44 protein-coding genes, 1 pseudogene and 1 riboswitch (1 of these 46 running past the window's edge) are annotated in these 57,671 nt (G+C 56.0%); of the genes and pseudogenes, 26 read left to right on the forward strand and 19 right to left on the reverse strand.

From position 1 onward, the window contains the following. Positions 1–117: IS1 family transposase (locus H6G52_RS14515; RefSeq protein ID WP_206753603.1), on the reverse strand; the 117-nt coding region annotated here is incomplete at its 3' end. A 329-nt stretch (positions 118–446) separates the two neighbouring features. On the opposite strand from H6G52_RS14515, the gene psaA reads away from it, so the two are divergent. After that, complete coding sequence (psaA, locus tag H6G52_RS14520) at positions 447–2,705, forward strand: photosystem I core protein PsaA (RefSeq protein ID WP_099532036.1); 2,259 nt, start codon at positions 447–449, stop codon at positions 2,703–2,705. A 74-nt stretch (positions 2,706–2,779) separates the two neighbouring features. Then, positions 2,780–4,993, forward strand: coding sequence for a photosystem I core protein PsaB (psaB, locus tag H6G52_RS14525; RefSeq protein WP_190529260.1), 2,214 nt, complete (start codon positions 2,780–2,782; stop codon positions 4,991–4,993). 305 nt (positions 4,994–5,298) lie between these two features. Here psaB and H6G52_RS14530 read toward each other — a convergent pair whose 3' ends face one another. The 3 genes from H6G52_RS14530 to H6G52_RS14540 form a co-directional block, all read right to left on the reverse strand. Continuing rightward, positions 5,299–6,837 carry an HlyD family efflux transporter periplasmic adaptor subunit gene (locus tag H6G52_RS14530; protein WP_190529262.1) on the reverse strand — a complete coding sequence of 513 codons (1,539 nt, stop codon included), beginning with the start codon at positions 6,835–6,837 and terminating at the stop codon, positions 5,299–5,301. Positions 6,838–6,918: 81 nt separating this feature from the next. After that, a complete protein-coding gene (locus tag H6G52_RS14535; RefSeq protein WP_190529264.1) occupies positions 6,919–9,984 on the reverse strand; it encodes an ABC transporter transmembrane domain-containing protein in 3,066 nt (1,021 codons plus the stop codon). Between the two features lie 250 nt (positions 9,985–10,234). Continuing rightward, a complete protein-coding gene (locus tag H6G52_RS14540; protein ID WP_099533061.1) occupies positions 10,235–10,987 on the reverse strand; it encodes a peptidylprolyl isomerase in 753 nt (250 codons plus the stop codon). A 550-nt stretch (positions 10,988–11,537) separates the two neighbouring features. Between H6G52_RS14540 and H6G52_RS14545 the strand changes: the two genes are divergently transcribed. Beyond that, a complete protein-coding gene (locus H6G52_RS14545; protein WP_190529266.1) occupies positions 11,538–13,256 on the forward strand; it encodes a methyltransferase domain-containing protein in 1,719 nt (572 codons plus the stop codon). A 550-nt stretch (positions 13,257–13,806) separates the two neighbouring features. Here the strand turns inward: H6G52_RS14545 and H6G52_RS14550 are convergent. Then, positions 13,807–14,025 (reverse strand): NAD(P)H-quinone oxidoreductase subunit O, encoded by a 219-nt coding sequence (locus H6G52_RS14550; protein ID WP_099533059.1) that lies wholly within the window; start codon positions 14,023–14,025, stop codon positions 13,807–13,809. 87 nt (positions 14,026–14,112) lie between these two features. Next, positions 14,113–15,063, reverse strand: coding sequence for a prolyl aminopeptidase (gene pip / locus H6G52_RS14555; protein WP_190529268.1), 951 nt, complete (start codon positions 15,061–15,063; stop codon positions 14,113–14,115). 91 nt (positions 15,064–15,154) lie between these two features. Here pip and H6G52_RS14560 point away from each other — a divergent pair, with 91 nt between their 5' ends. From H6G52_RS14560 to crtB, 9 genes are all read left to right on the forward strand, one after another. Then, positions 15,155–15,748 carry a peroxiredoxin gene (locus H6G52_RS14560; protein WP_099533057.1) on the forward strand — a complete coding sequence of 198 codons (594 nt, stop codon included), beginning with the start codon at positions 15,155–15,157 and terminating at the stop codon, positions 15,746–15,748. Between the two features lie 333 nt (positions 15,749–16,081). Continuing rightward, positions 16,082–16,510: a DUF2203 domain-containing protein gene (locus H6G52_RS14565; RefSeq protein ID WP_190353386.1), complete on the forward strand. Its 429-nt coding sequence runs from the start codon at positions 16,082–16,084 to the stop codon at positions 16,508–16,510. Beyond that, positions 16,483–17,787: a hypothetical protein gene (locus H6G52_RS14570; RefSeq protein WP_190529270.1), complete on the forward strand. Its 1,305-nt coding sequence runs from the start codon at positions 16,483–16,485 to the stop codon at positions 17,785–17,787. The genes H6G52_RS14565 and H6G52_RS14570 overlap by 28 nt, the downstream gene beginning before the upstream one ends. A 331-nt stretch (positions 17,788–18,118) precedes the next feature. Then, the gene (locus H6G52_RS14575) at positions 18,119–20,275 is read left to right on the forward strand and encodes a polyribonucleotide nucleotidyltransferase (protein WP_190529272.1); all 2,157 of its coding nucleotides are present in this window, start codon (positions 18,119–18,121) and stop codon (positions 20,273–20,275) included. Positions 20,276–21,084: 809 nt separating this feature from the next. Beyond that, complete coding sequence (locus tag H6G52_RS14580) at positions 21,085–21,477, forward strand: hypothetical protein (protein ID WP_099533052.1); 393 nt, start codon at positions 21,085–21,087, stop codon at positions 21,475–21,477. Positions 21,478–21,481: 4 nt separating this feature from the next. Beyond that, positions 21,482–22,747, forward strand: a complete 1,266-nt coding sequence (locus H6G52_RS14585) for a gamma-glutamyl-phosphate reductase (RefSeq protein WP_199291350.1) — start codon at positions 21,482–21,484, stop codon at positions 22,745–22,747. Between the two features lie 51 nt (positions 22,748–22,798). Continuing rightward, positions 22,799–23,575, forward strand: a complete 777-nt coding sequence (nth, locus tag H6G52_RS14590; RefSeq protein ID WP_190529274.1) for an endonuclease III — start codon at positions 22,799–22,801, stop codon at positions 23,573–23,575. Between the two features lie 129 nt (positions 23,576–23,704). Beyond that, positions 23,705–24,169, forward strand: a complete 465-nt coding sequence (locus H6G52_RS14595) for a CBS domain-containing protein (RefSeq protein WP_190353382.1) — start codon at positions 23,705–23,707, stop codon at positions 24,167–24,169. Between the two features lie 171 nt (positions 24,170–24,340). Then, positions 24,341–25,315 (forward strand): cyanoexosortase B, encoded by a 975-nt coding sequence (gene crtB, locus H6G52_RS14600; RefSeq protein ID WP_190529276.1) that lies wholly within the window; start codon positions 24,341–24,343, stop codon positions 25,313–25,315. 118 nt (positions 25,316–25,433) lie between these two features. Here the strand turns inward: crtB and H6G52_RS14605 are convergent, their stop codons facing one another. Next, positions 25,434–26,648 (reverse strand): amidohydrolase, encoded by a 1,215-nt coding sequence (locus H6G52_RS14605; protein ID WP_190529278.1) that lies wholly within the window; start codon positions 26,646–26,648, stop codon positions 25,434–25,436. Between the two features lie 353 nt (positions 26,649–27,001). Here H6G52_RS14605 and H6G52_RS14610 point away from each other — a divergent pair, with 353 nt between their 5' ends. After that, entirely contained in the window at positions 27,002–27,484 is a 483-nt protein-coding gene (locus H6G52_RS14610) for a TerB family tellurite resistance protein (RefSeq protein WP_099533047.1), read from the forward strand. A gap of 217 nt (positions 27,485–27,701) precedes the next feature. Here the strand turns inward: H6G52_RS14610 and H6G52_RS14615 are convergent, their stop codons facing one another. Then, positions 27,702–28,910: an aldo/keto reductase gene (locus H6G52_RS14615; protein ID WP_190353380.1), complete on the reverse strand. Its 1,209-nt coding sequence runs from the start codon at positions 28,908–28,910 to the stop codon at positions 27,702–27,704. 259 nt (positions 28,911–29,169) lie between these two features. Between H6G52_RS14615 and H6G52_RS14620 the strand changes: the two genes are divergently transcribed. The 5 genes from H6G52_RS14620 to H6G52_RS14640 all read left to right on the forward strand — a co-directional run bounded on the left by H6G52_RS14620 (position 29,170) and on the right by H6G52_RS14640 (position 33,585). After that, entirely contained in the window at positions 29,170–30,195 is a 1,026-nt protein-coding gene (locus tag H6G52_RS14620) for a DUF2325 domain-containing protein (protein WP_099533045.1), read from the forward strand. 355 nt (positions 30,196–30,550) lie between these two features. Continuing rightward, a complete protein-coding gene (locus H6G52_RS14625) occupies positions 30,551–31,567 on the forward strand; it encodes an ABC transporter ATP-binding protein (RefSeq protein ID WP_099533043.1) in 1,017 nt (338 codons plus the stop codon). A gap of 72 nt (positions 31,568–31,639) precedes the next feature. Continuing rightward, positions 31,640–32,506, forward strand: a complete 867-nt coding sequence (locus H6G52_RS14630; protein WP_190353379.1) for an ABC transporter permease — start codon at positions 31,640–31,642, stop codon at positions 32,504–32,506. A 33-nt stretch (positions 32,507–32,539) separates the two neighbouring features. Further along, positions 32,540–33,217 (forward strand): hypothetical protein, encoded by a 678-nt coding sequence (locus H6G52_RS14635; protein WP_190529280.1) that lies wholly within the window; start codon positions 32,540–32,542, stop codon positions 33,215–33,217. Beyond that, positions 33,214–33,585, forward strand: a complete 372-nt coding sequence (locus H6G52_RS14640) for a hypothetical protein (protein WP_190529282.1) — start codon at positions 33,214–33,216, stop codon at positions 33,583–33,585. The genes H6G52_RS14635 and H6G52_RS14640 overlap by 4 nt, the downstream gene beginning before the upstream one ends. 179 nt (positions 33,586–33,764) lie before the next feature. Here the strand turns inward: H6G52_RS14640 and ilvD are convergent, their stop codons facing one another. The 3 genes and pseudogenes from ilvD to H6G52_RS14655 all read right to left on the reverse strand — a co-directional run bounded on the left by ilvD (position 33,765) and on the right by H6G52_RS14655 (position 38,186). Beyond that, positions 33,765–35,450 (reverse strand): dihydroxy-acid dehydratase, encoded by a 1,686-nt coding sequence (ilvD, locus tag H6G52_RS14645; RefSeq protein ID WP_099532419.1) that lies wholly within the window; start codon positions 35,448–35,450, stop codon positions 33,765–33,767. Between the two features lie 349 nt (positions 35,451–35,799). Further along, positions 35,800–36,582: pseudogene (locus tag H6G52_RS14650) on the reverse strand (site-specific DNA-methyltransferase); the annotation flags it as partial. Positions 36,583–37,163: 581 nt separating this feature from the next. Next, on the reverse strand, positions 37,164–38,186 hold the full coding sequence (locus H6G52_RS14655; RefSeq protein ID WP_255407512.1) for a Gfo/Idh/MocA family protein: 1,023 nt from the start codon (positions 38,184–38,186) through the stop codon (positions 37,164–37,166). A 164-nt stretch (positions 38,187–38,350) separates the two neighbouring features. Between H6G52_RS14655 and queC the strand changes: the two genes are divergently transcribed. Beyond that, a complete protein-coding gene (gene queC, locus H6G52_RS14660; protein WP_190529286.1) occupies positions 38,351–39,082 on the forward strand; it encodes a 7-cyano-7-deazaguanine synthase QueC in 732 nt (243 codons plus the stop codon). Between the two features lie 162 nt (positions 39,083–39,244). Here queC and H6G52_RS14665 read toward each other — a convergent pair whose 3' ends face one another. After that, positions 39,245–42,724 (reverse strand): leucine-rich repeat domain-containing protein, encoded by a 3,480-nt coding sequence (locus H6G52_RS14665; RefSeq protein ID WP_190529288.1) that lies wholly within the window; start codon positions 42,722–42,724, stop codon positions 39,245–39,247. 316 nt (positions 42,725–43,040) lie between these two features. Here H6G52_RS14665 and H6G52_RS14670 point away from each other — a divergent pair, with 316 nt between their 5' ends. After that, on the forward strand, positions 43,041–43,637 hold the full coding sequence (locus tag H6G52_RS14670) for a hypothetical protein (RefSeq protein WP_242026411.1): 597 nt from the start codon (positions 43,041–43,043) through the stop codon (positions 43,635–43,637). A 253-nt stretch (positions 43,638–43,890) separates the two neighbouring features. After that, positions 43,891–45,297: a DNA (cytosine-5-)-methyltransferase gene (locus H6G52_RS14675; protein WP_190529291.1), complete on the forward strand. Its 1,407-nt coding sequence runs from the start codon at positions 43,891–43,893 to the stop codon at positions 45,295–45,297. A gap of 110 nt (positions 45,298–45,407) precedes the next feature. On the opposite strand, the gene H6G52_RS14680 is transcribed toward H6G52_RS14675, so the two are convergent. The 5 genes from H6G52_RS14680 to H6G52_RS14700 all read right to left on the reverse strand — a co-directional run bounded on the left by H6G52_RS14680 (position 45,408) and on the right by H6G52_RS14700 (position 52,036). Next, positions 45,408–46,970, reverse strand: coding sequence for a sensor histidine kinase (locus H6G52_RS14680; RefSeq protein WP_190529293.1), 1,563 nt, complete (start codon positions 46,968–46,970; stop codon positions 45,408–45,410). Positions 46,971–46,974: 4 nt separating this feature from the next. After that, positions 46,975–47,526 carry a heme NO-binding domain-containing protein gene (locus H6G52_RS14685; protein ID WP_099532412.1) on the reverse strand — a complete coding sequence of 184 codons (552 nt, stop codon included), beginning with the start codon at positions 47,524–47,526 and terminating at the stop codon, positions 46,975–46,977. A gap of 560 nt (positions 47,527–48,086) precedes the next feature. Then, complete coding sequence (locus H6G52_RS14690) at positions 48,087–48,353, reverse strand: hypothetical protein (RefSeq protein ID WP_190529295.1); 267 nt, start codon at positions 48,351–48,353, stop codon at positions 48,087–48,089. Positions 48,354–48,394: 41 nt separating this feature from the next. Beyond that, positions 48,395–50,641 carry a DNA helicase RecQ gene (gene recQ / locus H6G52_RS14695; RefSeq protein ID WP_190529297.1) on the reverse strand — a complete coding sequence of 749 codons (2,247 nt, stop codon included), beginning with the start codon at positions 50,639–50,641 and terminating at the stop codon, positions 48,395–48,397. 186 nt (positions 50,642–50,827) lie between these two features. After that, positions 50,828–52,036: an RNA-guided endonuclease TnpB family protein gene (locus H6G52_RS14700; protein WP_190529299.1), complete on the reverse strand. Its 1,209-nt coding sequence runs from the start codon at positions 52,034–52,036 to the stop codon at positions 50,828–50,830. Between the two features lie 108 nt (positions 52,037–52,144). On the opposite strand from H6G52_RS14700, the gene H6G52_RS14705 reads away from it, so the two are divergent. Then, positions 52,145–52,906: a Tfp pilus assembly protein FimT/FimU gene (locus H6G52_RS14705; protein WP_190529301.1), complete on the forward strand. Its 762-nt coding sequence runs from the start codon at positions 52,145–52,147 to the stop codon at positions 52,904–52,906. A gap of 31 nt (positions 52,907–52,937) precedes the next feature. Here the strand turns inward: H6G52_RS14705 and H6G52_RS14710 are convergent, their stop codons facing one another. Beyond that, positions 52,938–53,426 (reverse strand): hypothetical protein, encoded by a 489-nt coding sequence (locus H6G52_RS14710; RefSeq protein ID WP_190529303.1) that lies wholly within the window; start codon positions 53,424–53,426, stop codon positions 52,938–52,940. 300 nt (positions 53,427–53,726) lie between these two features. Here H6G52_RS14710 and argB point away from each other — a divergent pair, with 300 nt between their 5' ends. Together argB and H6G52_RS14720 are read left to right on the forward strand one after the other, a co-directional pair. Continuing rightward, entirely contained in the window at positions 53,727–54,626 is a 900-nt protein-coding gene (gene argB / locus H6G52_RS14715; protein WP_099532406.1) for an acetylglutamate kinase, read from the forward strand. Between the two features lie 150 nt (positions 54,627–54,776). Further along, the gene (locus H6G52_RS14720) at positions 54,777–55,874 is read left to right on the forward strand and encodes a Gfo/Idh/MocA family protein (RefSeq protein ID WP_190529304.1); all 1,098 of its coding nucleotides are present in this window, start codon (positions 54,777–54,779) and stop codon (positions 55,872–55,874) included. 69 nt (positions 55,875–55,943) lie between these two features. Here H6G52_RS14720 and H6G52_RS14725 read toward each other — a convergent pair whose 3' ends face one another. Continuing rightward, complete coding sequence (locus H6G52_RS14725) at positions 55,944–56,648, reverse strand: GNAT family N-acetyltransferase (protein ID WP_242026412.1); 705 nt, start codon at positions 56,646–56,648, stop codon at positions 55,944–55,946. Between the two features lie 152 nt (positions 56,649–56,800). Beyond that, positions 56,801–56,942: riboswitch (cobalamin riboswitch) on the forward strand. 22 nt (positions 56,943–56,964) lie between these two features. Here H6G52_RS14725 and H6G52_RS14730 point away from each other — a divergent pair. Further along, on the forward strand, positions 56,965–57,525 hold the full coding sequence (locus H6G52_RS14730; protein ID WP_370567715.1) for a DUF1636 domain-containing protein: 561 nt from the start codon (positions 56,965–56,967) through the stop codon (positions 57,523–57,525). Between the two features lie 80 nt (positions 57,526–57,605). After that, positions 57,606–57,671, forward strand: partial view of a HupE/UreJ family protein gene (locus H6G52_RS14735; protein ID WP_190529306.1) — the beginning only. It continues 576 nt past the right edge of the window; the window shows 66 of its 642 coding nt (coding positions 1–66); its start codon is at positions 57,606–57,608; its stop codon lies off the right edge, out of view.

The raw sequence follows: 57,671 nt of genomic DNA on the forward strand, positions 1-57,671 counted from the left end.
GGAGAAGGTTTGGTGGCAAGCTGGACAAAGATAGCGCTGATGTCCATTGGGCATCCTGCCGTGTTTATGGGCTTTGCTGTGACCGCACAGAGGGCATTCCATGGCGTGAACCTTCATCCATCAGTCTCTCTACTCTATCAATCCCACATTAGATTGACGTACGACCATGGGATGAGGCTTTACGGATTTTGAAATATTGTTAACCCCCTCAAGTCCCTTGAAAACCCACGTCTATAATCTTCAAGAGAGAAGCCACCCCGGCCGTTCACTGCGAGCTAGATGCGACGGGAATTCCAGACAATCTGGCTGTGATGCGTGTCTTGATCCCTGCTATCCAAGCCGCGATCAACGCCATCGCTGACCCGCTGTACCCCCCTGCTTGGGGCGCTGCGAAGGCCAGTCGGGTGGATAGTCCTCGTTTCCTGTCTTGAGAGAGGAGAATCTCGATGACGATTAGCCCTCCAGAGCGAGAGGCAAAAGTCAAGGTCTCGGTTGATAAGAATCCGGTTCCGACTTCCTTCGAGAAGTGGGGCAAGCCGGGTCACTTTGATCGAACTTTGGCTCGGGGTCCCAAGACGACGACTTGGATCTGGAACCTCCACGCTGACGCTCACGATTTTGATAGCCATACCAGCGACTTAGAAGACGTTTCGCGCAAAATTTTTAGCGCTCACTTCGGCCATTTGGCCGTGGTTTTCGTTTGGTTGAGCGGCATGTACTTCCATGGTGCACGCTTCTCGAACTACGAAGCCTGGTTGAGCGACCCGACTCATATCAAACCCAGCGCCCAAGTGGTTTGGCCGATTGTGGGCCAAGAAATCCTCAATGGCGACGTGGGCGGTGGATTCCACGGTATTCAAATCACCTCCGGTCTCTTCCAAATGTGGCGGGCCGCCGGTTTCACCAATGGCGATCAACTCTATGTGACCGCGATCGGTGGGCTGGTGATGGCTGCCCTGATGCTGTTTGCTGGCTGGTTCCACTACCACAAAGCAGCACCCAAGCTGGAATGGTTCCAAAATGTCGAATCGGCAATGAACCACCACCTGGCAGGCTTGCTGGGCTTGGGCTGCTTGAGCTGGGCTGGTCACCAAATCCACGTTTCTCTGCCCATCAACCACCTGCTGGATTCGGGTGTGGCGCTGAAGGATATTCCGCTGCCCCATGAATTCATCCAAAACAAGGATCTGATGGCGGAGATCTACCCGAGCTTTGCTCAGGGTCTGACCCCCTTCTTCACGCTGAACTGGGGCGCTTACGCCGATTTCCTCACCTTCAAGGGCGGTTTGAACCCCGTCACTGGTGGTCTGTGGCTGTCGGATACGGCTCACCACCACTTGGCTTTGGCTGTGCTCTTCATCGTTGCTGGTCACATGTACCGCACGAACTGGGGCATTGGTCATTCCATGAAGGAAATCCTGGAAGCCCACAAGGGCCCTTACACCGGCCAAGGCCACAAGGGTCTCTACGAAATCTTCAATACCTCGTGGCATGCACAACTGGCCGTTAACTTGGCTGTGTTGGGTTCGCTGACGATTGTGATCGCGCACCACATGTACGCGATGCCCCCTTACCCTTACATTGCGACGGATTACCCGACGCAGATCTCGCTGTTCACCCACCACATGTGGATTGGCGCGTTCTGCATCGTGGGTGCTGGCGCTCACGCGGCGATCTTCATGGTTCGTGACTACGATCCGGCGAAGAACGTTGATAACTTGCTCGATCGCGTGATTCGTCACCGCGATGCGATCATCTCGCACCTGAACTGGGTGTGCATTTTCCTGGGCTTCCACAGCTTCGGTCTGTACATCCACAACGACACGATGCGTGCTTTGGGTCGTCCCCAAGACATGTTCTCGGATACCGGTATTCAGTTGCAGCCGGTGTTTGCGCAATGGGTGCAAAACCTGCACGCCCTTGCGCCTGGTAACACGGCTCCTAATGCCTTGGAAATCGTCAGCCACGCTTTTGGCGGCGGCATCGTGGCGGTGGGTGGCAAGGTGGCAATGATGCCGATCACCCTGGGTACGGCGGACTTCATGGTTCACCATATCCATGCGTTCACGATTCACGTGACGGCGCTGATTCTCCTCAAGGGCGTGCTGTATGCGCGTTCGTCTCGCTTGATCCCCGATAAGGCGAACTTGGGCTTCCGGTTCCCTTGCGATGGTCCGGGTCGTGGCGGTACTTGCCAAGTGTCCGGTTGGGATCACGTGTTCCTCGGTCTGTTCTGGATGTATAACTCGCTGTCGATCGTGATCTTCCACTTCTCCTGGAAGATGCAATCGGATGTGTGGGGCACGGTGAACCCTGATGGGTCGGTGGCTCATATCACGGCGGGTAACTTCGCTCAAAGCGCCATTACCATCAATGGTTGGCTGCGTGACTTCCTGTGGGCGCAAGCTTCGCAGGTGATCACCTCCTATGGTTCGGCTCTGTCGGCCTATGGTCTGCTGTTCCTGGGTGCTCACTTTGTGTGGGCGTTCAGCCTGATGTTCCTGTTCAGCGGTCGCGGCTACTGGCAAGAACTGATTGAGTCGATCGTGTGGGCGCACAACAAGCTGAAGGTGGCTCCGGCGATCCAACCCCGTGCTCTGAGCATCACTCAGGGTCGTGCGGTGGGTGTTGCTCACTACCTGCTTGGCGGCATTGTGACCACTTGGTCGTTCTTCCTGGCTCGAATTATTTCGGTCAGCGGCTAATCCCTTTAGCCCCGGATTGCATCTGAGGTCGAGACGCGACTTCGGCAACGAGGATTAAGACAAAAACAGGACTTATGGCAACCAAATTCCCAAAATTTAGCCAGGATCTCGCCGCTGATCCCACGACGCGGCGGATCTGGTACGGGATTGCCACAGCCCACGACTTTGAAAGCCACGATGGCATGACGGAAGAAAATCTTTATCAAAAGATTTTCGCGTCGCACTTCGGTCACCTGGCAATCATCTTCCTGTGGACTTCGGGCAACCTGTTCCATGTGGCCTGGCAAGGCAACTTTGAGCAGTGGGTGAAAGATCCCCTGAACGTCCGTCCGATCGCCCACGCGATTTGGGATCCGCACTTCGGCCAAGCTGCCGTTGATGCGTTTACCCAAGCGGGTGCTTCGGGCCCCGTGAACATTGCGTTCTCTGGCGTTTACCACTGGTGGTACACGATCGGGATGCGCACTGTGGGCGACCTGTACCAAGGTGCTGTGTTCCTGCTGGTGTTGGCGGCTTTGATGCTGTTTGCCGGCTGGCTGCACTTGCAACCCAAGTTCCGCCCCAGCCTCTCCTGGTTCAAGAACGCAGAATCGCGTCTGAACCACCACTTGGCGGGTCTGTTCGGCGTGTCGTCGCTGGCTTGGACGGGTCACTTGGTGCACGTGGCGATTCCTGAATCGCGCGGTGTGCATGTGGGTTGGGATAACTTCCTGTCGGTGGCTCCTCACCCGGCTGGTTTGGCTCCTTTCTTCACCGGTAACTGGGGCGTGTATGCCGAGAACCCCGATACGGCTGGCCATGTGTTTGGCACGGCTCAAGGGGCTGGCTCCGCAATCTTGACCTTCCTGGGCGGTTTCCACCCCCAAACGGAAGCCCTGTGGCTGACGGATATTGCTCACCACCACCTGGCGATCGCGGTGATCTTCATCGTCGCCGGTCACATGTACCGTACCAATTTTGGTATTGGTCACAGCATCAAGGAAATCTTGGAAGCGCACAAGCCGCCTTCGGGCAAGCTGGGCGACGCTCACAAGGGTCTGTTTGATACGCTGAACAACTCGCTGCACTTCCAACTGGCTCTGGCCCTGGCTTCGCTGGGTGTTGTGACCTCGTTGGTGGCTCAGCACATGTATTCGATGCCGTCGTATGCCTTCATTGCGAAGGACTTCACGACCCAGGCTGCCCTGTTTACTCACCACGAGTACATTGCTGGCTTCCTGATGGTGGGTGCGTTTGCCCACGGCGCAATCTTCCTGGTGCGTGATTACGATCCCGCCCAGAACAAGAACAATGTGCTCGATCGCGTGCTTCAGCACAAAGAAGCGATCATCTCGCACCTGAGCTGGGTCTCGCTGTTCCTCGGTTTCCACACCTTGGGTCTGTACGTTCACAACGATGTGGTTGTGGCGTTCGGTACGCCTGAGAAGCAAATCCTGATCGAACCCGTTTTCGCTCAATGGATTCAAGCGGCTCACGGCAAACTGCTCTACGGCTTCGATACGCTGCTGTCGAACCCCGATAGCTTGGCGGCGACGGCTTGGCCGAACCATGGCGATGTGTGGCTGCCCGGTTGGTTGGAAGCAATCAACAGCAACGCTAACTCGCTGTTCCTGACGATCGGCCCTGGCGACTTCCTGGTTCACCATGCGATCGCTCTGGGTCTGCACACCACCACCTTGATTCTGGTGAAGGGTGCTTTGGATGCCCGTGGCTCCAAGCTGATGCCCGACAAGAAAGACTTTGGTTACAGCTTCCCTTGCGACGGTCCCGGCCGTGGCGGTACTTGCGACATCTCGGCTTGGGATGCGTTCTACCTGGCCATGTTCTGGATGCTGAACACGATCGGCTGGATCACCTTCTACTGGCACTGGAAGCACCTGTGCGTGTGGCAAGGCAATGTGGCTCAATTCAATGAGTCCTCGACTTACCTGATGGGCTGGTTCCGCGATTACCTGTGGCTGAATTCGTCGCAGTTGATCAACGGCTACAACCCCTATGGCATGAATAACCTCGCTGTTTGGGCTTGGATGTTCCTGTTCGGTCACCTGATCTGGGCAACGGGCTTCATGTTCCTGATTAGCTGGCGCGGTTACTGGCAAGAATTGATCGAAACCCTGGTTTGGGCGCATGAGCGCACTCCGCTGGCGAACCTGGTTCGCTGGAAGGACAAGCCGGTGGCCCTGTCGATCGTGCAAGCTCGTTTGGTTGGTTTGGCCCACTTCACCGTTGGCTACTTCGTGACCTACGCAGCCTTCTTGATCGCCTCGACTTCGAGCAAGTTCGGCTAAATCTAATTGCCTCCTAGGTAACTAGCAAAAATCCCCCGGTCTCGTTGAGATTGGGGGATTTTGCTATTGAAGAATGGGGCGATCGATTCAATTCAATTCAATCGATTCAGATTCCAATGGCTCGCTTGGTAGGGCGCTGCAATCTCTGGAGACCTAGGGCGATCGATTCAGGATCGCTGGATCGCTTGAATGATGTAAGTCTCCACGGATTCAAGAAAAGACCTATGCAAAAGCGGAGCGCACAGGTTGCCCTGCCTTCGCCCCGCTTGCCATTGCAGTCCTGATTGTTTGAAAGAGGATGGAGTTTAGCGCACCGTCTCGAAGCTGTCAGCACGCGACTTGAATTGCCCCAGGAAGATATCCAAAACCGATCGCTTGCGGGTCTTGATCCGTGCCGAAACCGACATCCCAGCTTGAATCTTTAACTCCAAGCCCCGATTAGTTTTCAGGGTCTGCCGTTCCAGCTCAATCCGAATGGGAAACGTATAGGTGGGGCGCTCTTGGGTGGGTGCTAGGGCATCTGACCCGATCGAGACTAATTTCCCCTTGATGCTGCCAAATTCCAGCGAAGGGAATGTGTCCACACTCACCTCCACTGGCATTCCCACTTCCACGAACCCGATATCCTTGTTGGTTACATAAACCGATGCCACCAACTCGCCATCGGGCACAATGCTCAGCATGGGTTCCGTGGGGCTGGCCACATAGCCCGGGCCGCTGGCCTTAATATCAAAAACCGTGCCAGCAATGGGGGCGCGTAGTTCTTGATAGCGTACCGCTTGCTCTGCTTTCACCAATTGGCTTTGCACCTGGGCAAGCTGACCGACCACGTTGGCATCCTGGCGGCGGTTATCCAAACGGGACTTCGCCAACTGGGTGTCGATATCTGCGATCGCCCGATCGTTGTCTGCAATGCGGTTTTCCAAATCCGCCGCCCAACTGGTTTGGGTGGTGCGAATTTCCGCCAACTGCGTCCCAATTTCCGCCTGCTTGGTTTGCATGGAAGCCATGAGGCGAGCTTCTTGCTCATTCAAACTGGCGATTTGCCCCTCCAGGGTTGCCACCGCATCAGCATTCGACAGCACAGCCTGCTGTTGGTTCTTGAATTGCAGTCGGGCAACGGCCCCTTCTTCAACGAGGGGCTGCAAATCAGCGATGATTCCCTCATTGATATTCAGGCGCTCTTGGGCCTGTCCCAATCGAATTTGGATGGCCCGCCGTTGGGCGCGAGTGTTGGCCACATCACTGCGCAATTCGTTGATTTGCGAGTTCAGTTCCGCCACGCGCGATTGCAGTTGCGACAGTCGAGAAGCTTGGGCTGCTCGGTTTTCTGCCAACCGACCGGCTTGGCCGGCCGGAGCCGCGCGATCGCCCCGCAGCAGTGCCCGCAGGTAGATATTTTCCGCCACCCGCACAGCTCGGTTGCGTTGAAGGTCAATAACACTGGTCTGGCCCTCGCGGGTTAAGCCCAATCCGGCAGCCTCTGTTCGAATCAGTTGCTTCTGGCGTTCGAGAGAGTCCTGGTTGGCCTTCAGGGATTGCACATCCGCCGCCTGCCCCGTGGGGTCAAAGGTGGCGAGCAATTGGCCCTTTTCGACCCGTTCGCCGTCTTTGACCACAATTTCCCGCACCACCCCGCCGGCCGGTGCTTTGATCGGTTTTGTGGAGTCCTTGGGCTGCAACTTACCGGCCGCCGGGACGGACTGGTCAATCTGGGCCACTGCGGCCCAAGTGATGCCGCCGACCACAAAGGTCACAATCAACCAAATAAATCCACTGGCGAGCAATGCCGGCCGTTGTAGCAAGACCGGTTGCTCTTCCCGTTCGATAAAGGCCTTTAGCATTGAGTTTCACCAAATAGCAGACTGAAAGGACTGAAAGGATTGACGGGTTACAAACAAACGGGGTGAGGACGGGGGGAATCGCTAGCTAAACGATCCTTCCTGTTGTTGGAACAGGCAATAGTAGCGACCCTTCATAGCCATCAATTCCTCGTGGGTTCCCTGTTCAACCACGGCCCCCTTGTCCATCAGGATGATCGAGTCTGCGTTCAGAACTGTGTTCAAGCGGTGGGTAATGAAGAACACCGTGCGGTTTCGGAACTCAACGGCCAGGTTATTACAAACCTGACGTTCTGAGTTGTAGTCCAGGGCGCTGGTGGCTTCGTCCAAAATCAGGAGTTTGGGCTGTTGCAAAACGGTACGGGCGATCGCAATCCGCTGTCGTTGTCCCCCAGAAAGCCCGGTTCCCCGTTCCCCAACCACGGTGTTGTAGCCATTGGGCAACTGCATGATGAAGTCGTGGGCGGCGGCCACCTTGGCGGCGTGAATCACTTCCTCGGTGGTAGCATCCGGGTTGGCCAGCATGATGTTTTCTTGCACCGTGCCCGTAAACAGGAGGGTGTCTTGCAGCACCATCCCAATTTGTCGGCGCAGGGAGTAGAGTTCCACTTTGCTGATGTCGTAGCCATCAATTTGGATGTAGCCAGCGGTGGGAGCGTATAGCCGCTGGAGGAGTTTCATGAGGGTGGATTTCCCGGAACCGGATTCCCCCACAATTCCTACAAAAGTGCCCGGGGCAAAGTCGAGATTGACGTTGGCTAGCTGCAAGGGTCCCGTTTCTGCAAAGCGGAAGGAGAGATCGGAGAACTTGACGGAGCCGACCAATTCCGGCATGGGGATATTGTCGCGATCGGCATCGCTGGACTCCGGTTGGCTGTCAACAATATCCGCCAGACGTTCCACGGAAATTGAAATCTCCTGCACCTGTTGCCAAGCACCCACCAGGCTGAGGAGGGAACCCGTGACGTTTCCGGCCAGGATTTTGAAGGCGATCAATTGCCCCAGGGTGATTTGGTTGCCAATCACCAAATAGGCTCCCGCCCAAAGCAGGGCTAGGGTAGACAGGCTGTTCAGGAAGGAGGTGGCCCCCCCGATCGTGGTGCCGGTCATGATCGTTTTGAAGTTTGCCTGGATCATGCGGGCATAGCGCTCTTGCCACTGCCACAGCACCTTGGTTTCGATGTTTTGGGCCTTGACGGTTTGGGCCCCGGAAATCACTTCCACCATGTAGGAGTCCACGTCGGCGCGGCGTTCCGCTTGGCGACGAATGAGTTGGCGGATGATCGGGGCGGCAAAGACGATAATCCCGCCCAAGATGGGGACGACCGCCAGGGCTACCAAGGTGAGCAGCCAACTGTAGACCACCATCACGACGATGTAGATCACCGAGAAGATGGCGTTCAGGAAAACGGTGAGGGCTGTGCCGGTCAGGAAGTTCCGAATGCTGTCGCGCTCATTGACCCGACCCGCCAGTTCACCCACCCGACGCACGTCAAAGTAGCCCAGGGGCAGGCGCATCAGGTGACTGATGATGGCGGAACCGACGTTCATGTCGATTCGGTTCATGGCATCGACAAACAGGTAAGTCCGCAGGATGTTGAGGATCCCTTCAAAGACGGCCACACCCAACATGAAGAAGCCGAGGGCATCCATGGTTTCGATGCTGCCTTGGCCCAACACTTTGTCGATGATCACCTGGGTGATGATCGGCTGCACCAACCCAAAGGTTTGAACGAAGAAGGACGCGACGACCACTTCGATCAGGGCGCGTTTGTAAGGCAGGATCCAGGGAACGAACCAACTGAGACCGAATTTTTCTGGCAGTTCTTCTACGGGGGCTTCGAGAAGCAACACCATGCCGCTTTCGCCCCAGCTTTCTAGGAACTGCTGGGGGGTTTTGCGCATCACGCCTTCTTCGGGGGTGGCGAGGATGATGCGGGTTTCGGAAATGTCGTAGATGACGGCGAAGCTATCTTTCCAGGGGGTGAGGGCAGGTGCTTTCAGCCGATTGATCAAGATACCGGAAATTTGGATCAGTTGGGGCCGAAAGCCGATGGTTTGGGCGATCGCCCCGCAAACCTGCATGGAGATTTGCCCGGTGGCCCGCAGTTGATCTTCCAGGAGCCGCCGAATCCGGTCTTTGCGGAATTGCAACCCGGGTACGAATTCATTCAGCATCTGGAAGCAAGCCAGAGTGCCGTTGACGGGCCCCCGTCCCCGCACATGGGGATAGGTGGCGGGCTGGGTTAGCAGGGCTTCTCGGGGGAGTTCGGGCGGTTTTTCGGGGGCGAAGGGAATTTCGGGAACGGGAACCGGAGCTGCCGCAACGGGAGCCGGTTCGGTGACGGGGGCGGCGTTGCCGGTGACGATATCAACCGGGGGGGGAGGCGGGGCGATCGCGGCTTCGGTTTGGGGGGTGCGCTGCCGGAGCCAGTCTTGGGTGAACCCAACGACGCGGGCCGCATGGCCGCCGGTGATGGTAACGGAGCCGCTGCCGGCCCATTGCAATCGATCGCCCGCGATCAGTTTGCCGCTGACGGTTTCCGCTTGGCCACCGCTCAGGAGCCAGACGAGTTGCGGATCAATGAGTCGCTCAAGGGTGGCCTCATCGACAATTCCTTCGGGAATGCCCATCACCTGTACTTCATCGAGCATCCGCAGGGTGATGTCTTTTAGGTTGCCGCGTCGATCGGCTTGGCGCTGTAGCTCTTGGCTGAGCAGACCGAAGAGTTCACAGATGTTGCAGCGCGACTCCCAGGCTTGACGGAAGGTGGCTTCTTCGGCCATCACGGCCAGAAAATCGGCGGCGGGGATGCTGATGCAGGTGGTTTCGGTGGAGGCGATCGCCGTTTCGCAGGCCACGCCCCGCAACAGCCCAGCCCAACCGAGAATTTCGCCAGGAGTGGCTAGTTTGAGGCTGACGGGCCGTTGCGATCGCTCGTCAAACCCCAGAACCCGCACTTGCCCTTGGAACAAAACCAAGACTTGGGCCGGTAGGGTTTGGCGATCGAGTAGTGGTTGCCCCACCCGGTAGCGCAGTAGCTGGGCCCCCTGGAGTAAGCGTTCCAAACTGGCGGAGCTGAGGCGGCTGAACGGATCGATCTCCGCCAGAAACACTTGAATGGGCTGATGGCTAGCAGCTTGAGTCATAACTCCAGGCACGGGCAAAAACAGGTCAAAGCAGTTAGGCGAGGCGATCGAGATGGGAAGCGATTGGGATTGAGAGCCAAATCAGCGCATGGGTTCAGGGCTAGCTAACGGTTGCGCAAATTATGGATCGTTTTTATGGATCATTTGCGGAGTCAGGAGCTGAATCAAGACGGGTCAAATTGGATGGGTCAAATTGCCCTTGATCAAACTAACCGTAGCGGGCGATCGCCCTGGCTCATCCCGATCGCCCTCAACTTCCCGAGTCGGAAGCGGCCCAAAGTAACTGGGGCGAACCAAGGGCTTGAATTTGTTCGCGCATCCAGTTTTCAAACATTTCATCGATCATTTGTCGGCGCATGGCTTCATCAAGCTGCGACGGCAAAAACTGTTCCAGCCGCACAATAATAAACCATTCCACCAGGGCGCGCGGGGGCCACAATTGACCCGGCTGGCTCACTTCCAACATGCGGGCAATGAAGGGGTGAGGCTGGTTCAGAGGCACGGGCCCCAAAAGACCATTGGTTTGAGCTTCTGGACCTTGGGAATAGGTGCGAGCCATTTCTGCGAAGGAAGACTCGCCCTCTTCAATGCGGTAATAAATTTCCTGGGCCAGCCCTTCATCCTGCACGCGAATCAGGGAGTAGACCACCTTATCTAGGCGGCTCTTTTGACTGACAAAATAGTTTTCTACTTTGCGCCCAAATTGGGACTCTTTGAACTTTTCCAGCCGCATGGGCCGAATGGCCAGCTCTTCAAGCCCTTCAATGGAGAGGTTGTTTTCCTGCATCCAACGGGTAATGTCTGCGTCCTCAATAATCCGATGTTGCTTCCGAAAGTTGATCACGGCCTGTTGCCGTTCTTCTTCGGTGAACTCCACATCGGCGATCGCCCGATCGATCACCAATCCGCGTAGGAATTGCGGCATCAGGTGATAGCGACTGAGCAGCGAGAGCATCTCATGCGCTTGGATAACATTCGGACCAATTTGGAAGAGACCTGCCATGGTGAATTGATTTGCAGCGATTGCAGGCAAAACGAACAAAAAGTGTAAACGAAACGTTAACGACTAACTGGTGATTGGCCAATTGATTCAGTCAGTCATCAACTAACCATTAAGCAGCGATCAGGTAACCATCACAGGGTTGGTGTGGCACTTTGGGGTGCGCATCGGTTTTGTGTTTGGGTTGCCCTGTCAGTTAAGCCGCTCATTCAATTGAGGCTGAACGGGGTGGAGCATGAATCTTCCAAAGAATACCATCGCGCCTGGAATCAAGCCGGATAGGTTGTTGCGTTGGGAAAACGGGTGCTCAATGCCTTGGGGACAGGACATAGGGAACAAAAGCCTTGGCCAGAATGCATTGGAACGCGGGGATAGATCTAGATCATGAATTTGATCACTTCAATCACAAGGGCGGATTAAGGTTGTGGACGCAGGGCCACCGGGGGAGGTTCCGTTGATGGAAAGTGGCGGCTGTGGCTTGTGTCGGGCGATCGGGCGCGATAGCCTAGGGCGGTGATCTGTTCACCCAATCGCTCGCCATCCTCCTGTTCCGATGACTTCTGAACCCGCCGCATCCCTGGCCTACAGCGACATTCACAATGCCGATTTGTTGAAACTGCTGCCCGGAGATGCCCGATCGATTGTGGAAGTGGGCTGTTTCACAGGGGCCTTGGGACAGGCCTACAAACGAATTAACCCCTTTGCCCAATACATCGGCTTAGAGCAAGATCCAGCGGCGGCCCAAATCGCGGCGGGCCGGCTCGATCGCGTCTATGTGGGCAATGCGGAAGATCCCCAACTGGGGGCAGAGATTCCCCCGGAAAGCATGGATTGCCTGGTTTATGGGGATGTGCTGGAGCATTTCATTAATCCTTGGCAAACCCTGACCCACCATGCACGCTGGTTGGCTCCCGGTGGCCAAGTGATTGCCTGCATTCCCAATATTCAATATTGGGGAGCCATTGTGGATTTGCTGTCGGGCCGTTGGGAATATGCGGATTACGGCATTTTCGATCGGGGCCATTTGCGCTTCTTCACCAAGGATTCCATTACCCAGCTTTTTCAGCAGGCGGGGTTAGAAATTGAAGAAATTCGGGGTCGCAGTCGCCCCGACGAAATGCGCGACAAATTCCAAGAGGCGATCGGGCCGCTGCTGGATCGGTTGGGGGTCGATCGGCAGCGGTTTAATCAGCAAAGTGCTTCGGTGCAATACCTGGTGCGAGCCATGCGGCCGGGCGATCGGCCCCAGCGACACTTCTTTGCCCAAACCCTGGTGATGGAAGCCAAGGTTTGCAAACGAGTGCGAGTGACCGAACCGAATGAGTTTTTAAATCGAATTCCCGGAATGCGGGCGATCGCCCAGGATCGCACCGCCACCGCCGGAGCCGTGCAAGCCCACGAAGAGCCAATTTTTATTTGGCAACGGGCGATTTTGAACCGGGAACAGGACTTGGTGCAGCAGCGCAAACTCCTGGCCCGAGGTTATCTGATCATCTTGGAAGTGGACGATGACCCCTACCGCTGGGCCCGCACCGAAAAAACAGACTTTTTTGCCTATCGCAGCGTCCATGCCATCCAAACCTCCACGGAACCCCTGGCCGCCTTCCTGCGCCAAGTGAACCCCTATGTGGCCGTGTTTCCCAATCAGTTGGCGGAATTGCCCCCACCCGCCGCCATCGATCCACAACGACCGGTCACCCTCTTTTTTGGGGCCTTGAACCGGGAAAACGATTGGAAACCGCTGATTGACGGCATTAACCGCGTACTCAATCAACGGGGCGATCGAATTCTGGTGCATGTGATTCACGATCGCCGCTTTTTTGAAGCCCTGCAAACGCCCCACAAAACCTTCCGCCCCTTCTGTCCCTACGAGGAATATGCGGAACTGTTGCACCAAAGCGATGTGGCCCTGTTGCCCCTAGAACGCACCCGCTTCAATGGCATGAAATCAGACTTGAAGTTCATTGAGTGTGCCGCCCACAACACCGCCGCCCTGGCCAGCCCCGTGGTCTATCAACAAACCCTGATCGATGGTCAAACGGGCCTGCTCTACTACAGCCCAGCGGACTTTGAGCAAAAACTAGCTGCCCTGGTTGACTACCCCCAATTACGCGAAACCCTGACCCAAAACGCCTATCAGTGGGTGTCCCAAAACCGGCTGATGTGCCAGCACTATCGCCAACGATATGAGTGGTATCAATCCCTGCGCGATCGCCTGCCGGAGTTGAACGCGGCCTTGCAGCGCCGAATTCCCGATCTATTTGCGGGATGACCCCAGGGCTATTGACCCCTCGCTTGTCCCCGCCGTTTCAGTCAGCCTGGATCCTGCATTAGCGCAACTGATTCCAGGGTGAATGCTGGATTATTTGATTGGATTTTGTTAATTGAAAAGATAAATAATTCAAATTTTCTGAGATCATTTCGGCAACTAGCTAAAGAGCTGAATTGAGGAATTAAAGATTCGGATTTTGATGATCTTTAAATGAATCTGAATTTGATAAAAACTTAGTTAGGAATTTCTAAATTCTTGCCATCTGTATTGACTCATTGCAATAAATTTGAAATTCAATTTATGATCGATAAATGCTCTGTATGAAAAAAATCAATCTCTAAAATACTAGATAGATCTTGATAAAAAATTGAAAATTTAAATCAAAAATATCTAATTCACTGAAAAAATAAAAATTCGTGAGAAAATTAGATTTATCTTGAAATTAAGATCAACGAAAAATGCCCGATCAGTAGCCAAAAGGTTTCTGATCGGACACTTTAGAGAATTTTGAAATGAAATAAGCCAAGATTGACTTAAGACAATTAGAGCATTAACCTGAAAATTCTTCGAGTTGATCCAAGCGGAGCCAAATATTGGGGGTTGGCACTTTGCACCACTTCACCAAGGCATAGTCACCGCGCAGATCTAGCACCTCTCCTTTGCTTTCAAATAGGTAGGAAGAAAAGCGCTGATCACTGGCGGTTGCTTCGACGCTGTTTTCTAGCTTTTCGCGAATGGCACGAACAAAGGAACCTTTTTTGACGGGCATAGGAGTTAATGGCGCGATCGCACGTAATTGTTAACTGAGAACAACCGTTTCCAGGTTGATGCAGATTGTCCCATTTTAAAGCTGAGATCAGACTTTCAGTTGGGCAAAACGTTGGGTTGCCGCCACCAACGCCTTCAGAATTCCCGGTTCCGCCATGGAGTGGCCTGCGTCGGGGATGATCTGCAACTCGGCTTCCGGCCAGGCTTGGTGTAATTCCCAGGCGGAAACCACCGGGCAAACCACGTCATAGCGGCCGTGGACAATGACGGCGGGCAAATGGCGGATCCGATCGACCCGTTGCAGCAGTTGATCGGCCGGGTCAAACCAGCCCCCATGGACAAAGTAGTGGCACTCAATTCGGGCGAAGGCCTCCGCAAAAAAGGGATCGGCAAAGGCCGCCTGCAAATCCGCATCGGGAATGAGCTTGCTAGTGCTGGCTTCCCACACGGCCCAGGCTTTGGCCGCTTGTCGTCGCACCGCTGGATTCTTATCCGTCAGGCGACGGTAGTAAGCCCCCATCAGATCATGTCGCTCGGCTGGGGGAATTGGCTCTAGGTATTGGGCCCAGGCTTCGGGAAACAAATAGCTGGCTCCCTCTTGATAAAACCAGCGCAGTTCCTGGGGCCGCAGCATGAAAATTCCCCGCAAAATCAACCCCAAACAGCGATCGGGATGGGTTTCTGCATAGGCCAGGGCGAGGGTGCTGCCCCAACTGCCCCCAAACACCACCCATTGCTCGATCGCCAAATGCTCCCGCAAACGCTCAATATCCGCCACCAAATCCCAAGTGGTGTTGTCGGTCAAGTCCGCATGGGGCTGGCTGCGGCCACAACCACGCTGGTCAAATTGCACGATTCGCCACTGGGTCGGGTCGCAATATTGCCGATAGCTCGGTTGGCTGCCACCGCCGGGCCCGCCATGCAGAATCACGATCGGCTTGCCGGTGGGATTGCCACTTTCTTCAAAGTAGAGGGTGTGGCGATCGGAAACGGGCAGTGTCCCTTGGCGATAGGGGTCGATCGGCGGAAATAAACTCATGGCAATCCGTCATGTCAAAATCGTAATGACTATGATATTCTCGTAACAGTTCGTAATTCGTCTAAAACAGCGCAACAGGAGACTCACTCCCATGACCGAAGGTTGCCTCCGTGTGGGCCAAGTTGCCCCTGACTTCACCGCTACGGCCGTTTCTGACCAAGAGTTCAAAGAAATTAAGCTGTCGAACTACCGTGGCAAGTATGTAGTCCTATTTTTCTATCCCCTGGACTTCACTTTTGTCTGCCCCACGGAAATCACGGCCTTCAGCGATCGCTACGCTGAGTTCTCGCAACTGAACGCCGAAGTATTGGGCGTTTCGGTGGACAGCGCCTTCTCGCACCTGGCTTGGATCCAAACCGATCGCAAGTCCGGCGGTGTGGGCGATCTGAGCTACCCGTTGGTTTCGGACATCAAGAAGGAAATCAGCACCGCTTACAACGTACTGACCGAAGAAGGCATTGCCCTGCGCGGCCTGTTCATTATTGACAAGGAAGGTGTGATTCAACACGCCACCATCAACAACCTGGCCTTCGGCCGCAGCGTGGATGAGACCTTGCGCGTGCTGCAAGCGATTCAATACGTGCAAACTCACCCCGATGAAGTGTGCCCCGCTGGTTGGCAACCGGGCGAAAAGACGATGAATCCGGATCCTGTGAAGTCGAAGGACTACTTTGCCGCCCTGTAATTGACGCAAATTTCGGCGTTCTAGCCGGAATTGGTCGGCTGATGGCCACCGTTGCGATTGCCCTCAGGCTTGGGTAATGGTGGCTCAAGCTCCTCCTTCCTAGGAACCCAACCCGATCGACCGATGAGCCAAAACCTCTCGATCGAGCTGTAGGGTTGGAGATCATTTCTTGGACATCATTTCGAGGTTGGCTGAACTGACTCCTGAGAGAGGGTCGCTATCTTTTGGCAAGATGGCGACTTTTTTTGTTAGTTGGGCGTTCGGGATTGGGGTTCGATCGATTCGGTAGACTTTGGGATGAATTGCCCTGCTGAATGGTCTCAAGGCTGTCCAATGAGTCGTCGCCCATCCCCATCATCTGCCGATCGCCCGGATCCTTTGCCTAAGGAGCCTTTGTCTGAGGAGGCGGAGTTTTCGGCTTTTTTAGCCCAGTTGAGCGATCGGTTAGCGGCGACGGAAACTGCCATGGGCCAGGTGCGATCGCGCCTGGAGCAGGTGCGGGCCGATCGAGAGCGGCGAGCCAGTTTGGGCCATCAGGTGGAAGTGGTGCGGGCGGATTTGGCCCGGGCGCGCGATCGAGAAATTCGCAGCGAATTAACGCAAACGATCCAGACTTTGCAGCGGGAACTGGAAGAGCTGGACTTGGCCTTGGAAAGTCGCCTCTTTGCGGACAGCGGTTTAAAGGAAGTGTTTTGGCAAGCGGTGCGGTTTGGCAGTTTGGGGGTGGTGTTGGGTTGGTTGCTCAAGCTATGGGCCGGTTAATGGCGGGTGGGGCGCTGGTGTGGGCGGTTCTGTTGGGTTTGGGGATTGATCGAGCTGATGCTGATCGGCCGATCGAGCCGCCTCAAACCCCCATGGATGCGCAAACCCTGGATGCGCAAACCTTGCTCAAAAACTGGGAAGCGCCCTTGCCCCCGGAGCGTCGGCGGCCCCTGTGGCCCCTGACTCCGCGATCGCCGGTTTCGCTCGATCGCGTCCGGTGGGGGAGTCCTCGGTTGGAATCGCAGTTGCGGCTCTATCGGCAATATTTGGCGACCCATGGCCAGCCGCCGGATTTGTTGATTGTGGGCAGTTCCCGATCGCTCCAGGGCATTGACCCGACGGTTTTGGCCCGTTCGTTGTCAACAACCCTGCGGCGGCCCGTGCGGGTGTTTAACTTTGGCATTAACGGCGCAACGGCCCAGGTGGTGCGCTGGTTGCTGATGGATTTGTTTCCGCCGGACTGGTTGCCTCGGGTGGTGGTTTGGGGCGATGGCTCGCGGGCCTTTAACAGTGGTCGGATCGATCGCACCTTTGCCAGCATTGCGGCTTCCGAGGGCTTTCGACAACTGGCCATGGCCCGCGCCCGGGGCGGTCACCCCTGGTCTGTGGCGCGGTGGCGGGAATCTCCTTGGGGGCGATCGGTCAGCGGGTTGCCATCCTTGACCCTCAACAGCAGCACCTATCCCGGCGCGGCCCTGATGCCCGGCCTGATGCCCGGTTGGCTTCAACGACAACCACCCTTGCCACTGCGCCCAGAGCCAGAACTCGATCGGCTGGGCTTTTTGGCTGATTTGCGCCGTTTTGCGCCCGATCGCTACTACCAACAATTTCCGAAAGTGCCCGGTCGCTATGACGATATGTACAGCGGTTTTCAGTTGGCAGGCGGTGTTCAAGATCGAGCGGTGCGCCAGTTGATCACCTTTGCTCGATCGCGCGGCATTCGCCTGAGTTTTGTGAACTTGCCCCTCAGTCAGGATTATTTGGATCCGGCCCGGCTGACCTATGAACGGGAATTCCAGACCTATTTGGCACAACTGCGAGATCAGGGGTTAATCGTTCAAGATTGGTTGCTGCGCTGGCCCGATCGCCACGACTATTTCGCAGACCCCAGCCACATCAACCGCTACGGAGCCGCCGCGATCGCCCTGGATTTGGCCCAGGATGCCTGGCTGCGTTGGAATTTGACCCCGATCGCCGGTCGGCATGCACCGGTTTTGAATGGAGCGCCAAATCGGGAGAACAGTGGGCGATCGGGGCCACTGCGGCCAGCCCCTTAAAAGATTGGCTTTCGCGTTAGAAATCCGAATGGTTGTGGACTCGGATCGTTGGCAATAATCGTTGGCAATGATCACTGGCAATTGCCCTTGGAATCAACCTTGCGATCGGGGGCGAGATCATGAACCGCGATCGGGTAGGTGAGTGGAACCCGAAGGGGAACGATCGGCTGAATGAGCCACCGAAGCGATCGGGACTAAATCCTTATGGAGCCTTGTTTTACGTCGTTTTGTCGAGACAGTTGGCCGTGAATTAACAAACGGTCTAGTATCTAACAAACGGTGTTAGGATTGCCACAGTAATAGAAAGAATCTCCAAGGATCATCATCATTCATGCAAGAAATTGACAAGTCAATATCCTTTGATGGAAGGGATATTCGGCTGAAGATCGGTTTGCTCGCACCCCAAGCTGGTGGATCGGTACTGATTGGGTCGGGCGATACCGCAGTGTTAGTAACCGCCACCCGTTCCTCAGCGCGCGAGGGCATTGATTTTCTTCCCCTCACTGTTGATTACGAAGAACGGCTGTATGCCGCCGGCCGCATTCCGGGTAGCTTCCAACGCCGCGAAGGTCGCCCGCCGGAAAAGGCGATCCTGACCGGGCGCTTAATCGATCGCCCCCTGCGCCCGCTGTTCCCGAATTGGTTGCGCGACGATATCCAAGTGGTGGCCACCACCGTCTCCCTTGATCCCGACGTGCCGCCGGATGTGCTGGCCGTGACGGGTGCTTCGATCGCCACCTTGCTGGCCCAAATTCCCTTCCAGGGGCCGATGGCGGCGGTGCGCGTGGGCTTGGTGGGTGACGAGTTCATCATCAACCCCACCTATGCGGAAATTGAAAAGGGTGAATTGGATCTGGTGGTTGCCGGATCGCCCGATGGCGTGGTGATGGTGGAGGCGGGGGCCAATCAACTGCCCGAAGCGGACATCATCGAAGCGATCGACTTTGGCTATGAAGCCGTGCGCGACTTGATTCAAGCGCAACGGGACATCATCGCTGAATTGGGTCTGGAGCTGGTGACGGCGGAACCCCCCGCGATCGACACCACCCTCGAAGACTTCATTCGATCGCGCACCACAGGCGAAATCAAAGGCATCTTGTCGCAATTTGAGCTGGGCAAAACCCGGCGCGACGCGGCCTTGGATGCCCTGCAAGCCACGGTGGCCCAGGAAATTACCGATCGGGCCGATGACGACGCGATCAAAGTGGCCGCCACCGCTGACCCCAAGGCCCTGCCCAAGGTCTTCAAGGCTGTCACCAAGTCCCTGATGCGTCGCCAAATCGTTGAAGATGGCGTGCGCGTCGATGGGCGCAAACTGGATGAGGTGCGCCAGGTCTCCTGCCGGGCCGGGGTGTTGCCCCCGCGCGTCCATGGCAGCGGCCTGTTCCAACGGGGCTTGACCCAGGTGATGTCCGTGGTGACGCTGGGGACTCCCGGCGATGCCCAGGAACTGGACGATCTGCACCCGGACGAGCAGAAGCGCTACCTGCACCACTACAACTTCCCGCCCTACTCGGTGGGCGAAACCCGCCCGATGCGATCGCCCGGTCGTCGGGAAATTGGCCACGGCGCACTGGCAGAACGGGCCCTGGTTCCCGTGTTGCCGCCGAAGGATGCCTTCCCCTACGTGTTGCGCGTGGTGTCGGAAGTATTGTCCTCCGATGGTTCCACCTCCATGGGGTCGGTTTGCGGCTCTACCCTGTCCCTGATGGATGCCGGTGTGCCGATCGCCAAGCCCGTCAGCGGCGCAGCCATGGGTCTGATCAAGGAAGGCGACGAAATTCGCGTCCTGACGGACATCCAAGGTCTGGAAGACTTTTTGGGTGACATGGACTTCAAGGTGGCGGGCACCGACAGCGGCATCACTGCCTTGCAAATGGACATGAAGATTACCGGGTTAGACATGGGCACGATCGCCAAGGCGATCGAACAGGCCCGCCCGGCGCGTCTGCACATCCTGGAAAAGATGATGGCGGCGATCGATCAACCGCGTGGCGACCTGTCGAAGTTTGCCCCGCGCCTGCTGACCTTCCGCATCGATCCGAGCGACATCGGCATGGTGATCGGGCCCGGCGGCAAAACGATCAAGGGCATCGTCGAAGAAACCGGCGCGAAAATCGACATCGAAGACAGCGGCTTAGTCACCGTGTCCTCGAACGATGGCGAAAAGGCCAAGCGCGCGGCCCAAATTGTCCAAAACATGACCCGCAAGATCGAAGTGGGCAGCGTGTTTGTGGGCAAAGTCACCCGCACGATCCCGATCGGGGCCTTTGTGGAATTCCTGCCCGGCAAAGAAGGCATGATCCACATTTCCCAACTGGCCGATCGGCGTGTGGGCAAAGTCGAAGACGTGGTGGCCGTGGGCGATGAGGTGATCATCAAGGTGCGCGAAATCGACAATCGCGGCCGGATTAACCTGACTCGTTTGGGCATCCATCCCGACGAAGCGGCGGCGGCCCGCGATGCGGCCGAAGCGGCGGCTACCTAAGGAACTGGGGCCCAAAGCCCCCGCCCCGGCCTCCTCCAGCAGCCTAGTGGCGAGAGGTATGGGGCCAATTCCATGGCTCTTGCATGAGGGCTAACCAACCTGAAACCGGAGATCGAACAGTCGATCTCCGGTTTTTTGTGGGCATTGTTCTGAATTGGTTCTGAATTGTTTGCAGAACGGCGCTCAACAATTGGAGGCGATCGAACAAAAACGCCGATCGCCCCATGCTGTCAGGCCTCTAGGCAAAAATCACTAGCGAGGTTAACCAGAATCACAGGGAATGATGATGGCGATCGCAGGACTCAGCTCCCGAAATCCTTGACCATAACTCCTTAGCAGAACGGAGGGAATCTTCGTTGTGACGCTTCCCTCCGCTGTTACCAATCTCTCGATGCCTGACCTCATCCTTGTGGGAATGTTCCCCATGGGTGGGGTCAAGCCTCCATATTAACCAAAGAATTTGCTCAAGCCCGACTTTGCCAGCGCGTGGCCTTTTGATGGTTGGTATTCGGCTCAAATTGTGGTGAAATGCGGACATGAGCCGCCTTTTGTAGCCTTGAAATCAGCTTGAAACAAAACCGAAGCCGGTTGAATCTTAGATCTTGAATCTTGAGTCTTGAATCAAGATTGAATTCGTATTGAACGCCTATGGAACTTCTATGGAACTCCTATGGAATTCGGATGGGATCCTTGGGTGATTGGGGTTTGGATCAGGGGTGTTTCCTTGCGGTTGGGGCGGCCCTGTTAAGCTAAGAGCATGAGAAACCCCTGGCCAAGTCGTTTATTCCCACCGGGCGATCGGGCGATCGTTGAAGACTTCTCAGATTGAGCTAACGGAGTCCTACCCTTGTCCCTGTCGGCAACGGGGCACCCTGCGGCCGATCGCACTCATGGACGCATTTGGCTGCGATCGCTGCCAGCAAATTTTTGTGGTGACCGAATCGGGCGATCAAATTGAGCAGGTGTCTTCTGGGGCAATCTACCGACGGCTGTGGCGATGGACAGGAACGCGCTGGCTCTCCGTGCGTCCACCCTTGCGTGAAAATTATTTGCCCATTACCCTTTGGGCTGGATTTGTCTTGGTGTTGGCTTGGTTGCCCCTGATTGTCAAAGGACTGGCAGGCACGGCGGCTTGGCTGTTGCCGGGATTGCTGGTGATTGGGCTACCGCTGTTGTTGTTATGGCTGGCATACCGGCGCTGAGATTATGGTTGGAAATCCCCTGGTTAATTCGGGAGCGCTGGATTTATTTGGGGCATTGGCGGCGGCGGCCCGAGGGCGATCGGCCCTGGTGGCCATGCGTGGTGGCGAGCGATCGCGGGCGCTGAAGGTGATGGCCAAGGCTTTGCGAGCCGCCCAAAACGAAATTTTGGAAGCCAACACGCTGGACTTGGAAGCCAGCCGCGAAAAGGCAAACAGTGGCTTACCGTCCCTGTGGATTAAGTTCACGCCCGATCGACTGCAACAGGTGGCCGATATGCTCGATCGGCTGGCGGATTTGCCCGACCCCACCCGGCAGGCCATTCGCGCCACCCACCAAACCCAATACCTACAAAGCTATTGCCAACTGATGCCCCTGGGGACGATCGCCCTGGTGCATGAGGGCTTGCCGGAACTGGGGGCGATCGCGGCGGGCATGGGCATCAAAACCGGCAACAGCATGATTTTGTATGGCAGCAGCGACACCAAGCACACCAACGCGGCGATCGCGGCGGCCCTCACCGATGGGCTGACGGCTGGGGAATTGCCGCCCGAATGTGTCACAGCCATTCCGCCCGATCGAGATATTTCCATGCGCGACCTGCTGGCCCAGGAGCGCTACTTGAACCTGATTGTGGCCTATGGCCGGCCAAAGCTGGTGCAACAGGCCAGTCAGTTTGCCACCGTGCCCATTCTGGGCGCAGCGATCGGCAATTGCTATCTCTACTGGGCCCTGTCCGGTGAGTTAGACGTGGTGCGTTGGGCCATTTCCGACAGCCACCAGGGCGATCCGGAAGCGGTGAACGCGATCGAAAAGGTGCTAGTTCACGAGCGCCACAATCGATCGATGCTGGGGGTGCTCTTTGGCTCCTTGCAAACGGACGGGTTTGAAGTACGGGTCGATGCCCATTTGCAACAGGATTTTCCCGACTTGCCCTTGGCGGCCGATGATGAGTGGAATCGGCCCTATTTAACCAAAACCGTTGCGTTTCGCACCGTGGCCAGCGTGGAAGAGGCGATCGCGGTGATTCACACCCAAAGCAGCGGCCACGCGGACTGCATCGCCACCGAGTCCTATCGAGAAGCCCACCAATTTGCCTCCCGCCTCGACAGCGCCTCCACCTACATCAATGCCTCACCCCGATTCCAGCGCAATCCCCGGGGCAGTGCTTCGGTGTTTTTGGGCATGTCGAATCAAAAGGGCTATCGACGCGGGGCGATCGGCCTGGACATGTTGACCACCATCAAGCAAATTGTCCAAGGGGACGGCTAATTTGGCCCCTTGGTTTGACTCGTTCAGGCTCCTTTCAACTGATTCCCAACCATGCCGGTAAGCACTCGTAAGTGGGCCGCCAAACAACAGGTGGCGATCGAAATTCTCGATCGCCTGAAAGTGCTCTATCCCGATGCCACATGCAGCCTGAATTATGAAACCCCCGTGCAATTGTTGGTGGCGACAATTCTGTCGGCCCAATGCACCGATGAGCGGGTGAACCTGGTCACACCAGCGCTGTTTGCAAGGTTTCCCGACGCGGTGGCCCTGGCCGGGGCCGATCGAGCCGAGTTGGAAGCCTTGGTGCGATCGACCGGCTTCTATCGCAACAAAGCCAAGAATATCCAGGGCGCTTGCCAAATGATCCTGGACAGATTTGGCGGCGAACTGCCCAAGCGGATGGAGGAACTGCTGTTGCTGCCGGGGGTGGCGCGCAAAACGGCGAATGTGGTGCTGGCCCACGCCTTTGGCATCAATGCGGGCGTGACGGTGGACACCCATGTGAAGCGCCTGGCCTATCGCTTGGGCATGACTGAGCATCAGGATCCGGTGCGGATTGAGCGCGATTTAATGCGGCTGTTGCCCCAACCGGACTGGGAAAATTGGTCGATTCGGCTGATTTATCACGGGCGGGCCGTTTGCGATGCCCGGAAACCGGCTTGCGATCGCTGCCAGTTGGCGGATCTATGTCCCCAAAAGGGACTAGGCGCAACGACAACCAAGGCCAAACCCCAATCCACTGCCCGATCGACCGACAAAACCAGCAGCAAATCTAATAGCAAAGCCAGTTCCAGCACAGCTAAGGCCAAAACACCCCCCAAACCCTAGCCCCCGTTCAACGATCGAGTCCTTCGCTTCCGAGCTGGGGCCACAGAGCGTGTCAAATCGTTACCAGTTGCGCTCTCCAACCGATCGCCCGTCCTAGAATGAGGGCAGAAGCATTTAGGGATCGAGCGAATGGCTGCAACGGTTGCCGATGTAATGAGCCGCGATCCGATCGTCGTCCGTCGTGACACCTCCCTCGTCGAGGTCATCAAACTCCTGGCGGAACAGCGCATTAGCGGCGTGCCCGTGGTGGATGAAGCGGGGCAGTTGATTGGGGTTGTGTCGGAAAGCGATCTGATGTGGCAAGAGACCGGCGTGGATGTGCCGCCGTTCATTACCATTTTGGACAGTGTGATTTATCTCAAGAATCCCCTGCAATTTGAAAAAGAATTGCACAAGGCCTTGGGCAGTACGGTGGCCGATGTGATGAGCGATCGGGTGAAAACCACCAAGCCCGATACATTGCTGCGCGATGCCACGCGGCATTTGCTGGAAGGCAATATTCACCGAATGCCCGTGGTAGATGATGCGGGGGCGATCGTGGGCATCCTGACTCGGGGCGACATCATTCGAGCCATGGCCAACGGGTTGCAATAGGCCAGCATTGTCTGGGCTGTTGAGTGATGGCTGAGGCATGATTTTGAACCGTTTGGGCCGATCGAGCCGGATTTGTGGCCGATCGCCCAGCATCAACAGTGGTTAGGGTTCGGCGGCTGTGGCATTTTGGAAGAGGCCGCTGGAATTTGCTGATCGCTGAGGTTGAAGTTCATGACTGCCGATCGCCCCGTTGCAAATCGTTCTGACTGGCTCGATCGGGCCCTGTTGCCAGCGGGGGCGGCCTGCTTGGCCCTGGCCTATGGGCCGCTGTTGGTGCATTGGGTGCGCGGTTGGCTCACCAAAGACATCAGCATTGAGCATGAATATTTCAGCTACGGCCTGATTGGGCTGCCCTTTGCGGCCTATTTGGCATGGGAAAAGCGATCGCGCTGGCAGCGATTGGCGGATCGATCGCACCCGGTGGGTTGGGGGCTGTTGGGGTTGAGCGTGGCGTTTTACCTGAGCGGCGTGGCCGATTGGGTGAACCTGTCGTTCCCGATCGCCCTCTGGGGGCTTTGTGGTGTTTGGAAAGGGGCTGCCGGTTGGCGGCTGATGGCGGCTCCCTTGGTCTTCACCACCCTGGCCACGCCCAACGAGGTTCCCTACCTCATTTCGCCCTACGTGGTGGGGTTGCAGCGGTTCATTGCCGCCATGGCTGGTTTTTTGCTGAACCAAGTGGGACTGGAAGCGCAGGTGGAGGGCATTTATCTCTACGTGCGCGATCGGGCGGTGGAAGTGGCTCCCCACTGCGCGGGCCTGAAAATGCTCCTGACCTGTTGGTATGTGGGACTGATGGCCATCTATTGGTGCGGCACGGTGCGGGGGCGATCGCCCATCGCTCTGTTTTTGGTGGGAACGACGGTCATCAGCGTGTTGATGAATGTCTTTCGGAACACGATTTTGGCCTACTTGCACGGTACGGGTCAGGACGGTCTGTTCGACTTTATGCATGAGGGAACCGGCGGCGACCTGTATTCAGCCGTGATGTTGCTGACTGTGGTGCTTTGGTTCCGAATCATTGAGCGGTTTGTGGGCGAAGGGCCGGATGCGGCCCTGGCCCCATCGCCCTCGAAGGTTGCGCCCCGACCTGACCCGATCGCGCCGGAAGATGAATCGGAAGTCGCAGAACGGGATCCCGATTTCTAGCGATCGGCTCCTGGGGCTGCAAAACCCTAAAACCCTAGATAAAGGGATTCAGACCCTTTCCCCCCGATCGGGACGTGGCGAGATCGGGAGTGGAGAGATTGGGTCTAGGACTTTGAGTTTAGGGCGTGTTAAAGGATTCGATGATCCGCAAAAACAACTCCACTCCCATGGCCAGCGCCGTTTCATCAAAATCAAAACGGGGGTGGTGATGGGGGAACGCTAAGCCCCGATCGGGATTGGCCGCCCCCACAAAGAAATAGCAACCGGGGACTTCCTTCAGGAAAAAGGACATATCCTCACCGCCCATGGTTTGGCAGTTGGGCACAACCCCGATCGGCGTTTCAATCACCGTTTCGGCCACCTGTCGCACCCGATCGGCTGCGGCCGGATCGTTGACCGTGGCCGGATAGATCGATCGATAGTCCAGTTCGTACCGGGCCCCGTGGGCGGCGCAAATGCCCGCAATAATCGACTCCACCCGCTCCCGAATCACCCCCTCCAGGGCCGGATTGAAATAGCGCACCGTGCCGGCCAAGCGGGCCTGATCTGCGATCACGTTTTTGGCCGTGCCCGCGTGAAATTCGCCCACGGTCACCACCGCCGAATCGATCGGGTCAATGTTGCGAGCCACAATCGTTTGCAGGGCCGTGACAATTTGCGCCCCCACCAACACCGAGTCGATCGTTTGGTGAGGCATGGCTCCATGGCCGCCTTTCCCAAACAGGGTGCAAGCAAACAGTTCTACCGCCGCCATTAACGGCCCCGGCCGCACGCCTACCGTACCCAGCGGCAAGTTATTCCACAAATGCAGCCCAAAGATGGCATCCACATCGGGATTGTGCAGCACCCCGGCTTCGATCATCGGTTTTGCGCCGCCGGGCCCCTCTTCGGCCGGCTGAAAAATCAGCTTGATGGTTCCGGCCAGTTGCGATCGATGGTGGGCCAAATAATAGGCCGTGCCCAGGGCGATCGCCGTGTGGCCGTCGTGGCCGCAGGCGTGCATTTTGCCCTCGTGGCGCGATCGATAGGGCACTTCGTTTTGCTCTTGCACGGGCAAGGCATCCATATCGGCCCGCAAGGCAATGGTTGGGCCCGGTTGGCTGCCTTCAATGACCGCCACAATGCCGGTTTTGGCGATGCCCGCTTGGTAATCAATGCCCCACTCTCGCAGGCGATCGCACACAAAAGCGGCCGTCAGGGCCTCTTGAAATCCCAACTCTGGGTATTGATGAAACTGTCGCCGCCAAGACACCAATTGCGGCAACAAATTTCGCACATCTAACCGTAACTTCGATAGGTCAATTCCTGGAGCGGTGGGTAAGGTGGAAATCACGGAAGTTCAGATACTTTTCAGATTTTCCTTAGACCTTAGCTTAGAGTTTTTCCGTTGGGCCTTGTACGAATGGTGATCGGGAGAGCGATCGGGACAGGGGCAGAATCCAAAACAGCGCGATCGCCCTGAAAATGCGGAAAGCACTCGGTCTGGAAACCCTGAGATCTGCCATAAATCTTGATGCAATCACCCCAAGGTGACGGTCAGTGACGATCAATTGTGGACTTTCATCAACTTCCATCGCGAATTGATCCAGAACGCCCCGATCGCCCTGGCCATTGGCTAGATCGAAAAGAGAATTCAAAAAGAGAATTCAGCGCTAATCACCGGATCCCAAACCGGAGGGAGCCACCATGCTAAAACCGCCACCACCTCCCCCGATCGCCCCCAAGCAAATGAACCTGCTGCGGGTGGTTGCTGCCATGGCCTGGGCCGACGGACATTTGGCCGACGAAGAAATTGAAGTGATGCTCGATCGCTTCAGCCAACTGTTTGCCCGCGACGGCCAACAATCGATCGAACTGAAACAAGACTTGCGGGAATATTTGGTGCAAAATCTGCCCCTGGCAGAAATTGTGCCTAAGCTCACCAACGACGCTGACAAAGAATTGGCCCTGGAATTGGCCTATGAAACCATTGCCTCCAGCGCCCGCACGCCCGATGAAGCGGTGATTAATGCCGAAGAATCCGCCGCCTATGGTGAATTGGTGCGGCTGTTGGCCCTGTCGCCGGACGTGGTGAAACGGATTGAATCGAACAGCAATCAGGCCGGGGCTTCCAAGCAAGACCTAATTGAGTTCTTGGCTCAAAAGCTCGCAGAAACCGACCTGTCCTAAGGCTCGATCGGGAGCAGACCGGAAGCAACGATCCGCCGCCTGCTCCCAGAATCAACCCAGACAAGGGGCTTAAGCCCCTTGTCCCCGTGAGGGTTAGTGCTTGATCAGTCTCCCAAAATACTGATCAGGCCTCTGCTAAAACCTTCGCCAAGATCTCGCCAAGATTTGGTCAAGATCTCAACAAAAACCTCCGTCAAGATCTCCGCCAAGACCTCAGCTAAGACGATTGTGAAAGGCGCTTCACCGCCCCGCCCGCCAGTAACTGGTGCGCCTCCGTCAGAATATTCAAGACCCGATCGGGATAGGGACTGCGGGCTAAACAGGGGCGCAAATCTAGCTCTGACAGGCGATCGCCCCGTTGCCCTGGAAACCAGTGGCCCCCATTGCCCAACAGGTTGTAGCGCATCTTGCCATAGGCCACCATGTCAAAGGCCTTCACCAAATTCCACAGCCACACGATCGTTCGCACACTGATTTCGCCCGGCACTTCTTCCGGCTTTGGCAACCCCTGTTCCCAAGTGCGCAGCCAAGCCTTCCCTTCTCCGGGGCCAAACTCGCGATCAAACGCCTCGATCGCCGCTTGCTCCAACCGTCGCGTAATCATCGGGAGCAACTGACCCGGTTGATCCAAAAAGGACAGGGTTTTCAGATGCTCATCAAAATCGCTAGGCCGAGCGGCCCCCAGGCTCAGGGTATGCACCTGCGGATGGCTTAAACAAAACAAATTGTTAAACACCATCGGACTCAGGGGCTTGCAGAGTTCCACCAATTTGGGCGATGGCTCGTATAGCAGCCCCCCTTTATTGGCTGGACTGATAATAAACACGCCCATATCCAACTGGGTGGCCGCCTCGATCGCCCGCCAGTTGGTTTGGTTGATGTAATACCAATGCAAATTGACGTAATCAAATTGGTTGGACTGAATCGTCTCCATGATTACGTCCAGGGGCCCGTGGGTGGAAAATCCAATGAACCGCACTCGCCCCTCCGCCTGCCAGCGTCTGGCGCGATCGAGGCAGCCCCCCGGCCGCAACGTCCAGTCCAAATGCTCACGGGTGTTAATTCCGTGAATGCCCAGCAAGTCCACATAGTCGAGCTTGAGGTAGCCCATGGACTGTTCAAAGTCCCGCTCAAAGTCGGCCACCTGGGCAGCAGGCCCCACCTTCGTTTGCACAATCAAATCCTGGCGGGGATATTGCGGCAGCACCCAACCGAGCTGCATCTCGGAGCTGCCATAGCCCCTCGCCGTCTCAATGTGGTTAATGCCCAAAGCAAGGGCCCGCTCGATCGTGGCGGCCAAATTGGCTTGGCCCGCCGCGTCAATTTGTGTGGGTGAGAGGTCTTGCCAGGCCTGTTGGTAGCGCATTCCACCACAGGAAAACACCGGCATCGATAGCTCTGTGCGCCCAAACCGTCGATAAAGCATGGGTTTTTGGGATCTGAGGAATTGTTTTAGAAACAAGGGAATGCGTGGCAAGGTTCAATAACCCAATGCTAGACAGCCATACCCCATGCTAGACAGCGATGCTGAATGCCGCGCCGGATCGCCAGTTCAGCCATGTTGGCTGGGGCGGACTGGATCCGTGGCCCATAACGCACCGTTGAAGGGAAGCGATAGGATTAAGTCATGTTTAAAATGGCCGCCCATTTCCTAATCCCCAACCCCTTGTGTTAGGAGTCTTCCCATGGATATCACAGAACTGAATGAACTCGAAAGTTCCGTCCAAGACCTGATTTCGGCGGCAAAGGTCGAGCTAGAAGCGAAACGCCTAGAAAAGCAGCGAGACGAATACTATCAACATGCCCTTGCGGAAATCGAAGCCCGGTTGAACGCGGTGTTAGCGCAAGTGCAAACCACCCTCAAAGAGTTGCCGGCCGATGAGTTTGGCGACAGCATAACCCGCCGCAAACTCCAAGAGAAGGAAGCGGATATTTTGCAGCAACTGGCCGATGCGCCGCGCTTGGCTTCAGAAGCGGCCGATCGGCAGTTGATTTTGCAAGAAGAACGACTGATTGAGGAACGCTTACTGGATCAAACAAACCGGTGGCGCTATGAGCTAAGGGAAGACCTGCTGGACATGATTCGCGACCAGCAGGATTTTTATAGCGCAACGGACGCGGCCGTGGCGATTCGGGGTTATATGCATGACCTGAAGGCGATCGATGCCCTCACGGAAGTGCTGGAAGCCTTGATGGATCAAATTAACCAACACAGTGAAGAAGGGCCGGTGGCCAAGCGTCGGGGCAATGATGAACAGACGCTGATGTTTATTTATGAAAAGGCGATGCAGAATCGGGCGCGGGTGGAGCGCAGTCCCGATGTGCGGCCCCAAACGCGGCACCGATCGTCTGAGCGCCGTCCTAATCCCTACTCGGAGTTGGCGGGTAAGGTGGTGGTTTTTGGGGGCCACGATCGCTTGGAGTCGGCGGTGCGCAATCGCTTGCGGGAATCGAAGGTGGAATTGGTTTGGTGTACGGCCCAGGCGGGTCTGAACATGGCTCAGCAGGGGGAAAGCCACATCTCCAGCGCGGACTTGGTGATTATCGTGACCGGTTATGCCAGCCATTCCTTGACAGAAAAGGCGATTCAGTCGGCCAAGAAAATGGGCATTTCACCGGAGATGGTGAACACCACGGGGATGACCAAGCTGCTGGAGACGATCGAGTTTGGGCTGAAGGCGAAGTTGCTGGCGAAGCGCTTGGGGGGTTAGGGGCGATCGCCCCTTGGGTTCAGCGTTGGTTGGCGGGCCGGCGGCCCCGGCCGTTGCCCGGCGGTTTAGAATGGATTGCGCATCAGTTTGAAGATTTGTTGAGGAATGGCGAGGGGGTGCGATCGCCGGAGTGGGGAGGATCTAGCCCCTGCCGATGATCCAAGGAATTTCCTGCGCAATCTCCCTGGAGAGCTTCTCCCTGGAGAATGGCCCCTGAGAAATCCTGCTCGTCTTGCCTTGCTCCGGTTTTCGGCTGCTGTTTTAGCTACCTGCCAGCCCCGGTCTCTGTTCTGGTTGCTATCCAACGGTGTCAGACCCTGGGGCCGGGCGATCGCCCCTGACTCTCGCGCGGCCTATGACCCCTGCAATTGCGATTCGGAACCTACAAAAACGCTATGGCGATGTTACCGCCGTTGATCACGTATCGCTGGAGGTGAAACCCGGCGAGATTTTTGGCCTGTTGGGGCCCAACGGCGCGGGCAAAACCACCACGATTCGCTGTCTTTGTACCTTGGCCCAGCCGGACGGGGGAGAAATTTTTGTGTCGGGGGTGTCGGTGTTGCGGGAACCCCGATCGGCCCGTAAGCGGTTGGGCTATGTGGCTCAGGATGCTGCGTTGGACAAGGTGTTGACCGGGCGGGAAATGCTGGAGTTGCATGGTGCGCTCTATCACTTGCGACGCGAGGCGATCGGGCAGCGGATTGCCGCCATGGCGGATCTGCTGGGGCTGGGCGACTGGCTCGATCGGAAAACGGGAACCTATTCCGGCGGCATTCGCAAGCGCTTGGACTTGGCCACGGGGCTGCTCCACGAGCCAGATGTGCTGGTGTTGGATGAACCCACGGCGGGGCTGGATATCGAAAGCCGGATGGCCGTGTGGGAGTTTTTGCGGAAGTTGCCCCAGTGGGGGACAACGGTTTTGATCACTAGCCATTACCTGGAAGAGATTGACGCGCTGGCCGATCGGGTGGCGATTTTGGATCAAGGCCAGGTGATTGCCCTGGGCACACCGTCGGAGTTGAAGGCTCGGTTGGGGGGCGATCGCATTTCCCTGCGCATTCGGGAGTTTACCCCCGCTGCCGAGGCGGAAACGGCCCAAACCCTGCTGACGGCGCTGCCCTGTGTCAAGGATGCAATGATCAACCGGAGCCAGGGAAATACGCTGAATTTGGTGGTGGATGATCTCGATCGGGGGTTGACCCTGGTGCAGCAGGCCTTGGAACAGGCGGGGTTGCCGGTGTTTGGCATTGCCCAATCGCGCCCGAGTTTGGATGATGTTTATCTGGCTGCGACGGGCCGGACATTGCTCGATGCGGATTTGGCAGCGGGCGATCGGGATCCTAAGCTGGCCCGCAAGCAAAATATGCGCTAGGCCTCAGACCATTCCTTCCAGAGTTTCCAGTTCTCCATATTCACCCCTACCCTCCAGATTCCCCTAAGCCTCATGAGCACGACTTTGCCCACGGACAGTCCCACCCGATCGCCCGCCCTGGAACCCTCGCCCCTGGCGGAATTTTGGCAAGAAACGGCGGCCCTGCTGCGACGGTTGTTAATTCAACTGCAACGGCGGCCGGTGACCTTGGTGGCCGGCACTATTCAGCCCCTGATGTGGTTGGTGTTGTTTGGGGCCCTGTTCCAAAATGTCCCGGCCGATTTGTTTGGCGATCATGTGGGCTATGGGCAGTTTTTGGGGGCGGGGACGATCGCCTTTGCGGCCTTTAGCGGGGCGCTGAATGCGGGCTTGCCGGTGATGTTCGATCGGGAATTTGGCTTTCTGAATCGGCTGTTGGTGGCTCCCTTGGTGTCGCGCTTTTCGATCATCACCGCCTCGGCCCTGTATATTGGCTTGCTGGCCTTGATCCAAACCGTGGCGATCGTGATTGCGGCGGCTGTTTTGGGGGCTGGGCTGCCGGGGGTGGCGGGGCTGGCCGTGGTCGGGGCGATCGTGCTGCTGTTGGTGGCGGGGGTCACCTCCCTCAGCTTGGGTCTGGCCTTTGCGCTGCCGGGCCACGTGGAATTAATTGCCGCTATTTTTATCACCAACTTGCCCCTGCTCTTTGCCAGCACGGCCTTGGCTCCCTTGTCGTTCATGCCCGGTTGGTTGCAGTGGGTGGCGGTGTTGAATCCCTTGAGCTACGCGATCGAACCCATTCGCTATCTTTATCTGCATCCGGACTGGAGTTTTAGCAGCATTGTCATGCAAGCGCCCTTTGGATCGGTTAGTTTTGGTATGGCCCTCGGGGTTCTATTCATTTTTGATTTGGTGGCGATCGGGCTTGTGCGGCCATTGCTGCAACGGCGGATGGCATAGGACGCTGGATCGCAGGAGCAGGCTAGACGTGGCATGGAGCAGAATCTAAAAGACAAGCTGGATTGCTTTTTAGCATCCCCCTATGGACGCACGATGCTGGGGGAATACGCTTACCTCCATGCCTCGGAATGGTTGCAACAATATTGCGAAGCGGCCGGCGCAATGGCGAACTTGCCGGATTGGTTGCTCCTCCTGTTGGAGTTGGGGCAAGAGTCGGCGGAGATTTTTGCGAGTTTGACCGATGCCGGAACCCTGGAAACCGATCGCAAAACCATGTCCCTGTTGCTGGAGCGGCGGGGGCCCCTGTTAGCCCAAACCAGCGGCCGACTGCGACAGACCTTGGAACTCCATCGCCCGGGCCTTGACCTCAGCCAGGATGCGATCGAAGACGCTAGCCTATTGGCATCAACCCATCCACCGCGATCGGGGTTGGCGGGTTCCGGCCGTCGCGACAACATCGTGAATCGCAACCACTGGGAACCGAAGGCGGACTTTTTGCCTCACAGTGAAAGGCGGGTGATTGGCGATGTGGGGGGCACCCCTCTACTGTTGGTGGGCTACGAAAAAAACCAGTCCCGATCGCCCATGGTTGCTCGCGCCACTTCCGGTAACCCTCAACAGGATTCGCTGTTTGCGGTTCCTCTGTCCGATTTGCTGGTGCATTCTAACGAACCCGTTAATATCCCTGAATTGGAGTTAGCCGAATCATGAGCCATCCCTTGATCGCTCCCTCGATTGCCTGTTTGTCGGGATCCTCGATCGTCACCGTCTTGAGCATTCTGGCCTTGGGCAGCAACCCCGCGATCGCCCAATCCTCGGCCCTGGGTGACCCAAATGCCAATGGATCGTCTGGTGATGTGCGCCCCAATGAAGTGTTTCAAGGCTCCGGCGTTTCTGCCCAAGACTTGATTCGCAACATCATGTTGGCCCCGGGGCAAACCCTGGATGATTTCAATCAACAACAGTCGGGACGGATTGACAACGCTGCCAATGAGTTTTTGCGCCAGCGCCAGCAGCGATTGGAACAAAACGGCCAAGGCGGTGCTAGCGTGACCCCCAGTAGCCCCACTCGCAATTAATTCGCGATGCGGTCTACAAAAACCCCGCTCGATCGAGTCGCGATCGGGCGGGGTTTTGCGGATCGAAATGCGGATCGAGATGCGGATCTGAATAACGATCGGAAATAACTGGGTGGATTGGGTCGCGCTGAATTGCTGGGCTGAATTACTGGGCTGAATTGCTGACCCAGCCCCAAACCCTACAGCAAGTTCAAATCCGTCACGGCTCCCAGGCTGCTGGAAGAGACCAACTTGGCATATTTTGCCAACGTGCCTCGTTTGTAGCGCGGTTCCGGCGGTTGCCAGTTAGCCCGGCGGGCCGCCAGCTCCTCATCGGACACATTCAGTTGCAGCTTGCGGTTCGGAGCATCGATCGTGATGCTGTCACCCTCCTGCACCAGGGCGATCGTGCCACCCACGGCCGCTTCGGGAGCCACGTGACCCACCACCATGCCATAGGTTCCGCCCGAGAAGCGCCCATCGGTGATCAGCCCCACCGAGTCGCCCAGACCCGCACCGATGATCGCCGCCGTCGGAGCCAACATTTCTCGCATTCCGGGGCCGCCCTTGGGCCCTTCATAGCGAATCACCACCACATCACCGGGGTTGATTTGATTCGCCAAGATCGCCTTTAAGCAATTCTCTTCCGACTCAAACACCCTTGCCGGGCCGGTGATCACGGGATTTTTCACGCCGCTGATTTTGGCCACGGAACCTTCGCTGGCCAGGTTGCCCTTCAGAATGGCCAAGTGACCCTGTTGATAAAGGGGCTTGTCGAAGGGACGGATGACATCTTGGTCGGGGCGCGGTTCGTCGGGGATCTCCGCCAGGGTTTCCGCGATCGTCTTGCCGGTGATTGTCAAGCAATCCCCATGCAGCAGCCCCTGATTCAGCAAAATTTTCATCACTTGGGGGATGCCGCCGGCCTTGTGCAAGTCGGTGGCCACATAGCGGCCGCTGGGCTTCAGGTCACAGAAAACGGGCACGCGGGCGCGGATTTCTTCAAAGTCGTCCAGGGTGAGGGGCACCCCGATCGTGTTGGCGATCGCCAGCAGGTGCAACACCGAGTTGGTGGAACCGCCCACGGCCATGATCACGGAAATGGCGTTTTCAAAGGCCTTGCGGGTCAAAATTTGCTTCGGTGTGCGGCGTGCTCTGATCGCTTCGGCCAACACGCGGGCAGACTCGGCCGCGCTGGCGTTCTTCTCGTCATCCTCGGCGGCCATGGTTGAGGAGTAGGGCAGGCTCATGCCCATGGCCTCGTAGGCGCTGGACATGGTGTTGGCGGTGAACATGCCGCCGCAGGAACCCGCACCGGGACAGGCGTTGTGTTCCACGGCCATCAGCCGGGCTTCGTCAATTTTGCCAGCGCTGAATTGGCCCACGGCTTCAAAGGCGCTGACGACGGTCAGATCTTCCCCGTGCAGATGGCCGGGTTTGATCGTGCCGCCATAGACAAAGATGGCAGGAATATCCAATCGGGCCATGGCGATCATGGCTCCGGGCATGTTTTTATCGCAACCGCCGATCGCCAGGATGCCATCCAGACTTTGGCCGTTGCAGACGGTTTCGATCGAGTCGGCAATTACGTCCCGCGACACCAGGGAATATTTCATCCCTTCAGTGCCCATGGAGATCCCGTCACTGATCGTGATCGTGCCGAAAATTTGGGGCATCACGCCAGCTTCGCGGGCTGCGGCCATGGCGCTGTCGGCCAGGGTGGCAATGCCCATGTTGCAGGGGGTGATGGTGCTGTAGGCGCTGGCGATGCCGACGATCGGTTTGCTGAAGTCATTGTCACCAAAGCCCACTGCACGGAGCATGGCGCGGTTGGGCGATCGCTGCACACCGCTGGTGATCTGTTGGCTGCGGAAATTGTCGGACATGGGGTTTTGCTCTCTCTAGCCGATCCAGAAAAGCGATCTTTAATTGTCGCACTGGGTCTGTCGAATCAAGCTGAACAAATCTCGATCGCCTGGTTTCTTAATGGTTTGGATGGTTTGGGGGACTGGAATAGCTTGTTGGGGAGCTGTTTGGTTCCATAATTGACGCTCCCGCCGGTTGATTGCTGGTTTTGCTGCTGGCTGGGTTGTTGGTCTTGCTGCTGGCCTTGCTGTTGGTCTGGTTATCAGGTTGCTGGCTGGGTTGATGGCCCGGTTGAGAACTGGATTTGCCATTGGCCAAAACGCGATCGCCCGCCCTGGTCTCGGAGCCTGGGAGGGGGGCGGTGGTGAAGCGATCGACCGCCAATTGCAGATAGGCCGCTTCTTTTTCAATGCCAATAAAGGCGCGATCGACTCGTAGGGCTGAAAGGCCCGTTGTGCCGCTGCCGCTGAAGGGATCGAGCACCAAATCTCCCGGATTGGTGCTGGCGGAAATGATTCGATCGAGTAAATCCAGAGGCTTTTGGGTGGGATGTTTGCCTTGCAATTTCTCCGAAGCCGGTGGGGTGGGAATTGACCAAACACTCCGCATTTGTCGGCCAGAAAGCTTGAGGGGATCGCGGGGAAAATCTCCCAGCTTCATGGCTTCATAGTTAAAGACATGTTTTCCTTTTTTGCTTTTGCGGGCCCAAATTAGGGTTTCATGGCTGGCCGTAAAAAAGCGACAGGATAAATTGGGACTAGCGTTGGGTTTGTACCAACAAATCTCGTTCAAAACATGAAAATCCAAACATTGCAGTGCAAAGCCACAGGCATAGATATTGTGATAGGTTCCTGAAATCCAAATCGTGCCATTGGGTTTCAAGATCCGCCGACATTCCTGAATCCAAGCGCGGTGAAATTCAAAATCCTGTTCAATGCCATTGCTGCGATCCCAATCGCCTTTATTGACACTGACAGCCCGGCCGCCATGACAGGTGAACCCGTTATTAGACAGGTTATAGGGCGGATCGGCAAAAATTAGATCCACACTATTGGCCGGGAACAGGGGCAAAATTTCAAGGCAATCGCCCTGGTAAAGGGTGCATCGATCGCGCTGGTAGAACGGCTGGACTGCCACAGAAGGCTCGGACATGGTTCTAGGCCAAACGACACACCAAAAGGAAGGCTGGAACGGGACAAAACCACGCCCCGATCGACATAGAAAGATCAGCTTATCGAGAAAGCAAGATTGTGGCTAGCTAAATCCGCTGCTTAAACTTAGTCGCAAACCTAATCTAAACCGTTGGTTAACTCTACTATCAACCCTAATCTAATGCAGGGAACCGTAGCTAGGTTAGCCAGAAAATAACAATCTGGCTAGGTAATTTGCCAACTTTGTTTACGGATCAATGGGCTAATCTTGACGCTGGGCCAGCGCTTGAGGGCTTTTGGGAAACGACAAATTAAGACCAATGCTGCTGTTCACTGCCTGAAAATTTTGGAACGGGAGCCAAGTTGTGGTTGGAGGGCATCCATAGCCACCGGTTGATGGGCGATCGCCCGCCGAGTGAGTCGCGATCGCCAGTTAACAAGCCGGTTCAGTTGATTGGGCCGATCGATCCGATCGATCTGATCGAGCCGAGCCAACGGATCGCACCAAAACTTCACGGGTAAATTGGGCCGCTGGGCCCGTCACGAAGGGGATGCTCGATGGTCTAACGGTTGATTAACCGATTAACCCCACCGATCGTCGCCTTTACCCAAGGGTTCGTCCAGGGCCATTTGTTCGATCGCGCTGGCAATTTTTAGGGCCTTCAGGGCCTGTTCGCCGCCGATCGAGGGTTGCATCTCGCCCCGCACACAGTTCACAAAATGCTCCAATTCCGCATGGAGCGGCTCCGTGTTCCCGATCGCCACCGACTCGATCGACCCATCCAATCGATAGCAAGCCTGACTGGCGCGATCGCCCGCCGGATAGCTGGAGGTTTTGCGATGAACCAAAATTTGACGCGCCAGGAAATCCGCCTCCACCAGTGAATCCTGGCAATGGGCCGCAATCCGGCGAATTTTGCGGTGTGTCACCTTGCTGGCCGTTAGGGTAGCTACAATCCCATTGGCAAAGCCCAGGGTTGCTGTCACATAATCCAACTGACCGGAAGCGGCCCGGCTGCCGCTGGCCGACAGACGCACCACCGAGGAGTTGGCAATTTCCAAAATCAGATCAATGTCATGGATCATCAAGTCCAACACCACCGACACATCATTGGCGCGATCGGCGTGGGGACTCATGCGATGGGCTTCGAGCGCTAACACCCGTTCCGTTTTCAGAACGTTGAAGCATTCTTGAAACGTGGGGTTAAATCGCTCAATATGTCCCACCAGCAAAATGCATTGACGTTCGGCCGCCGCATTCACCAGGGCCTCCGCTTCAATGATGCTGGCGGCGATCGGTTTTTCCATGAGCACATGCACCCCGGCCCGCAGGCAATCCATGCCCACGGTGTAGTGCAGCTTGGTGGGAACCGCGATGCACACCGCGTCCACCAGGGGCAGCATATCTTTGTAGTCTTCAAAAAACCGAACGCGGTATTTGCTGGCCAATTCCAGCCCCCGTTCCACATTCAGATCTGAAATTCCCACCAATTCGGCATCCTTAAGCAAGCTCAGGATCCGGGCGTGGTGTTGTCCCATGTTGCCGACCCCGATCGCGCCAACGCGGATGGGATGGTGGCTCGGCCGGGCGAGGGCAGGCCGAATTTGAGCATCGAGCGATTCGCTACGGGATTGCACGCGCGTTTAACAGCAGCAATGAAGGGGCAATGGGGCGAGGAGTCGGATGCCGCCAGCGTCGGCCGGCCACATCCTACCATAGGGGTCGATCGTTCAAAACTGAACCACAATTCACCGTGAACCACTCTCCTATGACGCAGCAATCGACCTCCCAACCCATCCCGGCGCAATCGCCCCAACCCAAAGCGGTGGTGCTGTTGTCTGGCGGGCTGGATTCGTCCACCGTGCTTTATCAAGCGAAGGCGGATGGCTGCGATTGCTACGCCTTGTCGTTTGATTATCAGCAGCGACACCGACGGGAATTGCAAGCGGCTGTGGCGATCGCCCAAGCGGCCGGCGTGGTGGCCCATCAAGTGGTGCGGTTTGACCTAACCCAATGGGGTGGCTCGGCGCTAACGGATAACCAGCTTGATTTGCCGAGCGATCGGCCCTTGGACGGCATGGCGACGGAAATTCCGATCACCTATGTGCCGGCCCGCAACACGATCTTTTTGAGCTTTGCCCTGGCCTACGCGGAGGCGATCGACGCGCAACGGGTTTATATCGGCGTGAATGCGCTGGACTATTCCGGCTATCCCGACTGCCGGCCGGACTACCTGGCGGCGATGCAGTCGGTGTTTCAGTTGGGCACGCGCCAGGGCCGGGAAGGCCAGCCGATCGAAATCGTTGCGCCCTTGGTGGAACTGCGCAAAACAGACATCATTCAACTGGGCGATCGCTTAGGTGTGCCTTGGGCGGAAACTTGGTCTTGCTATGCGGGGGGCGATCGCTCCTGTGGCCGCTGCGATTCCTGTCGGCTGCGGCTGGCGGCCTTCGCGGAATTGGGCTTAACCGATCCGGTTCCCTACGAAACGCGCGGTTAGATCCCGTAGGGGCGCATCGCCATGCGCCCTCCGATACGCGAGATCTTCGAGAACCAATTTGTTTCAAGCGATCAATCCTGGCGGAGGGCGTACCGCTGTACGCCCCTACGATTGGGGGGTGAAACCGTGATCAGATAAGGAACCGATCGCCCGCTCAAATTTCTACAGACCGATCGCCCGTTCGCTGGTTTCGTCCAACGAGAAGGGATTGAAGGTGGCGTGGGGGTAGGTTTCCCGGCCGCGGTAGGGTTCGCGGTGTTCTGGGCAGAGCCACAGGTAGTGATATTCCGGGGTGAGCACCAGTTGCAGTTCGCCCTTGCCCAGACCCGATCGCTCAAAGTCGGGTTCGCGGTCTTTCAGGAATTGGCGCAGGGCCCAGAGTTGGCGATCGTCGGCGGCGATCGGTTCCTCGGCTAGGCGATCGAACCGGCCCCGATCGCCCTCGGCCAAGTCCGGGTCGAGATCGGCGATCGACAGGTGCGGCAACTGGCCCGCTAGCTCCTTGGTGAATTCCAGGCCGGCTTTCCAGCGTTCGTTGTCGATCGCGGCGGTCAGTCCCGCCGTGGGGCCGGCCAAGGGAGCCACCACCTTTAGCAGCGTCACCAGTTTGTTCAGGTGGGGGCTGAGACTTTTGAGCCAGCGGGCCCCGTCGGTGAGTTCGTAGCGGCATTGTTCAACGGGATGGCAACAGCCGGGATGCTCGCAATAGAGCTGCAATTCCAGCTTTTGGCCCAACACCGCTTGCTTGAGGCTACTGAACCGACCGCCACCGGAGCCGGGTTGAATCGTAAAAATCGTTGGACAGCAGCGATCGACTTTGCTTTGGTCGGCGGCGAATTGTTTGGTGAATTCCCGACTAGTTTGCTCGCGCAAGGATTGCAATTCCGATCGCGTTTCTGCTTGGTTTTTCAGCACCGTTTCGGTGAGGGATTCAATCCGTTGCAACACCTGCTGCTCGGTGCGGCGATCGATCCCATAAAGCAAGCGATCGACCACCAAATCTTCTTCCGCACTCGGACATTCAATCAGCGGTTTTTTGCGGGTTCGCAACTGCTGATAATCGAATTCGTGGGTGCAGGGCTGGCCGTCGTGGCCCGGACAAAGCACCTTGGGCGTGACTTGCAATCCCGGAAACCGTTCCGCCAGCAGTTGCGTAATTCCATCGTGCAGCAATGTACAAAAATTCTGGGGGTGGGGGCCGCGCACCGTCAGCCGCAATGATCGCTCACCGAGGGGCAAGTCCAACAGGGCCAGGTGACGCACGCCGCCATCGTCGTAGGCAAACAGCGCTCCGTAGCGCCAGTGGCGATCGATGCTGAACCGCGATTGGCGGGCAATGAACCAGGTGGGAATGCCCGGCGGCACGAAGTTGAGGTGGTAGCGAAAGGCGATTTGTGGCCCGTCGGCCAGCGCGTCCCAGTCGGTTTCGTAGGGTGGGGGATTGTGGGGCACGCGCTCCACCACGAGCGATCGATCCGCGTCGCGATCGTCCAGCAGCCGATAGGACAGGTCAAACCGCTCCATCAGCCGCAACAGGTGGTCGCACACATGGCGATCGAGGTCGCACCACAGCCGATCCATGCAGCAGTGGGTAAAGATGCCGCACTTTTCTATTACTTCTCGATCATCAATCACGCGGCTGATGGTTTGGCTGGCCCAAGCCGGTTGCAAAATCACCAAATCACTTAAGTCTAAATCACTGTTGGCGGGGCGATCTTGAAAAAACAAAATTTGCCCCAGCTCATGCAGCCAGCGGGCCAACACGGGGCGGCTGGTTTCGGCGACTCCGGCGGCGGCTAAGTGACGATAAAACGCTTTGGGGCCGATGTAGGGGTCGGGCAGCTCGGCCAGGCTGTCGGCGGCACGCAACCAAGTGGCGGGCCAGGTTTCGCCCATCAGGGGCAGGTCGGCGGCGAGCTGGGCCAGGGTGGTGCGAAGGTCGTCGATGCCGTCGTTGGTGCGGTTGCTGACGGCGGCGATCTTCTGAATTTGTGGGTATTTTTCCCGGAAGGCGCGCTCGGGAAAGGCGGCCGCGTGTTGGTCGGTGTGGCTGGCCACCAGGACGATCGGGGCGTTGGGGGCGAGGGTGGTGATTGTGTTTAACCAATAGTCGAGCTTGCCTTCTTCATGGCCCGATCGCGCGCTCCAAACCACCACAAAGAGCGATCGCTCGCTCATAAAAAACTGGTGAGTGGCGTGATAAATTTCCTGGCCGCCAAAGTCCCAAGCATTCAGGGTCATGGTCACATCGGTGCGGGTGGGGTGGGCGAGTTCCAAGGGGGCGATCGCCATGCCGTGGGTGGTGTCTGTGGGGACAAATGCTTGGCCACGCAGGGCATTCAACAGGGCGGTTTTGCCTGTACCGCCTTGACCGACGACGAGCAGTTTAGAGACCCATTTTTGTTCGGAGCCTTCAATCCGTTCATCGAGATAATCAAAGATCGCTTGCTGCCCTTGCTCAACAATTTCGGGCGGATAGGCAGAGTAGGGATTTTGATCGATCGCGATTTTGTAAACATTTTTCAAAAAAGGGACTAATTTCAATGGAATTTCTTGAATTTGATTACTTTGCAAGTGAAGACTTAAAATTGGTGAAAGCCAATTTTCTGATGGTTCTTCCTGTAATTTTGGTAATTGATCTAGCCACTCGGGGATATTGGTGAGTTGGTTGTCACTCAACCAGAGTATTTGCAGGTTTTTCAGTTGAGCAATTGAATCAGTAACTTTCGTGAGTTGATTGTTGCTGAGAACAAGCATTTTCAGATTTTGCAGTTGAGTGATTGAGTCGGTGACACTTGTTAATCGGTTGCCGCTGAGAACAAGAATTTCTAGATTTTGTAGTTGGGTGATTGACCTAGAAATACTTGCAAGTTGGTTGCTGAAGAGCCATAGTTGCTGAAGGCTTTGCAGTTGGGAAATTGATTCGGGAATTTTTGTGAGTTGGTTGTTGCCAATCCAGAGTATTTGCAGGCTCTGTAGTTGGGCGATTGATTCGGGAATGCTCGTTATTTGGTTGTTAGAGAGATTGAGTGTCTGTAGGTTTTGTAGTTGAGCAATCACCTCAGGAATACTCGTTATTTGGTTGTCGCGGAGCGAGAGTATTTGCAGGTTTTGCAGTTGGGCGATCGATTCAGGAATGCTCGTGAGTTGGTTGTTGTCGAGCCAGAGTGTTTGCAGGTTTTGCAGTTGGGCGATCGCCTCAGGAATGCTCGTCAGTTGGTTGTTGTCGAGCCAGAGTTGTTGCAGGTTTTGCAGTTGGGTGATCGCCTCAGGAATTGTCGTCAGTTGGTTGTTGGTGAGCACGAGTGTTTGCAGATTTTGCAGTTGGGCGATCGCCTCAGGAATGCTCGTTAATTGGTTGTTGTGGAGATAGAGTTGTTGCAGGTTTTGCAGTTGGGCGATCGCTTTTGGAATACTCGTTAGTTGGTTGTTGTCGAGCCAGAGTTGTTGCAGGTTTTGCAGTTGGGCGATCGCTTCTGGAATACTCGTTAGTTGGTTGTTGTCGAGCCAGAGTTCTTCTAGATGCGTTAATGAAAATAATTCGATAGGTAATTCCGTTAAGCCCAACTCGCTCAAATCCAAAGCCGTTTCACCCTCAGTCAAGGCAGCAGCAATTCGTTGTTGGGCGACTTCAAGGCTCATGGGTCAGACTCTCACCGTTGTGTCTCCCCCAATTGTAGGGTGCATGGGAGCAACCCCCAATGGCCACGAAACGCTTCATTTGTACTCCCATGCACCGCAGAACGATCGCCACCCAACCGAATGATGGTCGTTGAATGCGTGATGGGTGGCGGTGCATGGGAGATGAATTGAGATTGTTATTTCCTCCCGAGCGTTCTCCCATGCACCCTACGGGTCGATCGAGCGGTGGATGGTGGAGTAGGGCCAGACCAGCCGATCGACCATTTCGCCATGATCGATAATGATCAATAGATCTGGAGTCCAGCGATCCAATTCAATGATTAAAAAACGCAAAAACTTCTCCAGATTTAACCTAAAAGAAGCCTATCAATATCTCAACTTGAAAGAACTCCAGCCCTGGGAACTCGAAAGCCAACCTCGATCGCCTAGCGCATTCTTTCAAGAACGCCTCCGCCGCCTACAGGCCCATTTTGATCTACGCTACTGCGAAAAATCCAAAGAACTGATTATTGATGCATTTTGCGAAGAAGCCATTACTGATCTAGAAAATCTCAAAATTTGGAAAGGCGTTAAGCTGGAAACGGCACAAGTTACCGGCAATGTTGATTACTTAATCACAGAGCGCCGAGACTATGTAGCCGCACCTTTTTTGTGCATTGTCGAAGCCAAAAAAGACGACTTCGAGCAGGGATTAGCCCAATGCTTAGTGGAAATGAAAGCCTGCCAAGATTGCAACGACGATCCAACCATTGAAGTGTTGGGAATTGTCACCAATGGCGACGGCTGGCGATTTTATCGGCTCGATTCGTCAGGTCAGGTTTATGAAACTGGTCTCTATTCCAATCGCAACCCGGCTGAGTTGTTGGGAGTGTTGCACCAACTGCTGAGGCAATGCGATCGACAAGTGCGATAAGTCTCCCCCAATTGTAGCCCTGTAGGTTGGGTTGAGCCGCGCGAAACCCAACTCGATCTGCATCAACTTTGTGGCTGTTAGGTTTCGTCCCTCAACTCAACCTATAGATTAAATATCCACAAAATTGATTGAGTAATCAGTTTGTTACCCGATCGCCCAAGAAAGGGTAGGGGCAGTGGATCGATCAATCGCTCGGAATTCCGCTACCATATGGGTCGCTTGACCGCTGTTGCTGAAAGTTGACCCCCTTGCCGTGACCGTTTCCCGCCGCCCGATCGCCGTTGACCTGTTTGCCGGAGCCGGAGGGATGTCCTTAGGGTTCGAGATGGCGGGGTTTGATGTGGCGGTGGCGGTGGAAATTGACCCGATTCACTGTTTAACCCATCAGTACAACTTTCCGCAGGGGGCGGTGCTTTGTCGGAGTGCGGCGGAGGTGACGGGGGCGGAAATTCGGCAACAATTGGCGGCGGTGTTGCGGGGCGATCGCCCGAGTGATTCCGAACGGGTTCGTGATTCAGCGCTGACCAGCCGCCTAGGGCTAGAAGAACCAGAGCTGGAAATTGATGTGCTGTTTGGGGGGCCGCCCTGCCAGGGATTTTCCATGATGGGAAAGCGGGCCTTTGATGATCCGCGAAATGCCTTGATGTTCCACTTTGCTCGGCTGGTGAATGAGCTGCGGCCCAAGTATTTTGTGATTGAAAATGTGCGGGGTATGACCCTGGGCAAACATCGGGCGTTTTTGAGCGAATTAATTGAGTTATTTGCCGATTTTGGCTACCAAGTGGAAGCCAACTATCAGGTTTTGAATGCGGCCCATTACGGCGTACCGCAGGATCGCCAACGTTTGTTTCTGTTGGGGGCCCGATCGGGCTGGCCGCTGCCCAGCTATCCAACGCCCCAAACCCGCCGCCCGCCGGTTTGCAAAAGTGCCAAGCGCGATCGAACTCTGGCCCATTTGCCCATTTGCCCCACCGTGGCCGGGGCGATCGGGGATTTGCCCGACGTGGATCAATATCCCGAACTGCGATCGAGCGATTGGTTGGACTTGGGCCAACTGGCCGATCCCCCCGGCGACTATGCCCGCTGGTTACGGGGCGCATTGCGGGATCCCGCTGATTTCAGCCATCCCCGTCGATCGCCTCGATCCGGCTTGTCCGGTTGTTTGCGTACCGACCACAGCGCCGCCTCAGTGGCCCGGTTCCAAACCACGCCCCCCGGCGAAGTCGATCGGATCAGTCGCTTTTTAAAACTGCATCCTGAAGGCATTTGCAACACCCTACGGGCCGGAACCCCCAGCAATCGCGGTGCGTTCACCTCGCCCCGGCCCATTCACCCCATCCAAGGGCGTTGCATCACCGTGCGCGAAGCGGCCCGCCTCCACTCCTACCCCGACTGGTTCTGTTTCCACGGCACGAAATGGCATGGAATGCGGCAAATTGGTAACTCAGTGCCGCCCCTGTTGGCGCGGGCTGTGGCTGCCCAGGTGCGATCGTGCCTGCCGGGCGAACCCACCCTGCCCGATCGCCCCATCCCGATCGGCGATCCTCAGTGGTTGAGCTACACCATGAGCCAAGCTGCCGATTTTTATGCGGTCAGCCGCCACGCGATCGCCCCGCGTCGTCGGCAAAGGGATCAGGCCCCTGCGGAAGCACTTTCCTGAGCTGCGTTTTGCGAATTTCCCGGCTATTTCCCAGCTATTTCCTAGTTAGGATCAACCAGCTCTCTCAATTCTCAATTCTTAATTCTCAATTCTTAATTTTGGGACTACTCCTAAACCGCGCTCTTGCCTTGCAGTTGGGCCGGCTCGATCGGCAGCTCAATCACAAATTCCGTGCCCTGGCAAGGTTCCGAAATGCAGCGCAACCGGCCCCCGTGGCGTTCTGTCACAATTTTGTAGCTAATTGACATGCCCAAACCCGTGCCTCTATGGGCGGACTTTGTTGTGAAAAACGGCTCAAACATCTTCGATTGAATATCTCTGGGCATTCCGCACCCATTGTCACGAATCGAAATGCGCAGCCATCCAGAATTAATCAAAGCTGTTTCAATCCAAATTTTGGGTGATTCTCGTTTTGTGCCCGATCGCGCCGGTAACTCACAAACCTGATTATGGTCTTCCAGGGCATCGATCGCATTCGCTAAAATATTCATAAAAACCTGATTAATCTGTCCCCCATAGCAAGAAATTGGTGGCACATTACCATAGTTTCTAATAATTTCAATGTTCGAGGAAACCTTAGCTTTGTTGAGTCGGCTCTTCAGAATCATTAATGTATTATCAATACCTTCATGAATATCAAACCAATCCAGCTCACTAGCATCCAAACGTGAAAATTGACGCAACCCCTCCACAATTTCACGAATTCGCTGACTGCCAATCCGCATGGACTGAAGCACCTTTGGAAAATCATCCAAAGCAAAAGCAAGGTTTTCCAAATCCAAACTAGCCAAAGCCACAGCATCATCCAAAGAATGATCAGAATCAATGGCTTGATCTTCAGTATTTGAGCCTAATGTGGCTTCGCTCAACCAACTCCTGGATGAATTGGCATGGGATATCTCGTGCCATTCCCTTGCTCGGGGAGAGGCTTTTAATAAAACCTGACAAGCCTCTAGTAGAGCCTGAGCATAATTGAGGCAATGATCTAAGTTGCCATAAATAAAATGTAGAGGGTTATTGATTTCATGAACAATGCCTGAAATCATTTGCCCCAAAGTGGACATTTTTTCGGCTTGTACAAGTTGAATTTGTGTTTCTTTTAGCTCTTTGAGTTGTTGTTCAAGCTGGCGGGCTTGTTTTTCCGCCTTAAATCGCAAATGTTCCTGAATGGATAAAGCGTCTTTTAACTGTTCTTGGCTAGCAATCAATTGCTGATTGAGAGTTTCCACCTGCTTCACGGACATCTGGGTGGTTTGTTGCAGAAAAACCAGATCCGGGGTTACATCATGAAGCGGAAAATCTTTCAGTTGAATTCCTACATCTGTTAGTTTTTTAGCATCGATCGCGGATGGTGAGCACAGAAAAAGAAAGATTTCTGATTCCAGCAAATCCACCATCTGCCCCTTCAAAACCAAAGATAAATCTCGAGACTCCAGCAGAAAAAGGGATTGTCTTTTTTTAAGAAAGTCCTCAATGTTAATAGACATGCGAGGACGGTTAATCGAAAAATGATCCGCAAATGAGCGTCCCCTCAAGGGGTGGGGATAGATTCGATCAAGCGCCTGCCCCACCTGAACAATTTGCAGTTGATGATTGAGGGCCAAATGAAACGGAAAGAGCTGCACCAGCAACTCTGCTGAAAGGTGGAATGGGGGTAAGGGCAACTGATCCATAGCCCTAGTCAGTGGTGTAGTGGATGAGGAAGGTGTCGCATTCGTCACCCTGGGCGCGATCGGCAATTTGGGTAATTTCCACTTCCGTATCGAAGCGATCGCCCAGCCCTTCAATCAATCCCTCCACCATTGGCCCCAGACCTTGGCGAGTCGATCGATAGTGTAATTCCACCGTGTGATGGCCCACCTGATCACAGTCAAAGGACGGGGGACGAAACGCGGGAAACTGCACCCCTAGCCGCGTGTGCAAATCATCCAAATTGCCCAAAAAATCCACCAAGTTATCACCGCACATATTCATGATTTCTTGGTAGCCCGCTGTTTTGGTGTAACCCACCCAATAGTGGCCAAATTTGCGTAACAATTCCGTTGCAGAAATATCCAGAATAGTGGTCGCCGCTTGCACAATGTTGTGGGTGATGTCGTCAGGATAGGACTTCATCACAAAAAAATGCTCCTCCGAAAGCTGAGCATGGGCCATGATGTCGTCCCAAATCTCCTGGCCATATTGCTCGCACATCATCATCCGCAAGGCGCTGTTAATTAAGCCATACATAAAAATAAAGTGAAATCCTGATCTGACGGAGTAGGGAGTTTTGAGCACATGATCAGCAATTCTGCTTAATCACGTTCATTATATAAAGACGGCAGTTTTGAGCGTCAAGGGATCTTTCTGGTTATCTGAATGGTGCTCAGGAATTTATGAGATTAACTTGGTTAAAATTAATGCCTACAGTCAAAATCGGTTACGGAAACTGCCTAGCCAATCATGGTTATTTTTGAGGACTTTCGTAAGCAATCGAACATAAATTAAAAATAAAGCTTAATTATTTTCGTCAAAAAGTTTTGTGTCTGTGACATTGCGGCATCAGGTTGGCTTGGTACGGGAGGATTGGTAACGATGTTTGGCGATCTGGATCCATTCCCAGTTGAGAAATAAATGATCTGGGCGATCGTGCGATACTGCATGACTCAATGATGAATTCTTTAATTACTTCATGCTCTATTAGTGATTAAAGATGATGATGATTCACTCAGTGGCGGAGGGGTTGGCTCAAGGTTCTGCGGCAGGGTCAGCAGTTCAAGCATGGAGCGCCAGATTTCTATCTCCGTCATCTAATCTGCATCCCAAATAATTGCCTCTTGAATTTGATTCATTTCATCGATCGTTTGATCAAAGCTGCCCACTTCGATGCCCTGATCGGCATTAATATCGGCCGCAGAAAGCGTTTGGCGCTTGACTTTGCCTTTTCGCCCTGAAACAGCAATTAAATCCAGTTGGGCAATATAGACCCTCATTTGCTCAGGAGTTAGCAGTTCTTCCGGTTGATATCCCCATTGGTCTCGAATTTTTTGAAGATGGGGTTGGTTGCGATTGAGCATGATTAGATGATTAATTTCCTTAACCAAATAGAAAAAAACAGCTAATGGGCGAGTTCGTTGGCGGTTTCGGCTTCCCAGGCGGCGCGGACTAGGCGGATGTCGGCATAGGTGTAGCGCTGTTGCAAGAAGTCGTAGATTTCTGTGAGTCGTTGGGCCCCGCAATGGTCGATCGCCCGGACAATTTCTTGCTGGATCTCGGGAGCCACAAAATCATCGATGTTGATCGCGTAGCCTTTGCGGATCAGCTCTTCGATGTGGGTGACGATCGTGGTGGTGCGCAGGTTGCGGGCCTCGGCGATGTCCGCGAGGCGCTGGCCCTGTTGGTAGAGTTCCCAGGTGCTGTAGGTGGTGGTGCTGACGGCGCGGCTGGTGCGATCGCTGATGCGCTGGTCGATCGCTCTGGCCGGTGAATCCAGGTTGAATTCCTGACAAAATGCCCCGATCGCCGCCGTGAAGGTTTGGCCATATTGCTCCAGTTTGCGGCGACCGACTCCGGGCACATCGGCGAACTGCGCCAAATCCAGGGGCCGCAGCTTGGCCATGGCCCGCAGGCTGGCATCGGTGAAGACCACGTAGGGCGGCACGTTTTGCTCGTCGGCCAGTTGTTTGCGTAGTTGCCGCAGCCGATCGAACAGGGGTTGTTCTTCGGGGGCCAGGTCTTCGGTGTTGCTGGTGGGGCGATCGCGCCGTTGGGGGGGCACGGCAACCCAAACTTCTCGCTGTTTGCGCAACACTTCCCAACTGAGGGCGTTTAACCGCAAGACCCGATAGCCATCGGTGGTTTCATCGACCAAGCCTTCGTGCCGGAGCGATCGCGCCAGCAATTGCCACTGTTCCGCCGTTCGATCCTTGCCAATGCCGTAGGTCGAGAGTTCTTGATGGCCGTTGCGGAGGATCTTTTCGTTTTTGGAGCCGCGCAACACGTCGATGATGTATTGCGTGCCGAACCGCTCCCGCACTCGGGCCACGCAGGAGAGGAATTTCTGAGCCGGAATCGTCCAATCTTCCAGGGGTTTGGGATCGCGGCAGTTGTCACAGCCGTTGCAGTTGCCGGGAAAGGCTTCGCCAAAATAGCCCAGTTGGATTGTGCGGCGGCAGACGGTGCTTTCGGCATAGTCGATCGTCTGGCGCAGTTGCTGTTGGGCGATCCGCTGTTCGTTGGGGTCGGGCTTTTGGCCGATCAAATAGTCAATGCTGCGGATGTCGCCCGTGCCGAAGTAGAGGATGCAGCGGGCGGGGTCGCCATCGCGGCCGGCGCGGCCCGATTCTTGGTAATAGCCTTCCAGGTTGCGGGGCAGGTCGTAATGCACCACCAGCCGCACATCGGGTTTGTTGATGCCCATGCCAAAGGCGATCGTCGCCACCATCACCCGCACATCGTCGCGAATAAAGCGGGTTTGGTTGTCGGCGCGGCTCTCGTTGTCCATGCCCGCGTGGTAGGACAAGGCTCCGATGCCGTCCATTTGTAGCTTGCGGGTCAGCTCGTCCACCCGTTTGCGACTAAAGCAATAGACGATCGCGGAGCCATCGGTGGTACGCAACAGCCGCAACAGTTCGGGATAGGTGTTGCGATCCTTGGGCCGCACTTCGTAGTAGAGGTTGGGGCGGTTGAAGCTGGCGATGTGGATCCGTGGATCGCGCAACTGCAATTGGTGCACGATGTCTTGGCGAACGCGATCGGTGGCCGTGGCGGTCAGGGCCATGAAGGGCACGTTGGGATAGCGATCGCGCAGGCTCCAGAGTTGCCGATATTCCGGGCGGAAGTCGTGGCCCCACTCGGAGACGCAATGGGCTTCATCAATCGCGAATTGCGCCAAGCCGATCGTCTGGTGGATTCGATCGATTAGGGGCAAAAACCCTTCGGTCATCAACCGTTCGGGCGCAACGTAGACCAACTTATAGACGTTGTTCAGCAGTTCCAATTCGCGCGATCGCAACTCGGCCACGCCCAAACTGCTGTTCAGAAAGGTGGCGGAAATCCCGTTATCGCGCAGGGCGGCCACCTGGTCTTGCATCAGGGCAATCAGCGGCGACACCACCACGGTCAGGCCGGGTTGCAACAGGGCGGGCAGTTGAAAACACAGGGATTTGCCGCCGCCCGTGGGAATCACGACCAGTTGATCGCGCCCTGCCAGTGCCGCTTCCACGATGTCTCGCTGGCCGGGCCGAAAGCTGCGATAGCCAAAATATTGCTTGAGGGCCTGATCAAGGTTGGGATCGGTGACCCGATCGGGCGTTGTGGTGGGTTGCCCCGCCGTTTGGTTTGTTGTCTGACCAACCCCGATCATGTTCCTTGCCGCCACTCGCCGTGCAATTCCTTGCTGAATTTAGCCCAAAACGGCAGTCCATACCGATCTCGCTGGGGATGGGCGATCGATCTGGGGTTGGGGTTCAAGTGCGACCTGCCATAAGCCAGAAAACATACCCTGCCAATTTGACATCCTCCCCGTCCTAAAGGAGCGGGGATTCCGGCCCTAGGCAAACAACCGAAGTTGCTCGACTAGACCACGGGTTGACGCTTCATCGGCTGCTACCAGCGAACTGGATTTACGCTGGCCTCCACGTCCGTTTTGAGTCTCGGACTGCCCGCCCGCGACTTTGATATTGATGGCGGCATTCACATCGCGATCGTGAATTGCCCCGCAGTGCATACACACCCACTCGCGTACATCAAGGGGCTTCTTGCCGCCCAATTGACCACAAGATGAACAACGCTGGCTAGTCGGTTCCCATCGACTGATCACCTGGAAATCCCGCCCGTAACGGATCGATTTGCCCTCGATCATTTGGCGGAAGCTGTACCAGCCAGCATCAGAAATCGCCCGCGCCAACTTGCGGTTTTTGACCATGCCCGACACATTCAAATCTTCCAGAACGATCGCTTGGTTTTCGCGAACGATCCGGGTTGATAGCTTGTGTAGGAAGTCAGTTCGTTGATCCTTGATGCGGGCGTGAATCCGGGCCACCTTGCGTCGGGCTAGATATCGGCGCTTGCTGCCCTTAATCTTGCGGCTGAGGGATTTTTGAGCGCGGCGCAATCGCTTGAGGGATTTGGCCAGCGGCTTGGGACTTAGTACCTTTTCACCCGTGGACAGAGTGGCGAAGGTGGTTAATCCTAAGTCGATACCTACTCCATCATTGATAGCGTTCAGGGCGATCGGATCCACTTCACAGACAAACGATGCAAAGTAGCGATCGGCTGCATCCTTGATGATCGTGACCGATGATGGATCCGATGGCAGTTCTCGTGACCACTTGACCCGCACACAACCGATCTTGGCTAGGTAAACCGAGTTGGGCTTGATTGAGAATCCGTTGGTTGTGAAGCGAATGGATTGAGTTGAGTGTTTCTTTTTGAACTTCGGAAACCCAATCTTGCGACCTTTGCGCTCACCCTTCAAGCTTTTGAAGAAATTGCGAAAAGCCAGATGAGCATCTTGCAAGGATTGAACTAACGGCACAGATGCAACTTCCGATAGCCATTCACGTTCAACGGTTAGCTTGGCTTGGGTAATCACCCGTTTCTGAAGTTCAGTATCGCTAACTTTCTCCCCTTGCTGATAGAGGTCTTGACGCAATCGAATTGCATCGTTGTAGACCACACGAGCGCAACCGAACGTCTTCGCCAGCATTAATCTTTGCAGGCGATTGGGATAAATTCGGTAGCGAAATCGTGCTTTCATAACTAACATTATAAGCGGGGTTGATCAAAAAAGCCGCCCTAGAAGGGCGGGGCTTGTACCCTTTATTTTGGTCAAAATAATCACCGATGGGCTGATCTACATCCGGTCATGAACTCTTCCTTTGTGTGGCGGTGGCTTGTGCGACGATCCTGCACATCTGGGCTGCGGCCCGTTGATGATCCGGGTTCAGGATTGGCAACTGGCTCTGTGGTTGTGGGTATTATGGGTGAAGATCCGGGTTCTGGATCGGTTGCTGGCTCCGTGACTTTGGGTGATGGGCGATCGGGCTATCAAACCCAGAAGGCTTCTCACTCAATTTCAGGCTGTTTGATTTCAAATCGCTTGATGGCGGGTGACTCGGCGGTGGGGTTTACGCTGCTGGAATTGCTGATTGTGGCGGCGATGGTGGGCATCCTCAGCGCGATCGCCGCGCCCGTTTGGCTATCTTTTGCTGATAATCAACGTCTCAGCCAAGCCCAGGATGCGGCCTTTCGGACGTTGCGAATTGCCCAAGCTCGGGCCCGCCAAAATCGCCGGGTTTGGGAATTGTGTTTGCGGGACACGGGCCGATCGGTCGAGTTGGCGGTGCAGCCCGCTCGGACAGGTTTTTGTGACAATGCCCGGTGGGAACCTCTGCTGGCGGAGGCCACGGGCACGATCGGTGTGGCGATCGATGTGGATAACAGCACCCTGCGATCGCGCAGTGGCGTTTACCGAATGCAATTCCAAGGCAGCGGCTGGGTGAATGGGCAACTGGGCCGCATCACCTTCCAACTGCGCGATCGGGTGGATAGCCGCCGGAGTTGCGTGTTTGTGTCAACCCTCTTGGGTGCGTTGCGGGGCGATCGCGATCGGGCCTGCTTGCGCTAACTCGCGGGTGGTTGGCTCGCGGGCTGCTGGTTTAGTTCTTCGCTTTTTCGCTCACGCCCTGGCCCAGCTCAGGAGCCACGGGATACCAACGCCAACGCTGAAGCCGAAACCGCACTGTGGTGAACCGGGCCCGTTCCGCCACCGGGCGATCGAGCAATTGCTCCACGGGCAACACTGTGCCATCGGTCTGCACAGCCAAATTGTCCGCCTCTAGCTCCAGCATCCAATTGCCGAACCGACAGGTAACCGGTGTGATCCGAAAGCCACTCAAGGACTCGATCGGGTGGCCAATGCGCGCCCCCACACAAAACACCTCCTCCGGGGCCCGGCTCACGACCCGCAGCGCGATCGCCACTTCCTCGCGTAATTTCTCAGACTGCTCAATTAACGATTGCCACTCAGCCAGGCTGGAGGAGCCACCCGCCAAAGCAGGCTGGACTTCCCAGCCAACGGTGGCCACTCGCACAACTCCCACCAGAATGGTGATCAGCCCCAAAGTCCAATGTATGTATTTACCCATTGATCGAGAAGCAACCGCCGAGTGCCCAGACGATTACGTAGCCTCTGTTACGGTTTTAGCCCGATCGATTCAATCTCAGCCCAGTTCTCAAGAAAACCACACAGCAATTTCAGTGCGTCTGGTCACCACGATCCGATCGCCTGCCTCGTATCATGCAACCGAAGCGGGCCCCTCATCGGATTGACCCACGGGCAGCGGCCAAAGGGTGAATGAAAAACAACATGGGCAACCCTCGCCCGGCCGCCACCAACCGGTCACTCCTAACCTCCCCCAACAAACCCTCAGAGCCACTGACTGACCATGGATCACGAAAGCGAATACATCAGCAAAGCCGAAGCCACCCGGGTGCGCGTTCTCAGCGAAGCCCTGCCCTACATTCAGCAGTTTGCCGGGCGCACGGTGGTGGTGAAATATGGCGGCGCAGCCATGAAAGACGATCGCCTCAAGGACAAGGTGATTCGTGATGTTGTGTTCATGTCCTGTGTGGGATTACGTCCGGTGGTGGTGCATGGGGGCGGGCCCGAAATTAACAATTGGCTGGGCAAACTCAACATCGAGCCACAATTCCGCGACGGGCTGCGGGTAACCGACTCCGACACCATGGATGTGGTGGAAATGGTGTTGGTGGGCCGTGTGAATAAGGAATTGGTCTCGCTGATTAACCAGGCCGGCGGCATGGCGATCGGGCTTTGTGGCAAAGACGGCAACTTGGTCACCGCTCGCCAAAAGGGCAACCGCCAGGAAATTGGCTTTGTGGGCGAAGTCAACAGCATCAACATCGATGTGTTGGAACCGATGTTGAACAATGGCTATATTCCCGTGATTTCCAGCGTGGCGGCCGATGCGGACGGCCAGGCCTACAACATCAATGCGGACACGGTGGCCGGGGAGTTGGCCGCCGCCCTGGGAGCCGAAAAGATGATCCTGCTGACGGATACGGCCGGGGTGCTGCGGGACTATAAAGATCCTTCGACCCTGATCCCCAAGGTGGATATTCAAGGGGCCCGGGAGCTAATTTCCCAAGGCATTGTTGGCGGCGGCATGATTCCCAAGGTGAACTGTTGTGTTCGATCGCTGGCTCAGGGGGTGCGAGCGGCTCACATTATTGATGGCCGCATTCCCCACGCCCTTTTGCTGGAAATTTTTACGGACGCGGGGATCGGAACCATGATTGTGGCCTCCGATCTGATGAAATCTTGAACGCCTTAGGGGGCGGTTGCGGTTCTTCATAACCCTGATCCCGCAGCCATGAGATCGTGGGGGGCAAGGGGCTGCGGCCCCTTGTCTAGTATGGGTATTGCTTCAGGGAACTGTAGCAATCTGAACCGTTCTGAACTGTTTCGAGCAATCATGACCTATTCCACAAACACCCTGGGCGTGGCGATCGCCGGTACGGGGTTTGGCCAAAAAATCCATCTGCCGGTGTTGCAGCAGCACCATCGCACTCGCCCGATCGCCCTGTACCATCGCCAAATTCAAACGGCCCAGGCGATCGCCCAACGGCATCAGCTCCCCTATGCCTTCGATAGCTTTGAGGAAATGGTGGCCCTGCCGGAGGTGCAGGCGGTGATGATTTCTACGCCGCCCTTTTTGCACTACACCATGGCCCAAACGGCCCTGGCAGCCGGGAAGCATGTGCTGCTGGAGAAGCCGGTGACCATGACGGTGCAAGAGGCGATCGCCCTAGAGCATTTGGCTGCAAAAACGGGGGCGATCGTGGCGGTGGATTTTGAGTTTCGGATGGTTCCGGCTTGGCAATATTTGGCGGAACTGCTGGCGGACGATCGCGTGGGCCAAAAGCGACTGATCAAAATCGATTGGATGGCTTCCAGCCGGGCCGATGCCAGCCGGCCTTGGAATTGGTACGCCCAGCGATCGAGCGGTGGCGGGGCCCTCGGGGCGATCGGGTCACACACCTTTGACTACATCCATTGGCTGTTTGGGCCCGTGCGGCGGTTGTTTGCCCATTTGGTCACCTCCGTGCCCGTCCGACCCGACCCCAGCAGCGGCCAACTGAAACCGGTGGATTCCGATGATATTTGCCAAATCTTGCTGGAGCTGACCGATGGCACACCGGTTCAGGTCTGTTTAAGCTCCACAACCTACCAAGGGCGCGGCCATTGGGTGGAAGTCTATGGCGATCGGGGCACGCTGATTTTGGGCAGCGACAACCAAGCGGACTATATCCACGGGTTCAAGCTCTGGTATGCACCCGCAGGCGAGCCGTTGCAAGAATTGCCCGTTCCCGATCGCCTGGCGTTTCCCCAAACCTATTCCGATGGGCGGATGGCGGCCGTGTTGCGGGTGGTCGATCGCTGGGTGCAGGCGATCGATCAAGGCCAAGCGATCGCCCCATCCCTCCACGAGGGGATTGTGTCTCAGCAGCTAATGGACTTGGCCCACGAGTCCCACGATCGGGGTCAATGGGTGACGGTTCCCGATGCTTAACGGCCTTGGCTTGCGGCCACTGAACACTCTTGTTCAGCAACAACTGGCAGCCTAACATGCGCCCATGGTCTACCAATATTCGGGGTTGTTGAGAGCCTCGACACAGAAAGACCGACCCTTGATCGATCGAATCTGATCCCCCGTCAAAGATTGGGCCAACCACCCTTCTGGACGCTGTAGCGCGAAGGGGGGCGGAATCACCGCCTCCGTGACCCCTCGGAATCCCACTTTGGAGTAGAACTGGGGGTCACCGTAGGTCACGACAAGTTCTACTCCCTCCTTCGAGAGAGCATCTAAACCAAATCTGATCAACTGCTGACCAATCCCTTGGCGCTGAAAATCAGTCCGAACAGCAACGGGCGACAGAATGAAGGAATTAGTTCCATCCTCAAAGATCAGTCGTGAGAAAAAAATCCCTCCGATAATTTGGTCAGCTTCTGTGGCAACAAAGCCGTAGAAATTACTTGGGTCAGTGCTACTAATCAAGTCTTTTACCAGTCGCCCAACGATCGCTCCTTCGGACTGACCTTCAGAGTTTGTGAATGTTTGAATGAACAGTTGCTCGATTTCAACTGCATCATTGGGCTGGTATAACGACAGTTTCATGGTTGCTCCTTGCAAATGTCGAAAGTTGGAACATTGGAACATTGGAATATATGTTCGGAATATGTGTAATTTTGCGGTTAATTCAGCACCAGTTGGTTCAGCATTACCCTCTCCCAAAAGGCGATCAGAGTCGTTGAGTGATGCGTTATCAAGTGGGCAACGCTCCATAGGCGACTGGCCCCTTGAACACAGGCGTGGCGAGCGACCCCTGTTGAAATATCTTCGATCTGAACTATGCTCTTGAGATGAATCGGCCCAGCTCGATCGACGGCAGCCACAGCTAAGCCATTTGGCATTCCGTAGCCAGCCGCTGGGCAACCAGCTCGTGATTCAACTGCGGTTCTGGTGGAGACCAGCCACCAGAGGTAACGGGGAAAGTCCGGTGCAAGTCCGGCGCTGTCCCGCAACTGTGATGGGCGATCGCCCTGAGTCAGGATGCCCGCCGCGCGATGTTTACCCCTTCCACTTCTGCGAGGTTCGGACTGTGGAGTCCTCACAACTTTTGTCACCGACGGGCGAAACGCTCGCGGCCCATTCCGCATCCCCATCCGTCGTTTTCAGCCAAGCTGGCTCCGGGAAAACCAGCCCAGCACCAACAAATGGGGTCACCTCGGCCGCCTTGACCCAATCAGCCGACCAACCCGCCACCGTGCCCATGGCCCTGTTGGTTTGCACCACCTGTGCCAGCACTTGGCAAAACGGCAAGCGCGTGGGCATCAGTGGCGGTGAGCAACTGCTCGATCGCCTGCAAAGCCATTTAGCGGACGGGGCCAATGGCGCGATCGCCCTGACTCCCACCCAATGCATGAGCGCCTGTAGCCATGCCTGTGTGGTGGCCTTTGCGGCCCCCGGTAAACACAGCTATCTGTTTGGGGATTTGCCCCACGATCCGGCCCACCTGAATCAGACCGTGGAGGCGATCGCCGCCTGTGCCGATCTCTATGTCAATCGCCCCGATGGTCTTTTGGCCTGGGGTGAGCGGCCGGAACCCCTGAAAAGCGGCGTTTTGGCCCGCATTCCCCCCACCACGGTTCCGATTGCCTAGGGGCCGTTGCCCATTCCCCAGAATTCTGCATCCATCCCATATTCATCCCATCCGCCCACTAGGGCTTGGAGAAATTACCCATGCGACAAACCAAAACATTGGCATCGGTTCAAGGTCGTTTTGCTGGCGCTGTGACCGGTTTAGCC

The sequence above is a fragment of the Limnothrix sp. FACHB-881 genome, assembly GCF_014698135.1.
Classification (GTDB): Bacteria; Cyanobacteriota; Cyanobacteriia; order CACIAM-69d; family CACIAM-69d; genus CACIAM-69d.

Coding starts and splice junctions, on each gene's coding strand:
- H6G52_RS14560 (WP_099533057.1), top strand. CDS start 15,155: ATGACCGAAGGTTGCCTCCGTGTGGGCCAAGTTGCCCCTGACTTCACC.
- H6G52_RS14530 (WP_190529262.1), bottom strand. CDS start 6,837: ATGCTAAAGGCCTTTATCGAACGGGAAGAGCAACCGGTCTTGCTACAA.
- ilvD (WP_099532419.1), bottom strand. CDS start 35,450: ATGTCCGACAATTTCCGCAGCCAACAGATCACCAGCGGTGTGCAGCGA.
- H6G52_RS14690 (WP_190529295.1), bottom strand. CDS start 48,353: ATGCTCAATCGCAACCAACCCCATCTTCAAAAAATTCGAGACCAATGG.
- psaB (WP_190529260.1), top strand. CDS start 2,780: ATGGCAACCAAATTCCCAAAATTTAGCCAGGATCTCGCCGCTGATCCC.
- H6G52_RS14700 (WP_190529299.1), bottom strand. CDS start 52,036: ATGAAAGCACGATTTCGCTACCGAATTTATCCCAATCGCCTGCAAAGA.
- nth (WP_190529274.1), top strand. CDS start 22,799: ATGCCGGTAAGCACTCGTAAGTGGGCCGCCAAACAACAGGTGGCGATC.
- H6G52_RS14550 (WP_099533059.1), bottom strand. CDS start 14,025: ATGCCCGTCAAAAAAGGTTCCTTTGTTCGTGCCATTCGCGAAAAGCTA.
- H6G52_RS14665 (WP_190529288.1), bottom strand. CDS start 42,724: ATGAGCCTTGAAGTCGCCCAACAACGAATTGCTGCTGCCTTGACTGAG.
- queC (WP_190529286.1), top strand. CDS start 38,351: ATGACGCAGCAATCGACCTCCCAACCCATCCCGGCGCAATCGCCCCAA.
- H6G52_RS14710 (WP_190529303.1), bottom strand. CDS start 53,426: ATGGGTAAATACATACATTGGACTTTGGGGCTGATCACCATTCTGGTG.
- pip (WP_190529268.1), bottom strand. CDS start 15,063: ATGAGTTTATTTCCGCCGATCGACCCCTATCGCCAAGGGACACTGCCC.
- H6G52_RS14540 (WP_099533061.1), bottom strand. CDS start 10,987: ATGGCAGGTCTCTTCCAAATTGGTCCGAATGTTATCCAAGCGCATGAG.
- H6G52_RS14585 (WP_199291350.1), top strand. CDS start 21,482: ATGGTTGGAAATCCCCTGGTTAATTCGGGAGCGCTGGATTTATTTGGG.
- psaA (WP_099532036.1), top strand. CDS start 447: ATGACGATTAGCCCTCCAGAGCGAGAGGCAAAAGTCAAGGTCTCGGTT.
- H6G52_RS14615 (WP_190353380.1), bottom strand. CDS start 28,910: ATGCTTTATCGACGGTTTGGGCGCACAGAGCTATCGATGCCGGTGTTT.
- H6G52_RS14575 (WP_190529272.1), top strand. CDS start 18,119: ATGCAAGAAATTGACAAGTCAATATCCTTTGATGGAAGGGATATTCGG.
- H6G52_RS14565 (WP_190353386.1), top strand. CDS start 16,082: ATGAGTCGTCGCCCATCCCCATCATCTGCCGATCGCCCGGATCCTTTG.
- argB (WP_099532406.1), top strand. CDS start 53,727: ATGGATCACGAAAGCGAATACATCAGCAAAGCCGAAGCCACCCGGGTG.
- recQ (WP_190529297.1), bottom strand. CDS start 50,641: ATGATCGGGGTTGGTCAGACAACAAACCAAACGGCGGGGCAACCCACC.
- H6G52_RS14630 (WP_190353379.1), top strand. CDS start 31,640: ATGAGCACGACTTTGCCCACGGACAGTCCCACCCGATCGCCCGCCCTG.
- H6G52_RS14670 (WP_242026411.1), top strand. CDS start 43,041: ATGATTAAAAAACGCAAAAACTTCTCCAGATTTAACCTAAAAGAAGCC.
- H6G52_RS14635 (WP_190529280.1), top strand. CDS start 32,540: ATGGAGCAGAATCTAAAAGACAAGCTGGATTGCTTTTTAGCATCCCCC.
- H6G52_RS14680 (WP_190529293.1), bottom strand. CDS start 46,970: ATGGATCAGTTGCCCTTACCCCCATTCCACCTTTCAGCAGAGTTGCTG.
- H6G52_RS14725 (WP_242026412.1), bottom strand. CDS start 56,648: ATGGAGCGTTGCCCACTTGATAACGCATCACTCAACGACTCTGATCGC.
- H6G52_RS14640 (WP_190529282.1), top strand. CDS start 33,214: ATGAGCCATCCCTTGATCGCTCCCTCGATTGCCTGTTTGTCGGGATCC.
- H6G52_RS14685 (WP_099532412.1), bottom strand. CDS start 47,526: ATGTATGGCTTAATTAACAGCGCCTTGCGGATGATGATGTGCGAGCAA.
- H6G52_RS14620 (WP_099533045.1), top strand. CDS start 29,170: ATGGATATCACAGAACTGAATGAACTCGAAAGTTCCGTCCAAGACCTG.
- H6G52_RS14720 (WP_190529304.1), top strand. CDS start 54,777: ATGACCTATTCCACAAACACCCTGGGCGTGGCGATCGCCGGTACGGGG.
- crtB (WP_190529276.1), top strand. CDS start 24,341: ATGACTGCCGATCGCCCCGTTGCAAATCGTTCTGACTGGCTCGATCGG.
- H6G52_RS14535 (WP_190529264.1), bottom strand. CDS start 9,984: ATGACTCAAGCTGCTAGCCATCAGCCCATTCAAGTGTTTCTGGCGGAG.
- H6G52_RS14705 (WP_190529301.1), top strand. CDS start 52,145: ATGAACTCTTCCTTTGTGTGGCGGTGGCTTGTGCGACGATCCTGCACA.
- H6G52_RS14625 (WP_099533043.1), top strand. CDS start 30,551: ATGACCCCTGCAATTGCGATTCGGAACCTACAAAAACGCTATGGCGAT.
- H6G52_RS14595 (WP_190353382.1), top strand. CDS start 23,705: ATGGCTGCAACGGTTGCCGATGTAATGAGCCGCGATCCGATCGTCGTC.
- H6G52_RS14545 (WP_190529266.1), top strand. CDS start 11,538: ATGACTTCTGAACCCGCCGCATCCCTGGCCTACAGCGACATTCACAAT.
- H6G52_RS14610 (WP_099533047.1), top strand. CDS start 27,002: ATGCTAAAACCGCCACCACCTCCCCCGATCGCCCCCAAGCAAATGAAC.